The following is a 55,610-nucleotide window of genomic DNA, read 5'->3' as shown; positions in this document are numbered from 1 at the left end:
CCAGCAGCAGGAGCCGGGCGCCGGTCGCGACGCAGCGCGCGATCTCGAGGCGCTTCTGTCCCGACAGCGTCAGCGACGAGGCCGGGCGCCCGGCAAAGCTCGCGAGGCCCACCTCGTCGAGCACCTGCAGGGACGCCGCATCGGCGTCGGCGCGGCGCCGGAGCTGCGCGTGCCCGAACATCGCGCCGGTGCGCAGGTTCTCCAGTACCGTGAGCGAGGGAAAGGGCTTGACGATCTGGAACGTGCGCGCGACGCCGAGCCGGCAGATCTGGTCGGGCCGAAGGCCGACGACGGGCGCGCCGTCGAACGCGATGGCACCGGCGGACGGCCGGGAATTGCCGGCGATCAGGCTGAACAGCGTGGTCTTGCCGGCGCCGTTGGCGCCCATCACACCGACGATCTCGCCGGCGCCCACATCGAATGACACGTCGTGCAGCGCGGTCAGGCCGCCGAAGCGCTTGCCGAGACCGCGCACGGAGAGCAATGCGCTCATGGCCGGGCTCCTGCTGCGCGTGCCTCGCGTGCCTCGCGCCGGCGAGTGCGCGCGCCGGCCAGGCCGACCAGCCCGTTCGGCAGCACCAGCACGAAGGTGATCAGGATCGCACCGAGGATGATCATGTAGAGCAGCGGCGCATTGGCCCACAGCAACTCCTGGATCAGGAACAGGAACACCACGCCGAGCACCGGTCCCTTGGCGTTGTCGCCGCCGCCCAGGATCGCCATCGCAATCACGGTGATCGAGATCATCGGATCGAAGACGCCGCCGACCACGAAGTAGGTCGAGCGCAAGGCCATGACCGCGCCGACCATGCCCGGAATCGCCGCGGACAGGACGAACGCGATCAGCTTGAAGCGCACCACCGGCACACCCAGCGTCTCGGCCGCCTCCTCGTTCTCGCGCAGCGAACGCAGGCCGTGGCCGAAGCGCGAGCGGCTGACCCAGGTGAGCAAGCCGGTGGCGAGCAGCGCCAGCGCGAACATCGAGAAGTAGACGACCACCAGGTCCGGCGTGCCGAACAGGATGCGGCTCGCCGTGCCGCTCGCGGACTCGGCCGCCATGATGCTGAACTTGACGAGTTCCGCGAGGCCGAAGGTCAGGATCACGAAATAGGGGCCGCGCACGCGCAGCACCGGGAGCCCGACCAGCGCCGCGAAGATCGCCGCCAGGGCCCCCGCCGCGAGGATCACGAGCGCGAAGGGCAACTTCTGCCACGTCACCACCATCAGGTAGGCGCCCAGGCCATAGAAGACCACGTGGCCGAGCGACACGTAGCCCGTCATCTTCGACAGCACGCACCAGCTCTGCGTGAGAGCCAGCCACATCAGCAGCGTGAGCCCGGTGCCCACGAGATAGTCGTTCGCCACGAACGGAAGCGCCGACATCGCGATCACTCCGATCGTCACGGCGGCCAGCCAGGCCCGATCGCCCCAGGGATTGTTCATGTCACTTTCGGGTCGAGCGCCTGGCGAGCAGGCCGTTGGGAAAGAGCAGCAGCGCGCCGACGAAGCAGCCGTAGAGCAGCACCGAGCGCAGGTTCGCCGACGTCAGGGCCACGCCATAGGTCTCGATCACGCCCAGCAGCAGCGCCGCCACCAGCCCCGCCATCACGTTGCCCAGGCCGCCGAGGATGATCACGATGAAGCCCGCGATCGTGAACGGAAAGCCCGAGAACGGCGAGAACTGCTCGAGCATCGACATCAGCACGCCGGCCAGCGCAGCGCTGGCAAAGCCGAGCGCGAAGCTGGACCATTGCACGCGATCGACGTCGACCCCGACGATGTAGGCGGCTTCCCGCCGCTCGATCACCGATCGCATCGCGAGTCCCGCCATGCTGCGGCCGAGGAACAGCGCGACACCGATGCAGGTCGTGCCCGCCACCACCAGGGCCGCGATGCGGTTGCCCGTCATCGCGACGTTGCCGACGCGCCAGACCTCGTCGAGGTACTGGTAGGCCCGGTTGTTGGGCGTGAACAGCATGGCCGCGGCGTTCTGCAGGATGATCGACAGCCCGAAGAACAGCAGCAGCGAGTTGCCCTCCATCCGCCCCGCGTCGCCCGGCGCGACGGCGAGCAGGCGGCGGAACAATCCCTTGTAGAGCCCGTAGCCGAGCAAGGCGCCGAGGCCCGCCACGGCCGGCGCGGCCACCAGGGGCGAGACGCCGGCGATGGTGAAGGCCCAGTAGCCCGCATAGGCGCCGAGCATCACGAGGTCGCCGTGTGCGACGTTGAGCATCCGCATCGTCCCGTAGACCAGGTTGAGGCCCAGCGCGACCAGCGCATAGAGCGAGCCGGTCACGAGGGCAGCAAACAGCAGCTGCCCCGACGACAGCACGTCGACGAACGGCATTTACCAGGACTTCTTGGCTTCGTACTGGCCGGTCGCGATGGACTTCGGCCACACGATCTGGAGCTTGCCCTTCTGCGTCTGCACGAAGGCCGTCGGCGTGATCGCGTTCTGCACGCCGTCGAAGCGCACCGGGCCGTTGATCGTCTCGAAGGTGTCCTTGCTGATCACTTCGCGGATCTTCGCCTTGTCGAGTCCGCCCTTGGCCACCGCGGACTCGAGGATCTCGAGCGACATCCAGGCGAGCGCCGAATTCAGGTAGTCCGGATCTTCGCCGAACTTCTTGACGTAGGCGTCGTGGAAGGCCTGCGAGCCCTTCCACTCGGGACGTGGCGACCAGTGCGCGATCGTGATCACGTCCTCGGCCGACGCCGCGCCGACCGCCTTGGCGAAGAAGGCGTCGCTCGGACCGATCGCGATGAACTGCACCGGGCTGGACAGGCCGAGCTCCTTGGCCTGCTTGGCGTAGAGCACCGAGTCACCCGGGTACGCAAGCGCGAGCACGGCATCCGGATTGGCCTGCTTGACCTGCGTGAGGATGGAGGTCATGTCCTTGATGTCCGGCGGATACTCGGTCGAGAACTTGACCTCGATCCCTGCCTTCTTCAGTTCCGGCTCGAGGTAGTTCTTGATCTCCTTGGTGAACGGCAGCACGTTGGCGATGACGACGGCCGTCTTCACGTTGTTGGCCTTCAGCATGGCGGTAAGTTCGATGCCGATGCGGTCCGGGATGGCCGAGGTCGGGAACCAGATGTAGCCCGGCTTGACCTGGCGCAGCGCCACCGATGCCGCCGTATTGCCGACCATCGGGAACTTGAACTTCTCCAGCACGGGCGCGATGGCGATCTGGAACGGCGTGCCCCAGGGCGCCAGCAGCAGGTCGACCTTGTCGTCGGTGATCAGCTTCTCGTAGATGCGCACGGCCTGCTCGGGCTTGGACTGGTCGTCATAGGTCACGAACTCGACCTTGCGCTTCTGGTCCCCGACGACCATCCCGCCGCGCGCATTGACCTGTTCCTTCCACAGTTCGTAGGTGTTGGATTGCGATGGCGTCGCATTCGCGAGCATGCCGGTCCGCGCCATCGAGTAGCCGATGCGGATCGGCTTGTCGGCCTGCGCGAAGGCGGTGGGGACGGTGGCCATCACGGCGAGCGCGGCGATGCCGCTGATGACCAACCTGCGATTCGATGTGGGGCTTTTCATTGACGTTCTCCTGTCGACGGGATGGGCGATGCGGCGGCCTGCCGCATCCACGCTGCTGCGAGTGCCGGCCACCCCGAGGGATGTTCGCCACAGGCGACGCTGGCCTCGAAGTGGTCTGCCCCTTCGAGGATCTGGACTTGCACGGGAACGCCGGCGGCGCGCAGCGCCGCCTCCATCTGCTGCGCCTGCGTGACGAGATGGGGAAAGTCGCGGCTGCCGTGGGTGATCAGGAACGGCGGGCAGGCCGCGGCCTCCAGGCGGTGCAGCGGGGAAGCGTCGGCATCGACGCGCGCTCCGTCGCCGGAGCCGAGGAAGCGCGGGCGCACCGACAGGCCGCTGCCCGGCCCGAAGCGATAGACGCCGGAGACCGGCAGGCAGCCGCGGACCACGTCCGCGGGCAACGCCCTTGCCGCGCGCCAGGCGGCCGTGACCGCCAGCAGCGCGGCATAGTGGCCGCCTGCGGAATGCCCGCCGACAAAGATCCGGCGCGGATCGCCGCCGTGCGATCCGACATGGCGCCATGTCCACGCGACGGCGTCTGCCGCGTCGTCGAGGCCGGCCGGGAAAACGTGGCGCGGCGCGAGCCGGTATCCCGCGCTGACCAGCACCACGCCCTGCGCCATCAGCGCGGGGGCCATGAAGTACATCCATTCCCTGTAGCCGCTGGTCCAGCCGCCGCCGTGGAAGAAGACCAGCACCTCTCCGCTGGGCTGCGGCGGGCGGAAGACCGCGAGCGTCTGGTACGGGTCGTCGCCATAGGCGGCCTCTTGGCCCGCGACGCCCTCGCCCAGCGCGAGGATGCGCTCCTGGTACGCCACGCCGAGCGGGGACAGGGGCTCCTGCGGCGGGTAGTGGTCGAGCTTCACGCGGCGCCCTCCTCGCCGTGCTGAGCCAATAGCCCCTTCAGCACCCGCTCGGCGCTCAGCGGCAGCTGGTAGAGCCGGACGCCCGTCGCCTGGGCGATGCCGTTGGCGATGGCCGCTGCCACGCCATTGATGCCGATCTCGCCCACGCTCTTGGCGCCGAACGGTCCGCTCGGCTCGTTCGACTCCACCAGGTAGGCATGGATGCTGTCGGGCAGTTCGGCGAAAGTCGGGATCTTGTAGTCCATCAGGCTCGGGTTGGCGAGCCGCGCCCCGTCCCACACCATTTCCTCGGTCAGCGCGTAGCCCATGCCCTGCACCAAGGCACCCTCGATCTGGCCGGTGGCCATGGTCGGATTGATGGCCCGTCCGATGTCGCAGGCGGACCACGCGTTCACGACGCGCACCTTGCCGGTGAGTTCGTCGACCTCGACCTCGACCACCAGCGCGTTGAAGCTGTAGATGCCGATCTGCGGGAACGGCAGCCCTTCGACGACTGCCCGCTTCGGGTCCACGGTCTTCTGGTCGAAGACCCAGCTGTGCGTGCCGATGATCGGCCCGCCCGCCGCCCAGTGCGCGCGGCCGGAGATCTCGGCGAAGCTCACCGCGCGCTGCTCGACGCCCTTGATCGCAACACGGCCGCCGGACAGCAGTTCGAGGTCCTCGACCGAGCACTCGAGCATCTCGCTCGCGTGCTGCTTCAGCTTGCCCTCGACCTCCGCCGCGGCGCCGACCACCGAGCGGCCGGCGACGTACGTCACGCGACTGGCCGTCGTTCCCCAGTTGTACGGCGAGCCATCGGTGTCGGGGCTGGCGATCGCCACCCGTTCCACCGGCAGCTTGAGTGCTTCCGCGCACATCTGCGTGAGCACGGTGTTCGAGCCCTGGCCGATGTCGACCGCCCCCGTGTTGAGCAGCACCGTGCCGTCCTCGAGCACCCGCACGATGGCCCCCGAGGCGAGCAGTCCGCTGATGTGGGCCGTGAGCGCGACGCCGAAGCCGCGCTTGCGGTCCGACGCGCCTGCCGAGGGCGGCCGGTGCCAGCCCGACGCCTGCTCGACGATGTCGACGCACTGCGCGAGCCCATTCGACAGGATGGGCTGGCCGCCGAACCAGGGGTCGCCGCCGCAGAGCATGTTGCGGCGTCGCAGCGCGATCGGATCCATGCCGAGCTTGTGCGCGATCTCGTCGAGTTGCGTCTCCGACGCAAAGGTCACCTGCGGCACGCCGAAGCCGCGGAAGGCGCCGAAGCGCAGCTTGTTGGTGTACGCCACGCGGCCGTGCGCATGCACATTCGGGATGCGGTAAGGGCCGCAGTTCATCAGCAGCGCGTAGCCGAGCACGCCCGGACTGTCGTCGCCGTAGGCACCACCGTCGAGCAGCAGCTCGGTCTCGCGCGCGACGATCGTGCCGTCGCGCTTCACGCCCGTCTTCATGCGGATCGTCGCGGGGTGGCGGGCGCGTACCGACTCGAAGTCTTCCTCGCGGCTCAAGATCAGCTTGACCGGCTTGCGCGCCTTCATCGCGAGCAGCACGACGGCGGGCTGCACATGCGCCTCCATCTTGTTGCCGAAGCCCGCGCCGATGCGCGGCGTGAGGCAGCGCAGCCGCGTCATCGGCAGCCCCAGCGATTCGCACACGCTCGCCTGGACACGGAAGACCGACTGGTTGGCCGACCACAGGGTCACCCGGCCGGTCGCGTCGATCTCCGCGAGCGCACCGCAGGGCTCCAGCGACAGGTGGGCCTGGGCCTGGGTCTGGTAGCTGCCTTCCACCACCAGATCGCACTCGGCCCAGGCGTTGTCGGCATCGCCCGCACGGAAGGACGTGCGCGAACACAGGTTGCCGTCGGTGCCGGCATCGAAGACCTTCACATAGGAGGACGCTTGCTCGTGGATCACGGCCGCGCCCGGCGCCAGCGCCTCGGCCGGATCGAGCACCGCGGGCAGTTCCTCGTAGTCGACGCGGATCAGGCGGGTGGCCTGCCGCGCGATGGCCTCCGTGTCGGCCGCCACGGCCGCCACGATCTCGCCGACGTAGCGCACCTTGCCCTTCGCGAAGGCCGGCTCGTCCTTGATGAAGGCGCCCATGCGATGGGCATCGGGAAGATCGTCGCCGGTCACGATCGCTCGAACGCCAGGCAGCGCCCGCGCCTCGCTCAGGTCGTAGCCGCGGATGCGCGCGTGCGGCAGATGGCTCTGCAGGATGGCGCCATGAAGCATGCCCGGGCGAACCATGTCCGCGATGTACTGCGCGCTGCCCGTGAGCTTCTCGTTCGCTTCGAGCTGCGGGATGCCCTGGCCTACAGCGCCTGCAGCGCCTGCAGCAGCTGCAGCCACGGTCGTCGTTTCGAGGATCGCGCCGCTCACGATGCGGCTCCTTCGGCGAGAAGCGACCGGGCGGCGGCCTGCACGGCCTCGACGATCTTCACGTAGCCGGTGCAGCGGCACAGGTTCCCCGACAGCGCGGTGCGGATGGCCCGCTCGTCAGGGTCGGGATCGCGCTGCAGCAGCGAGCGGGCACTGACCAGCATGCCTGGCGTGCAGAAGCCGCACTGAAAGGCGCCGGTGTGCGCGAACGCCGTCTGCAGCGCCTGCATGTGCGGGCAGTCCAGCAAGCCTTCGAGCGTCTGCACCTCGGCGCTTTCGCAGTTGTGCGCCAGGCTCAGGCAGGCCCGCATCGGCACGCCGTCGACGCTGACGGTGCACGCACCGCAGACGCCCTGGTTGCAGCCGCGCTTGGCGGCGGTCAGTTGCAGGCGATCGCGCAGCACCGTGAGCAGCGTGTCGTGCAGGGCAGCGTCGACCTGGGCGCCCTGCCCGTTCACGTGCAGGGTCACGACGCCTTGGGACACGGGCGACGAAGGGGTCATGCAGCACTCCGGTGAGCGGCTTCGACGGCGCGCACCGCGCGCTGCAGAAGCCTGGGAATCAAGAGAAGCCGGTAGTCCGCGCTGCCACGGACATCGTCGAGCGGGTCGGCGCGTTGAACGAGCCACTGCGCTGCGCGCGCGATCGCGGCCTCGCTGCGGTCACTGGAAAGCAGTGCATTGGCCTCGGGATCCGCCAGCGGCGTCGGTCCGCAGGCGCCGACCGCCACGCTCATGCGGGCGTCGGCCTGCAGGCAGGCCGCGACCGATGCGGTGGCGTAGTCGCCCGCCACGCGCGCGTGCTTGATGTACACGCCCGCGCCAGCATCGGGCGCGGGCAGCAGCACCGCGGTCACCAGCTCGCCGGGCTCCAGCGCGGTCAGGTACCAGTCGACGAAGAACTCCGCGGCCGGCACCGTGCGCCGGCCCTGCACGGAAGCGATCTCGATGACGGCGCCCGCCGCCACCAGCGCCGGCGGATAGTCCAGCCCCGGATCGGCGAACGAGATCGAGCCGCCGATCGTTCCCATGTTGCGCACCGTGGCGTTGGCGATCTGCGAGGCCGCATGGGCCACCACGCCGGCGCTGCCCAGTGGCAGCGTGCAGGCGGCCGTTTCACGGTGGCGCGTGAAGGCGCCGATGCGCACGCGGCCGTCGTCCTGCACCGAGATCCCCTTGATCTCGTCGATGTCCGCCAGACTGACCAGCGCGGCCGGTTCGATCACGCGCGCATTGAGCATGGCCACCAGCGTGGCGCCGCCGGCCAGCGGCTTGGCCTCGGCGTCCTGGGCCAGCAGGGCCGTGGCCTCGTGGACGGTCTTCGGGCGATAGAGCCCCTGCAGGGTCGTCATGCTCAGTGGCTCGCCGGCGCCGCGGCCTGCGTCGCGGCCGCGCCGAGTTGTTCAAGCTTGCGCTGCAGGTTCGCGGCGAACTCGTCGCCCATGCTCTGCGCCTTCTTCTTCATCATGCCCAGCGCGAAGCGGCCGAGGCGGCCGGTCACCGAGACCTCGGAGCGGTAGCGCACCAGCGTGCCCTCGGGCGTCGCCTCGAGGCTCACCCGGCTGTCCGCCTGCAGGCTGCTGGCGTGGCCGCCCTCGTCGCCGCGCGTGACGGCCCAGACGTTCTCCTCGTCGCGCTTCGTGATCTGCACCTGCAGGTCGAAACGCGCCTTGATGCCGGCCATCGCGATCACGACGACCGCGCGGTAGCGATCCGCGTCGATGGCCTCCAATTTCTCGCAGCCCGGCAGGCAAGAAGCCATCAGGCCGGCGTCGAACAGGTGGACCAGCAGCGTCTGCGGCGCCGCCGCGATGGGAAATTGACCTTCGATCAGCATGAAGTGGGGCTCCGCGGGGAAATGGATTCGGTCTGCATCAGCGTGGCACGCGCTCGACGACCATCTTCGGATCGACCACGCGGCCGTCCTTCACCACGACGTTGCCGTCGAGCGCGATGGTGCAGCCGCGCATCGGCACGTCGTAGTGGCCGCGCGTGGTGCGCTTGCCGCCGCCCTGCGTGTTGGGGCCGGTCGAGAACAGGAAGTTGCCCGGGAAGCTGCGCGCCGCAGCGCGGCTGCGCTCGGGCGCATCGCCATGCAGCGCCAGCGAATCCCAGCGGCATTGCGGATTGAGCCCCCAGCCCAGGTGAGACAGGGCGTAGGGGTCGCGGTCGCCCTCGCTGACCTTGCCTTCGCCCAGCCACTCGCGCATCAGCGCCGCGTCCAGCCCGCCCTCGATGCTCACGATGTGGCCGTCGCGGATCTCGAGCTCGATCGCATCCTGCACATACCGGCAGTACGGCAGGATCACGATGTCGCCCGGCGCGATCACCACGCGGCCCTGGGCGCTGCCCTCGTTCGGAAAGGTGTGCAGCAGCCCCACGCCCCAGTGGTCGAAGCGTCCGGGTTCGTCCGCCATGCCGTACTGGCTCATGACCGGGTATTCGCCGCAACGGTACGTGAGGTCGGTGCCGGCCGCGCTCGTCACGCGCACTTCGCGCGTCTTCTGGTAGAGCGACTGCGCATGCAGCACGGCCTCCTTCAGGCCGGGCGGCGACTGCAGCTGGTAGAGATCGTCCGGCGCGTCGATGATCATCTGGACTCGCACGCCCTTCGCCTGGACGTCGCGCAGCCACTTGGAGAACAGCGGCACATGGAAGATCAGCACCATGTCGACCGCCATGAGCGCCTCGAGCGTGCCCTTGCATTTCCCGATGGTCGCCACACCCACGCTGGTCCATCCGGGGATCGCGTTGACGCACATCTCGTAGATGTCGAAGCCGATGTCCTGCGCCGCCGCGAAGGCGGCCTCGATGTACTCACGCCGGGTCCCGAGGTCGCTGACGATCGCGACCGTCTGGCCAGGCCCGACCCGGCACAGCTCGAACTGCTTGCGAAAGAGGGAGATGAGCTTCGCGGGGTTGAGCTCCTGGGTACGGATCGCTGCTTGCATCGGTGGAATCCTCTGGTGCCCGCCAGCCAATCGGCGGATTGAGAACTACTTTAGGAATCAAGCAATTGGATGTCAATAGCGAATACCATTCATTTTTGAGAGAATCCTTCACCACCCTTGGAACAGGACCGGATCCCATGTCACAGACGAAGAAGAAGGATGTGCGCGAGGCGATCCTTGCGGCGGCCTTCAGGCTGTTCGCCGCGCAGGGCTACAGCGACAGCTCGATTCCCGCGATCGCGCGCGAGGCCGGCATCTCGACCGCGAACGTCTATGTCTACTTCCGCTCGAAGCTCGACATCCTCTACACGCTGTACGAACCCTGGCTCAAGGAGCGCCTCGATCGGCTGGATCGTTCGCTGAAGCGGGTCGGCTCGCCCGCGGAGCGGCTGGAACGCCTGCTCGTCATCTTGTGGCGCGACCTGCCGCGCGAGAACAACGGCTTCGCCAAGAACATCATGCAGGCGCTCTCGACGACCCGGGGCGGCGACGACTACAGCCCGCACCTGCGGGAGCTGTTCCAGGATCGCGTCGCGCTTTGGCTGGCCGATTGCCTCGCCGTCACCCAGACCGAGAGCAAGGTCATCGCCGGCATCGTGCTGATGGCCTTCGACGGCTTCGCGATGAATGTCCAGCTCGACCACGGCATGGCGTTCAACGCCAACGCGGCGCGCCTTTTCAGCCGGATGCTGGGCGCCGCGTCGCCCGCTTCGCCCGCGCCGCCTGTGGGCGGCGAGGACGGCATGGGCATGCGCATGGGTACATCCGACTGAGCGGATCTTTCGCGCGCCGCCCGCCCGTTGGGTTCCCCCGTCATGCGGCCTTGCGCTGCATCCTCGCGCGCAACCGCTTCGACCGCGTGCGGCAACCCCCCATCGGATGCTCAGTCCGTTTGCCAGCTTGCGCCGGCATCTCGCCGCCTCCGTGCCTTGCTTTCATCGCCAGTTTCAAGTGCATGCCATGCAGCCTCGAATCCGCCCTTGAGCTGCCTCGTCCCTTCCTCACGTCAGCAAAGGAGACGGCCCCTGCCACGAAGATCGCCCCGTGAAGCACGGCCATGACCGCTTTTATTCCTGCCGCCAGCCGCCGTTGCTGTGTTCGTCGGCATTGAACTTGTGCGGCAGCAAGCTCCTGGGCTGCGATACGCCGCGGCCCAGCGTCAGGAACCCGCGCCCGACCGTGCCTGCAGTTCATTTGCAGCGTCGAGCAAGTGAGAGGCGTGGCGACCGATCAGTGCGGCTTGTTCGTCTGCGCCCGGCCGTGGAACGTTGGGCTCGCCTCGGGAGGGGAGCGCTGATCCGGCGCGCTGTCGTTGCTCAGGCAGGATGAGCAGCGATCTGATCGACGACATCGGGCGAGCCAACTCACCTCCCGGGTGACGCGGTGCGGTCTTACAGTCCGGCCTCCCCTGCCTTCGAGAATGGCTTCACCCAACCAGAAGGACATCCCATGAAAGCCATTGCAGCCATTGCTATCGCCATCAGCAGTATCGTGACGCTCGCGGCGTGCGATGTGAAGAAGACGGCCGAAGGAAACATCACGGTGCCCAAGTACGAGAAGACGCAGTCTGGCGACGTCACACTTCCCAAGTACGACGTGACGCCTCCGGACGTCAAGGTGACGAAGGAGCAGAAGACCGTGACGGTTCCGACGGTGAAGACCGAGGAGAAGGTGATTGAAGTGCCAAAGGTCTCGGTGACTCCAGCCAAGGACAAGTAGGCCGCAGTCAGGTCGCCAGTGGCCATTCAACCGTGGCCATTCGACAGTGGCCGGAGTCATTCCCGCGTGGGTGTCGCCTCACCGCTCGGTCCTCGTCGTTCTTCTCTGCTGCGGCTCCACCGAGCCCGTGGGTTGACCTGCATGCGACCGCTTGCACGTCCCCGAAACTGCCGCGCCACCCGGGACGTCCCGGACAGGGTCACCCTTCATCGAAGCGAGTCACTCGCAGGACGTCTCACGAGGGTCTGCCTGGCCCAGGGTCCACGCACGGGTTCTCGAAGAAGACGTCAAGCGTCGGAAAACGATCCGTACCTTCGATGCAGTCCAAGAGATACACGGCCAACCCCAGATCCCCCGTCCACAGCGAATAGCGCAACTGGCCGAACTGGGCGAGGTCGCGTTCGGTCTGACGGATGCCGTGCATGGCGAAAGCCCGAGCCCGTTCCAGCCACATGCTGTCGCCAAAGCGCCGATACAGCTTGAGGAAGGCGTAGCCGTTGCCTCCGGTGCCATGGCACAGGTTGGACCCCTTGCGCAGCGGACCCGCGGTCCAGGTGGTCTCCCCGCCCGCCACGAGCAGGTCATCCAGGCGATCCGACGGGAAGCCCGCGAGACAGATCACGAACCCCGGAGCACCGTGGCAAAACTGGACCAGGCCGGGCGATTCGCTGAGGCGTGAGCCGTCGAGTCTCGCGCGCCAGTTGGCTTGACGCCGGTCGCACTCGACCGTCCGGCGGATGGTGTTGGCGATGCACTCCTGCCATCCGGACCAGGCCGCAGGCGTGAGGAGCTGTCGTCCTTTGATCAGGACGCACGCCGTTGCCACGAACCCGTGAACCGCATCCAGGAAGGTGTAGGTGTTGCCATACAGGTCCTGCGTCCAGTAGTGGCAGCCGTGTGCTTCTGACCAGTGAAGCTGCGACCAGAGCTGCTGGGCCGTCGCACGGTAGAGCTCAAACCAGACGGCCTCGCCCGTCTGCGCATGCAGGAACAGCGAGGCCAGGAGTGTGCCTGGCGCACCCCACATCAGTTCTCGCGCAGGATGGTCGCGCGTGGCTTCCACAAGGTGGATGAGTTCGGAACAGGTCTCGCCGGAGGGCGTGTGCCACTGCTGGAGCAACTGGATGCCCGTGTCTCCCATGAGGTAGCTGCCAAACGGCTTCCCGGCCTCTTGGCCCATGGCCCTTCGATTGGGCGCCAGGAGCGATGTCACGTAGGGGGCGTAGTTGCGCTTCAGGCGGCAGGCGCCCCGAACTTCCAAGTAGCGGAGTGCCCAGAACACGCCGCATGCGCCCCAGTAAAGCATGTAGGAAGGCGCGCAGTCCGAACTGTCGTTGGGGTGGGTCGGCCAAAGCAGTTCAGGGGAGAACCGAGCTTCGGAAGCTTCCACAATTTGCTCGATTGTCCGGCGAGCAAGTGCCTCATCCCAGGCCTCGGGGACCAGCGGCTCGTGGCGCTGCGGGTTGAAAAGCCTTGCGGCCATGAACGCAGTCTACAAAGGAGCCCCGCGCCAGACCAGAGTGAAACGAGGTGGTGGCGCTTGAATACCTTGGAGAGGTTGCGCCGTCATGGCGAGCTGCGGCCGAGCGAAGGTCATCCCCAGCAGGCCGAAGCGTTCTGCGGCAGAAGACCAGGCACTCCTCGCCGCCTGTCGGCGAGAAATCGGACCTTCGACGGAGCGTCCTCTTTCCGCGAGGCGGTGCCTGAATCCGTCGGGCAATTTTCACGTAGACAGGCATCCGCCGGCCGCCTAGACTGTCCTCAATCAGTCACATTGAACGCATTCATCGTGTCCATGCATCTGTCGATTTCGAGCTTTCGCACCTTCGTTGCCGTTGAGCAGCGCGAGCGAATTTTGTTGGGCAGATAGCCCGCTCACTTCGCCAGACGCCCCTCTCAAAGGCAACGAGTTCAACTCGTTGCCTTTTTGCATTGATGGACCTGAATCATGTTCAATCTCAATCCTTTGACCCGGTTGCTTCAGCCGCCGAAGTCGGACCCCTCAGACCCGGCTGAGGGCCCCGCGTGGTGGCTGGTGGTTTTCCTCTGCTGCACTTGCGTGGTTGGCTGCGACCTCGCGCCAAGCGTCCTCTTCGTGGCGGATGGAAGCCCGGTTCGTCTGCTGCAACTGACCGATACCCAAGGCGAATGTCCTGCGCCGGGTCGAGTCTGTTTCCTGTCGACCTGGGACGGACAGGCAGCGCGTGGTTGCTGGACGCGCGAAGAGGGCAACGTCCGCGTCGTCCTTTCAGATGCAGAGCTCACCGTGCCGGTGGCGAATTTCCGCCCCACGGCCTACGCGGAATATCGAAATGCATCGCTGGACTAGCCCAGGCGGGGTGGGCGACGCGTCGGGAAGGCAGTTTGCAGTCGCGACCGAACCGCCCGCCGACCCATCTCCGGCAGGACCGCGCGCTGGCACGCCGCCGGAGCAAACGGCGGGCGGAGCGGCCCGCAGCCATGCCTTGCGCTTGAAGTATGAGTCCGCTGTCGCTGAACTCCGCGATGCGGCTGCAGCGATGCTTCGGTCTGGCGCCAGCCAGGAGGACGTGGCGCGTTGGGTGGTGGAGCAGCGCAACGCCCTCAAGCACACGTATCGCGACCTCACGCCCGCCCCGGTCGTGGACCGCATCGTCGCCAGAACGCTGGCGCGCTACGGCAACGCCATAGGCCCCAGCGCCGATCAACTCAGGGCCGCCGGAAAGTCGTGGCGGGACATCATCGATTCCGCGTCCCGCCCAGGTGACCACGGGGATGCCTTTTTGGTATCGCGTCGTTCGGCGTAGGACGGATGTCGGCCACCAGGTATCGGTCGCCCTGAAATCACCGGTGTCGTCAACACGAGGCATTGATGAATGCGCCGCTTGATGGCTTCACCGACAAGGTGCGGCGGATGCCTTGGTCGAGCGTGCGTGAGCCGCGCAAGCTCGCACAGGTGCAGATGCCAGTCCGGAGGTCGGACCCTGGCGGCCGTCCTATGGGCCTCCATGGCGCCCTTGCCAGCACTTCTGCCTTCGGTAGGTGCGGCGGGAATAGGCGACAAGCCGGTCGCCGGCGCCCGGAACGGCGTCTTCACCGTACGGGTGTCACAGAGCTGCGCCCCAGTGCCTGCACCCAGGAATGACCTCACCGAACTTCAGGTGCACTGAGCCGAGGCGACGACGCAGTGACCGGGGTCCTCCGCTTCGAGCACAACAGGGCGCGGGAACAAGGATCCGAGGCGACGCCTCGTTGTGCAAGTTTCGGCAGCTCCTCAGAATTGCGTGTGCACACTGACCTTGTCGCAGCAAGAATCGGCCAACCCCGACTTCGGTTCTGAATGAAATACGCCTGCCCCCGTTGCCGAGCACTGAGCATCCCCGGCCTCGCCAAACGCTGGTCGGACCGCCGCTTTCCTGCGAAGTGCGCGAAATGCGGCGGCCTGTCGCATGTGCTCGCAAGTACGTCCAGCGGCATCGTCGTCGGAACATTCCTCGTCCTCTTGGGGTCGATGGTCGCGGCTGCCGGCGCGATGTCCTGGTCCCTGGCCGTGAGCGGCGTTTGCTTGAGCGTCGCCTCCAACATGTGGGCGTGGAGGCGAGCCGTGCTGATCCCCATTCCCAAGGAGAGCGTGGACAACGCGCGGGCCGTGAGCTGGGCTCTCGCCGGCGTGTATGCGCTCATCGCACTGTTGGGGAACTAGGTTGCAAGACCGCAGCACCGGACCGTGCGCGGCCGTCTTCGGCCACGTCGAAGCGACACGGGATGACAGGAGACAACGAATGCCACGCGAGCACCCGTATTGGTTTCCAGCGAAGCGCTATGGTTGGGGTTGGGGCGTCCCGATACCTGCTGGCAAGGCCGGGCCGTGCTTGTCGCCTACTTGGCGCTGCTGGGCTTGGCTGCGCTGCTTTGCCGTCCGGACCGGGAGCCCCTCGCTTTTGTCTTGCTTGCCACGGCCCTGAGCCTCGTCCTTGTCGCCGTGTGCTGGGTCGAGGGAGAGCCGCCCAGGTGGCGGTGGGGCAAGGATTGAAAGGCCGTTGCCTGCGTGGCTGTAGGCTTGCGTCATGAACTCTGCGGCGCGCGCCCCCATTCTCGACGTCAAGGACTTGTGCTTCGCGCACCCCGGGCAGCCGCCGCTGGCGGCGGGATGGAGCGCGTCCATTGGCGCCGGCGTCACGCTGTTGTACGGCGACACCGGCAGCGGAAAGTCGACGGTTCTTCGATGGATGGCGGGCAGCCTGCCCGCTGACGGCCGGCTGACCCTTGCAGGCGCCCGACTTGATGGCGAGCCGGAGGCCTATCAACGAAACGTGTTCTTCGTCGACCCGACGACCGACGCGTTTGACGAGGTCACCGCGGTCGAGTGCACGGCGTCGCTCAAGGCGGGTGATGCGCGCTTCAGCGAGGCGAGGTGGCGAGCCCTCAGCGAGGGGTTCTCCCTGACTCCGCATCTCGCCAAACCGATGTCCATGCTGTCGACCGGTTCCAAACGCAAGGTCTGGTTGGCGGCTGCGCTCGCCTCAGGACGCGCGCTCACATTGCTCGATGAACCCACGGGCGGACTCGACGCCTCATCGATTCGCCTCTTGTGGCGCGCACTCGCCGACCTCGCCGAGGGGCCTGACCGTGCCATCGTCGTTGCAAGCGCCACGCGAATCGGCTCGGTCCCGCTTTCCGGTCTGATTGAACTGCCGCTTCTTTGACGATGTCGGCCCGCGTGACAGGTGCCTTCCCGGCAGCCAGTGCCAGCCGACGCTGCCCCAGGATGCGCGCCGCCTACGGGACTCCCTCGATCCCTTTGGAACGTCATCGTGGTCATGAAGCTGTCGGGCATCCGCGCCTGTTCTCGGGCGAGTTGCCCCTGCGAATGAAACTGCGACGACTATTTAATGCAGGAGAAAGTCCTCATTTCCTCGCTGCGATTGCCGCAGCCGTCCTATTGCACCGCACCAATTGCGAATCGTCGCCCCTACGATGGGCAAATGAACTGCACCCCCAGCGTCGAGGCCGAGTTGGATCTGTTCTTCGCTTGGCTTGCCTATTTTGAAGCCAGCATTCCCCAAAGACGAAATGTCGTCACGCGCTGGTACACCAGCCCGGCATTTCAAGCCTACACAGGCTACTCGTGGTTCAAGCCCTCGACGCCCGGCGAACCGGCGTTGTGCCTCGCGACCATCCTGGTGTCCAGCGACCTTCGTGGCCAGGGCTACCTCACGCGGTTGGTCGAGCGCTTCCGGGACGGCAAGCATGGCTTGCAAGCGCGTGTCCTCTACATCGAAAACATTGCCAGCCCGCGGTTCGAGCGGTGGCTTCTCCGTGCGGGCTTCCAGCGGTGCACGCATGGCACCGGCGAGTTCTCCGCCTACTACCTGGTCCGATAGCCAGCATCGTTCAGAGCCCGCACCGCGTCCGCCGCGCGAACCCGGGTCAGACGCAAGACCGACCTGACAGGGAGGTTGTTGTCGGGGTTCCAGGGGTCATGCGAGCCAGCGCCGCAGGGCCCTCGCAGTACGAAGGTCGGCGACTTCAACGCCTTGGCCGAAGTCGTCGACCACCGACAGCGCGGCACGCGCCGCGCGGCGATCGCGAGGCGCAAGGAAATACGCGAGGCTCATTGCTGCGCGAAGCTCCAGCGACTTCATCTGGCGTTCGCGGGCCAGCGCGACGGCCTCGCGAAGGCGCGTTTCGGCTTCATCCGTTGCGTGCGGGGAGGCGGCCAGCAGCAGGTGGCCGTAAAGGCGGTGTAGCTCCGGTCCATAGAGTCCGTCGTATTGCTTCGGTTCAAGCGACCGCAGCATGTCGAGACCCTTGGCGGGGTGCCCCGTCCGCGCGTAGATCTCAGCAACGAGGCCGAAGCTGATGCTGGCGCTCCAGGGCCAACCTGCACGCAATGAGGCCGGTAGGCTTTTCTCAGCGATGTGAATCGCTTCCTCGGTGCGGCCTTCCTCCACCAGAAGCCGCGCGAGGATGATCGAGGCATGCTCGGGCCCGCCCATCACGCCATGGGCGCGGCCAAGGCTCGAGGCCGCCTTGGCGTGCAGGTTCGCTGCACCATGGTCGCCAAGGTGGTAGTAGACGACAGCGGCGAGCTGGTGTGCGAGCACGGTCGTGCCCGGATGACGCACCCGCCTGGCCAACTGCAGGCCGCGCATGGTGGCGTCGCGTGCCTGGTCGAAGTTGCCGAGCAGCCACGCGCCAATGGCGCCCATCTGGTGGCAGCAAACCCCAGGGTCGTGCGTGCCGTAGTTCCACCATGCCGCGGGTTCATGCTGGCGATAGAGGAGGTGGCCCTGGTCCAGATGAGGCTGGGCTTCCTTCGGCCGCCCCAGTGCGATCGCAGTCGACCACAAGGAATGTCGGGCCTCAAGTCGCATGTATTCGTCATCGCCCGCGACACGCCGAAGCCCAACGGCCAATTCCCCTGCACGCTCGTACTCGCCGCGGCTGCAGTGACAGCCCCAGAGCCCGAACAGCACAGGAAACCGGCGCGAGGTGTCGCCCAGACGATCGCAGAGTTCGAGCGCCTGTGCATAGCATGCCTGGACGTCCCCGTCCCAACCGCCCTGGGTCGCCATCAACGCGGGCCCGAGGCCGACCAGTGACTCGAGGGTGCCGACGAGCGAATCGCGCGTTTCAGGCAGGCCCGCTGCCAAGGCCAACGCCTTTTCGAAGAATCCGATCGCTTCGCGAGGGGCCGAGCGCATGACCGCCCTGGTGCCCGCATCGTTGAGGTATGAGATGGCTTTCACCTTCAGCCCGCCGCGCAGCGCGTGGTGGGCCAGCCATTCGGCATGTTCGCCGGTTCGATCGCGATAGAGTGCTTCGATGGCGGCGACAACTCGCGCGTGCAACTCGCGACGCCGTTTGCCGAGCAGACTCGCATAGCTGACCTCATGCGCCAGAGCATGTTTGAACGTGAACGCGCGGTCGGGGAAGAGCGCCGTCTCGTAGAGAAACTCGGCCGCCTGCAGCCGCGCAAGCGCCGATCGCAGCACGTCCTCGGCGACTCCGGCGATCGATCGCAGCAGGGCGAACGGAACGTCCTTGCCGATCACGGCAGCCGCTTGCAGCAGCTGCTTGTCGTCAGGATCGAGACGATCGATGCGTGCCGCCAAGATCGCCTGCACGGTCGCGGGGATCTTGGCTTCCGCCGATTGGCCCAACCGATAGGCGCCCGGGCACCCGGCAAGCGCGCCGGTCTCGGCCAGTGCGGATACGCATTCCTCGATGAAGAGCGGGTTGCCTTCGGTGCGCTCGACGAGGTGCTGCCGCAGATCGCGCAGTTCGCTTGCCTGGCCCAAGAGCGCGTCGAGCAACGCCCCGGCGGATGCGCGCGGCAAAGGCTCGAGGCGCAATTGCCGGTGTTGCGTCTTCTGCCGCCGCTGATGCTTGGCTTCGGGCCGGTGGCTCACAAGCAATAGCAGTTTCGCAGCAGGCAGGCCCTCGACCAATGCGTCGAGCACCGCCCGGGTTTCCGTGTCGATCCAGTGAACGTCTTCGAACACGAGGACGACGGGCCGCACTTGGCTCTCGCGCAGGACGAGCCTCCTGAGGGCGTCGAGGATGGCTTGACGTCGCTGACCGGGGTCGAGGCGCTGCCAGGGGTCGTCTTCGGGAAGCACGTCCAGCAGCGCCCAAAGGGCAGGCAGCGTGGCCTCCAGAGTGCGATCGAGCGACCGCAACCGGGCGGCCACGCGATCGCGGACTCTGCGCGCGTCGTCTCGTTCCTCGATCGCGAAGTAGGTCTTGAGTGCTTCGATGACGGGCAGGTAGCCCTTCGCTCTGCCATAGGAAACGCAGCCCGTTTCGAGGACGAGGCAGCCCTGGGTGCTGCGAGCGTGAACGAACTCGTGCAGAAGGCGTGACTTGCCGACTCCTGCCTCGCCGACCACCGTGACGAATTGCCCGTGGCCCCGGGCTGCAAGGTCAAAGGCATCCGCCAACGCGTCCATTTCGCTATCGCGACCTACGAATCGACCCAGCTCCCGGGTTGCCGCGGCCTGCAGCCGGGCCGGCGCCGGGCCGACACCGATCAGTTCATAGGCCTCGACCGGCTCGCGCAGACCCGCGACGGCGATCGGCCCCAACGGATTGGCCAGCATGCGCCCCTGCGCAAGGCGGAGCGTCTCGGCGGTGATCAGGATCGAGCTCGCACTCGCGCTCGCCATCTGTTCCATGCGAGCGGCGAGGTGTGTGGTCTGTCCAACCGCCGTGTAGTCCATGTGCAAGTCGCTGCTGATCGAGCGAACGACGACTTCCCCGGAGTTGACGCCCACCCGGATCTCAACCGGCGTGGTGCCTGCGCGGCGCAGCCCTTCGCTGTAGCGTGCCACAGTCGCTTGCATTCGAAGCGCCGCGCAGCATGCACGCACTGCGTGATCTTCATGGGCGATCGGCGCACCGAACAGTGCCATGATGCCGTCGCCCATCACTTGGTTGACGGTGCCCTCGTAGTAGTGGACCGCTTCCATCATTTGCTCGAGCATCGGGTCGAGGATGTTGCGAGCCTCTTCAGGGTCACGCCCGACCAGCAACTCCATCGAACTTTTCATATCGGCAAAGAGCACGCTGATTTGTTTGCGCTCGCCTTCGAGTGCCATCCGGGAGTCGATGATCTTTTCGGCCAGATTTCTCCGGATCGATACCTCCGGCGGCGCAGGATGCATTGCCACGGGCGTTCCCGACAGGAGCGGATGCGCACAGTCGTTGCAGAACTTGGCCCCTTCCGGGTTGTCGTGCTGGCAATGAGGGCATCTCATGGTCGTTAAATCTTGCGACTAGTTGCTCCGAGGTGATCCCGCTCGCCTTCAGCTCCAAGACGACATTCCTGCCATCGCGATCCATGTCTTCGAAGAAGGCGGTCCGGACGCGATGCCGGCCGGCCTCCCCAGCTCGCAGCCATCGGGCTTCTGTGCGCCGGCCTGGTTGGTGCGCGACGCGCGTTCGAAAGCCAGGGCTTGCGACTCAAGCAGGCCGTGGCACGCAGCGCAAAAACCCTTTCACTGCCTCGTCCGACCCGGGCCCCTCTTCCGACTCGTCCGACTCTTCCGACAAATCCTCAAGAACGTTCGGGCTTCTTCGCATGAGCGGCCGTGTGCTCGTCGCCTTCCGGATCGTGCCACCCGCGCGTCGGGCCACCCGCCTCGCAACCCGCGAAAGTGGCGGTGCTCCCGTGGTCCGACCCACGAGATCAGCGCCGCCCTGGAGCGGCCGTTCGGAGCGTCGCCGATGCCCCGTGAAGGTGTGCGAGCGATGTGCCTGGGACAGGAGTGAACACCTCAATGCTCCACGGCAAACAACCGCCATTCATCAGAATTTCCCTTCAGGCGTCGCATCCCCCGATCCTGAAATGACAGTCCGGAGCCCGCCACCAGATCCCTGACGGTGCCCGAAACAAGCACCTCGCCCGTTTGCGCATGATTCGCCACACGCGCACCTGTATGCACTGCAATGCCCGCAACCTTGTCGCCGATCACTTCACACTCCCCGGTGTGCAACCCGGCACGGATCTCGAGCCCGAGCGCGCGTACCTCGCGGGAGATCGCGCACGCGCAGCGGACGGCGCGAGCCGGCCCGTCGAAGGTGGCAAGGAAGCCGTCACCCGCGGTGTCGATTTCACGGCCCCGGAAATGCGCCAGTTCGCGACGAACCACTGCATGGTGACTTTGGAGTAGATCATTCCAACCGCGATCGCCCAGCGCGGCGGCGCGTTCGGTCGCTCCCACAATGTCGGTGAACATGACAGTGACGAGCAGCCTTTCGGGCTCGGTGCCGCTCCGAACGCCGGTGAGGAACTCTTCAACCTCATCGAGAATGACCTCGCAGTCGCAGCCCCAAGGGATGTGGTCGATGCCGTGCAGTTCGACCAGCTTCGCTCCGCTGATGCGCTCGCACATGTATTGGCTGGCACCGAAATCGATGAGCCGCTCGTTGCGGCTGTGCAAGATCAGCGTAGGAACGCGGACCGCGGGCAGCACATGGCGAATATCGATGTCCATGTTCATGCGCAACAACGCAGCCGCCGCGGCAGGGCTCGCACTGGAGCGCAGCCAGTGCGCCCACCAATGACGGCACCGTTCGTCGTCGGCTTTGCTCGGCCACCGTTGCTCGATGCCGACAGTCCCGCCCCAGTTGCGTTCCACCTCTTCGGCAAAAGCAAGGGCCTGTTCCCTGGTCGGGCCCCACGGATAGTCAGGCCCCTTGATGCGCCGCGAAAAAGCACCGCCCATGATGAGCGCAGTGGCTCGATCCGGGTATGTGGCGGCGAACAGCGCGCACATCGCGCCTCCTTCCGAATAGCCGAACAAGGCGGCATGTTGCGAGCCCACTGCGTCCATTACCGCGCGCACGTCGTCCATGCGGACTTCAAGACTGGGCATGTCGGTGACGCGGTCTGACAGACCGGTTCCCCTCTTGTCGAACATGATGAGGCGGGAGAACGAGGCGAGCCGCGACAGCATCCGCGCCAGCCCTGGCTCCTCCCAGAAAACATCGAGATTGGAGACCCACCCCGGAACAAGCACGAGATCGCGCGGACCATTGCCAATCGTCTGATAAGCGATGTTGACGCCACCGCTCTTCGCGTAATGGGTCGTGGGAAGCATTGAGGTCTGCCCTTGAAGCTTCGGTCTTCCGGTGTAGGCAGGAAGCTTGCCACAAATCGAAGCGCTTCGCGACCGCCTCCCGCCACAGCCGTGGGCACGCGTGGCACCACGATGGCGTGGCCGCGTTCAATGCGCGCGGTAGCGGAAGCAATCCGCGCGATAGAAAAGGCATTGCGCGCGGCCACCTATGCAACAACAGCGCTGCAATGCGTGATGGAGCTCGACGCGGGAACCGCTCGCAGGTCAGGGCTTCCGGTTTCCGGCCTTGACCGCGTCCTTCGCTGCCTCCTTCACGTCGCCTGCGGCCTTCTGCACTGTCCCTGCAGCTTTGTTAGCCGCACCTTCGGCCTGCATCTTCTCGCTGCCAACGACCTTGCCGACCGCTTGTTGAACGTCACCCTTGGTCTTTTCAATGGAGCCCTTGACTTGGTCCTTGTTCATAGCAATTCCTTGGTTACCGTGGCGTGTCGCCACGACATCGGGGTATGGACCGGTCGCGGCGCAAAGATGTCAGACAGCGCGCCGAAGGCGCGTGGCTTGTCGGGATTGTGTCTTTTGACATGCCCAGCACGAAGCGCTTGAAATGAGGCCGCCGCGATGACTCGTTCGGTTGTATCGCGTGCGTCTGAGGTCTAAGCTTCGCACCGGCAATGACCACTGAAAGGAGGAGCGATGAGAAACGTTCCATCCATGCAAGCCTTGCGTGCGCTCGGCGCGGTGTCGCTCGCACTCGTGGCTGCGTGCGGTGGCGGCAGCAGCGGCGACGTGGGGAGCGGCGGGCAGGGCAGCGCTGCCGCTCCCGCAGGCAAGGTGCAAGGCGCACCCGCTTCTGCAGCCAAGCCGACGGCCATCGCGGAGCCGGGCGCGGCACTGATCACCCCGACGCCGGGCAGCAAGCTGCCCGGCCGCACGGCGACCTTCGTCTGGTCGGATCGAGGCGCCAGTGAATACAGCCTCACGATCGAGTCGCCCCCCGGGGCCCCGCCCCTGCAGGACATCGTGACGAGTTCGACCTCGTTGAGCGTGAGTGACCTGCCGGTCGACGGTGGCGAGATCATGGTGCGGCTCGGCTCCCGCGTCGATGGGGAATGGCTGCCTGCCAATGCGTACACCTTCACGGCCGCGGGCTACACCCCGGCGCAGTCCACCGCCGCAAGCAAGCCCTGGTCCGACCCCATTGCTTTGCCGCTGGTGCCCGCCTCGGCTGCCCAACTGCCGGACGGCAGACTGCTGTTGTGGTCGGGGCGCTCGCCCAACGACTTTTCCAAGAGCAGCTGGCACGCCTGGACCTTCACGTCGGTGTTCGATCCGGCGACGCAGACGGCCGGTGGCCTCTCGATCACGGCCACCGCCCACCAGATGTTCTGTCCCGGACTCAGCATGCTGGCCGACGGCAGCATCCTGGTCAGCGGCGGCAGCAATGCGACGCGCACATCGCTGTACAGCCCGGCGCTGGGACGCTGGGCGGTCGGCGCCCAGCTCGGGATTGCGCGCGCCTACAACGCCAGCACGATCTTGTCCGATGGCTCCGTGTTCACGGTCGGCGGATCGTTTGACGGCGGACTCGGCGGCAAGTCGGGCGAGCTTTGGTCCGCGAGCACCCGGACCTGGCGCACATTGGCCGGCGTGCCGTCCGACATGCCGAGCGCGGCCAATGCCTCCGATCCCCCGCTGAACGGCCCCGACGCGGCCGGGGTGTACCGCGGCGACAACCACATGTGGCTGTTCGGTGTCGCCGACGGCTGGGTGTTCCACGCGGGGCCTGCCGCCGCGATGCATTGGATCGACACCCGCGGCAGCGGTGCGATCTTGCAGGCCGGCTTGCGTGGCGACGACCCCTACGCCATGACCGCCAGCGCCGTGATGTACGACACCGGCAAGATTCTCAAGCTCGGCGGCGCCCCCAACCACGACAGCGGCGACGCCTTCAACACGGCCTACATCATCGACATCCTGTCCGGCCCGCCCAATGCACCCGCCGTGCGAAAGGTGGCGCCGATGGCCTACGGGCGCACCTTCGTCAACAGCGTGGTGCTGCCCAATGGCGAGATCGTGGTGATCGGCGGTCAGACGCAGCCCTTGATCTTTTCCGATGCGTACAGCGTGCTGGCAGCCGAGCTCTGGAGCCCGGCGACGGAGAGCTTCACGACCTTGCCGCCGATGCAGAAGCCCCGCAACTACCACAGCGTGGCCTTGTTGCTGATGGATGGCCGCGTGCTGTCGGGCGGTGGCGGCCTGTGCGCCTGTAGCGGGGACCACCCGGATGCGGAAATCTACACGCCGCCCTATCTGCTGGCACCCGACGGCTCGCCCGCTCCGCGCCCGGCCATCGCGGCCGCGCCGGCCACGGCCACGTGGGGCAGCCAGATCAGCGTGCAGACCGACCGCGCGGTGGAACACTTCGCGCTGGTGCGCATGAGCTCGGTGACCCATTCGGTGAACACCGATCAACGTCGCATTCCGCTCTCCTTCAGCGGCGCGGAGGGCAACTACCAGTTGAGCATCCCGGCCGAGCGCGGGGTCGTGCTGCCGGGCAACTACATGCTGTTCGCACTGGACGCCAAGGGCGTGCCGAGTGCGGCGCGCACGCTCAACATCCAGTAGTGACCCGCCACGCTCACACGCCGGGACGGACGATGGCGCTGGGACTCGCAATAGCGTTGACGACGCGCGCCGGCTTCGGAGGGCAAGAGCCTTCCGTGCCGCCCTCGGTGTCGCGCGGCGCGCGCCTGTTCGACGGCACGGAGCCGCTGGCCGGCACCCTGTCCGGCCACAGCGCGCCCCTGCCCGCCGCAGCGACGCGTTGCAGCCAGTGCCATGCCGGCCCGGGTGCGCCCGGTGCGACGGGTTCTTCCTTCGCGCCACTGCTCGATCGGCACCTGCTGCTTGACGCCCGGCCGCGCCGTGGCGGGCCGCCCGTGGCCTACGAAGCGGTGACCTTTTGCCGAACCTTGCGCACCGGCGTTGACCCGGCTCATGTCGTGCTGCCACGCGCGATGCCGCGCTTCGACGTCGACGATGGCCAGTGCGCGGCCCTGTGGGAGTACCTGACGCAGGAGATCCGCAAATGAATGCGCCCCTCCTCCATGCCCGTCATCCCCCAGTGCGGTCGGCTCGCCGGCGTCTGCTGACGGCGGGCGCGTTGGCCTTGCTGGGGATGCCCGACACGGGCCGCGCCGCTGTCGGCGTGGGTCCCGTGGTGCCCGCGGTGGCCGCCCCGGCGTTGCCGCTGCGACGCCATGACGGTGCCGCGCGCACGCTGCAGGTGCAATTGCGCGGAGCGGTCACCGCCGTCCAATTGATGTTCACCGGCTGCAGCACGGTCTGCCCGATCCAGGGCGCCTTGTTCGCAGCGCTGCAGGCCGCCATGGCGGCCGAGCGCGGTACGACGCTGCGCCTGCTGTCGCTGAGCATCGATCCTCTGGCGGACGATCCCGCCGCCCTCAGTGCCTGGTTGCGACGCTTCAACGCAGGTCCTGCATGGAGCGCGGCCGCCCCCACCCGCGAGGCGCTCGAGGGCATGCTCACGCTGTTCAAGGGCGCAGCGGCCGCGGGCGATCGCCATACCGGCCAGGTTCACGTGTTCGACCGCGACGCCCGGCTGGTCTGGCGCACCACCGAACTGCCGCCGACGGCGGAGGTCATGGCCGCACTTCGGCGCGCTGCATAGCCGCCGCCCCAAGCCGTGGCGCCGGCGGCGGGAGCTACCGCAGCGCTTCGCGCAGCCACATCACCGGGTCGGCCGGGAAGCCAGGCGAGGCCGCGCTCACCCATCAGCGCCACCTGTACATGCGGGCCGTTCGCGAGCCGGTCGATGGCGGTGAAGGTATGGGGCAGGTGCAGGGGCACGTTCTGCCAATCGCAGCCCAGGTACACGGGCACCTCGACTTGCCCCAGCATGGGCAGCATGTTTCGCTTCTCCCCCCAGGCGTCGCGCAACGGGTGTTCGACCGCGACGGCGCGCCAGAGGTCGTCCCACGGGTGGGCGGCATGATCGAGCTTGAGGATCATCTTCAGCCCCGCGATCGCGGCCTCGCCGTTCAGTGCTTCGAACTTGCGGTGCACGCCCGGCTTCAGCAGCAGCGAGCGCACGGCCTCCAGCAGGTGGCTGCGCCACAGCTTGTTGGTGCGCCCGGCCGTCATGCCGATCATGTAGAGGAAGGGCGTGATGAACCCACTGCTCATCAGCCCGTGGTGCATGCTGGAGCCATACAGATCCCAGGTGCCGGCCACCGGCATGATCGCCTTGAGGTGGGGCGGCCTTTCGACGGCGGCTTCCATCTGTGTGCAGGCGAAGTAGCTGAATCCGACCATGCCGACGTTTGCCGTCGGACCACGTCTGCGTCCCCGCCCATTCGACACGGTCGTGCATGCCGCGGCGCTCCTGCCCGTCCATGAAGCCGAAGACGCCCTCCGAACCGCCGGTGCCACGCAGGTTGGCAATCACGTGCACGTAGCCGCGCGGCACGAAGAAGTCGCTGGCGCCGGCTTCGACGAAGCCCAGCGGCGCTCCCAGGTTCTGGATCTGGCGCGGATAGGGTGATGCTGCCACGAGTTACCGCGTAGCGACCCGTCTGCGCGGGTCGGTAGACGTCGGCCAACAGCCGGGTGCCGTCGCCCAACCACCTCGTCTTCGTCGCGCACGACCGTGTGCACTGGTTGTGACAAGTCACGATGGTCGCGCCCCGTCGTTTGCGGACCGTTCCGGTGGCGTTGGCCTTCGTCGATGCCGGAGGATTGAAAGGTGCTCATGGTCTTTTCGTGTCCAGGAGAATGCTTGCGCCTCACGCCAAAGATGCGTTGGCCTTGACCTTGATCATCGGTGCGGCGTGGGTCTATCAGTGGCTCCGGTGTCCCAAAGCTGATCCTCACGTTCCGGATCGCGTTGGGCAGTCCTCGACATGGCCGGCTTGGACCCAGCACGTCGCCTCCCGACAAGAGGCAGGCGCACCGGAGACGATGGCCGGTCATCCAGATGCCAGGCAGCCCTCGGCATCGACGACCGGCCTCAAGGCAATTCAGACCTGGCTGGCCCAACGCCCGACGACACAAGCGCAGACACAAGTGCAGACACGGCAACCGAGGCGCAGCCCCGACCTATGGACCCATCACAGGGAGCCGATGCAAGGCGGACCCTGCATCCCTCCGCTCGACATCGGTGCCGTGGTCGGGACCGCGCGCCTGTTTCAGCCCCGCATGTCGGCGGAATCGTCGACTGCCTGATTCGGCACTGTGACCCGAAGGGACCTCGTGCCGACGATGTCGACACAGGCAAGCTTCAGCAACAGCCCACCATGCTGCGCCGCCATTGCCCGAGATAGGCGCCGCCCGGCGTTGCCGTTCGTTGCAGGTTGGCGAACAGTCCGCGTCGACGATCGCTGCTTGCTGCGAAGATTGACCGATAGCCCTGCAGATCGTCGTCGCCCAGCGCCGATGGCACTGCGGGCCCGTTGTCGCCGGCCGCTCGAGGCGTGGCTGTCAGCGCCATCGTGCTGCCGAGCCCGGCGTAGAGACAGCGCCCGCCAAAGGCTCTGCGCAGCGCCGTGAAGGTCGGCTCGCCGGTGCAGTGACCGGGGGCGACGTACGCGACCTTGTAGGTGTCGAAGCGCTGGGAAAGCGAGCTCCCTGGTCGATCGGGAGTGCGACCTCGCCCGCTTGGAGAGCGGTTCGCCGGAGACAACTTCTCGGTCGGATTGACCGTGGTGGCAACGCAGTGCTTCGCTCCGAGCGCGGGGCCCTCTGGCCGCTCAGTCCGTGAGCGAGATTCCTCAGGCGTCGACCGCTTGCAGCCCCGCCCGCCAATTCGCAGTGACGAACAATATACTAACGGCAAGAGCTAAAAACACGCACAATCGCACGAACTCTGCAGCAATTGCCGTGAATCAGAGCCGCAACCAAACATACAAACCGATGCCGTTAGTATATTTATGATCTCATCCCTGTCTCTTTTCGACGAGGTCGCTGCCCAGCGGGATCTGCTCGACGCCTTCGACGCGTGGCTGACGGATCAGCGCGGGACCGGTGCTCTGCGGCAGCCGGGATCGATCGAGGTGTATCGCGAGATGTGGCACGGCTTCATGGGCTGGTGCCTGGCCCAATCGCCACCTGTCACGCTGGAGTCGCTTGACGTGCACGATCTGCAGGCGTTTCAGGCTGCCCGCTTCGGCATGAAGAGCGCGGACCTCTCCCTGACTCCCCGGCACGCCCTTCGGCTGGTGCGCCTGATCGACCGGGTGCTGCGCCACCGCGCAGCGCAGTCCAACGATCAACCGAACACGGCGGTCTCGGAATGGCTCATCGACAACCCCCACGTGCGCTATGCCGAGGCCGCCAGCGCCGACCCATTGCCAGAATTTCTCTCAGTAGCTGAGGCAAAGCAGCTGATTGCGTTCCTGTCCAACGCGCGCCCTCGCCCAGGCCTCACCGGCGCACGTCGCGATGCCCACGCGGCTTTCACGTGGCAGGAGCTCCGCAATCGCGTTGCCGTCGCGCTGCATCTGGGAGGGGGCCTGACACCTGCAGAGGTGCGTGCGCTCACACTGAGTTCACCGATCTCACGGGGCGGCCGCATGCGGGATCGGCCCTGGAAGATCTCCATCCCCGCCAGCGGGAACTCCCCAGCGCGCGAGACACCCATAGCGCCTTGGGCCGGCGAGCTCCTGCAGCACTGGCTCCAGGTTCGCTCGGAACGAAAGATTCCAGGCGACATGCTCTTTCCTTCAACGGCCGCGGGCAAGCCCTGGAGCAAGCAATCCCACTATTCGACAACGAGGCAACTGCTCGCGGATGCCGGTCTCGATGACAGCGAAGGCGGAACCTTCAAGCTTCGACACACCTTTGCGATGCGGCAACTGCGCCGTGGCACGGCGCCTGCGGAAGTGGCTCGCTGGCTCGGCGTTGAGGTGGCAGTGATGGATCGCTACAAGCACGTCGTGAGCAGGCCAATGGACGTTGTCTGAAGGCGCTTGGCGAATGTGTGAGAACTGTCAGTACCAAGTGCGTCGAAGGGGGTATCAGAAAGCCAATCAGCGAACTTCTTGCCCATTCATCATCTTTGCATCCGAAGTGGCAGAATCACGGCCCAAGGAGTCGCAGTACTCTTTCAACCGGGAATGAATAGAAAGCAAGCAATGGCACAAACCTATAAACAGCTTCAAAAGCAAATCGAGCAACTCCAACGCCAGGCTGATGCGTTGCGTGACAGCGAAATCAAAGGCGTTGTCGACCGCATCAAGGTCGCGATTGCGCACTACGGCCTGACTGCCGCCCATCTGGGCCTTGACTCCGTTTCGAGCAAGGCCACGGGAAAGAAGACTGCAAAGTCCTCCGCCCAGTTCAGCGATGGAGCCGGCAACGTGTGGTCAGGCCGTGGCCCGCGTCCGCGCTGGCTGCGTGAAGCGTTGGCTGCGGGTCGATCGATCGACGATTTCCGGGCAGGTTCGAGCACCAAGTCGAAGTTGGCTTCTGCGATCGGTCAAATGGAAGCTGCAAAGTCTGCAGCGAAAGCACCCGCCAAGAAAGCCAAGCGCGCACCTTCGAAGGTCACGTACAGCGACGGCGCGGGCAATTCGTGGACCGGTCGTGGTCCGAAGCCACGGTGGCTGAAGGCCGCAATCGACAGCGGCAAGACGCTGCAGGACTTCGTGAAGTAATCGCTCTCGCGCCACAGCAAAAACTCTTCTTCCGTCCGGTCCTCTGGCGTCGAGCTCTACGCTCCTTCAGCGTCCTTGGATCGGACCTTCATCGAGAGTCTGCCTCTTGCCACCGCGATTGCAGGATTCAATCTCGCAGCTCTGAGCGCGACACCTTCGAGCGCCCGAGTTCCGAGTCATTCGTTGCGTTCAGCGAGGCCAGCTTCCTGTCATACGCACGCCGGGCGGCCTCCACGGCCTCCGCGGGCCCACACAACGTGAGGCTGGCCCAGCCATCACGGAGTTCCTCGCCCTTGGCGGCGTCCAGCACTGTTTTCCTGATCGCGTAGATACGCTGAAAGATAACCCCGTACTCTGCGGCCAGCAGTTTAGGGCGCTCGTTGTCGAGGAACAGGCGCCGGGCGATTTCCAGCGTTCGGGGGCCGAAGCGGCGCTCTTTGGCAATCCGCTCCAGTTGCGCCTCGTCAACGGTCGTAGTCATGTGTCGGCAAGCTCATGAACAGGCTCATCAGGCCCAAATACAGCCAGTAGAGCATCAGCATGCCCATCGAGAACGCCAGCATGCCCCAGCGCGGAAAATGTGGGTCTCCAATCAAAAACCCGAAGATCAGCGTCACCAGAAAGCTCAGAAAGGCGACTGGCACGAGCAGCGCCCGCACGATCGGCTCACCGAGTACAAGCAACGCGCAAATCGCAATTCTCGTCAACTGAAATGCTGCCGCGCCGGCCCAACACAATGCCGCCACGACGCACGGCCGGGACCTGAAAGCAGGATCCGCCCATTCCTTCGCATGCCGAGCCCCATTCATTCTTTTTCTTCCGTGGCCCAGCACACCAGGCGCAATTCCCCCAAGGGGACCGAACGGCTGGACCCATCGCCAAATCGCACCTCCCCCACGTCGCCGTCGTGCGCCTTGATCCGAAGCGACCCACGACGTCCCTCGTGGACCACAACCAGCACTGTGCGTCCCCCGCTGGGCCATGTCGATCGGGCGCTCACACGCCGTATCTCCGCCGCCTCGACTGGGTCGCAACGCGCGCGGGCAAGCAACGCATCGACGCTGGACCGATTCACGGCTAAATCACTGGCGACGACAAGGGCCAGCGTTTCCGGCGCTTCGCGCCAAGCCGAGACCAGCCGATAGAGCGTGCGCACGTCTGCACCGACGCGACCCTGCGCAACAGCAGTCTTCAACGCGTCCGGTGCGTCGATGAGTGCCGCAGCTTCCGTGATGAAAGAGCGCGGCTTCGCCAGTCGCCTGGCGATCTCGGCCCGCGACGCTCCCTCGCGTTCACGTTCGCTGATGAATTGCGCCAGGTCGAACGCGGACATGTCTTCGCGGTGCAAGTTCTCAGCCGCCTGGGCAAACGGATCGACTCGCTCGTCGATGAACGCCGGCACCGTGACCAGCCCGGCTTGTCGCGCTGCCCTCACACGGCGTTCTCCACGGTTGACGACATAGCGGCCGACCGCAGCCGGATGGCTGCGCACCGACACCGGCTCAAGCACGCCATGCAGGCGAATGGATGCACTCAGCTCCTCGATGCTTTCCTCTCTGAAGCTACGTCGCGGTTGTGCGGGATCGAAGTCCAGCATCGACAGGTCGACCTGTATCGGCGGGCATGGCAGAGAGACTCCCTCCCCTGCCGCCAGCAGATCAGAGGGGCGGAATTGCGAGAGGGCGCTGAGGTCAAGGGCATCCAGATCGCTCATGCCGTCGCCTCCTGCCCCGCCTTCGAGTGGCCTTCGATGCACACCTGGAGCCGCTCGAAGACCTCCTTCAGTTCCGCGCTCGCGGCTCGCGCGGCGCTCTTGGGCAATGCCCAGACCGCTCGCTCTTGCGCAAGCGCCTCGGGAATCGCAGAGCGCATCGACACCACTGCCGGAATCACAAATTCCGGATAAGTCCTGACCAGTTGCTGCATCGCAAGCTTCTGTCGCGCCGAATGCGCATTGAAGCGGTTCAGCACAATCCCCGCCAGGTGCAGCCGCGGGTTGTATCGCTTGCGCACGCCGAACACGGTTTTGAGCATGTCGGTCACCCCGTCGATGCTGTATTCCTCCAACTCGATCGGACAGACCACCGCGGTCGCCGCAATGAGCGCCGCACTCATCCGCAGGCCCAGCGCGGGCGGCGTGTCGATGACCACGGTGTCGAACTGTTCCGAGACCCGGCGCACGCTGCTGCGAAAGGTCGGAATGACCTGTTCGGCCTTCGCCAACTCGATATCCGCCAGCTTTTTTGACGCACGCACCAAGGTCATGGAACATGGCGCGCGCCGGATGGACCAGTCGAGCGATCGATCCTCGAACAATGCCACCGACGCCACGTCGGAGTCGAACCGCCGCAACGTCTTCGATGCATTCGCCTGGGTGTCCAGGTCGATGAAGCACACCGACTGGCGATGCACATCCGCGAGCCACCATGCATAAAGCACCGACAGAGTCGACTTGCCGACACCACCCTTCTGGTTCCCAAACACGACCACATTCGACATGGCAGCACCTCACCGATTTCGCGCTCGCCGCAAGCGCCGATCTGTCAACTCGCTACAAGAGGTAAAGCACTTTTCCAAGTGCGTTGCCTCGGTCGCAACCGTCCAGTGGCACATGGGTTGCGACTTCGCACCACCGGCTGGCGACTTCTCAATGTTTTCGCGCAGTTAGCGTAGTCCTTCTTTTTTCGTTTGTCGAGATGTTCTATAGCTAACTATAGAATTTCATGTGATCTGCTTTTGTTGACAACCGGGATCGTAGTGGCGGACATTGCGCCCATGCGAGTTGCGTGCGGTCATGGCGGCATGTTTACGAGACAGGAGTGGCGATCGGCTGCGATCACATTCATCGTCGTGGTGGGCTGGATGTCATGCGCGAACGGCGCTCTTGCGCAAGCTGCAAGTTCTGCGCAGCGATTTGTTATCCCGGCCCACCAGGTGGCGCGTGACAACGATCGAATTGAAATCCTCCGGCAGGAGCTGTACAGATCCGAAACCCTGCTGGAAGCACTCGCCCACCGAATGGCCGAGCGTCTGGCTGCGTCCGATGCCACGGGCGCAGCAGATGCCGAAGAACAACTCCGCCGCACCCGAGAAGACATCGTCGGACTTCAGCGCGAACTCGCCATCGTGACGCGTCCCGCTGGCTCGAAGACTAGCGGAGGCGCGGTCGCCGTGCCCAGGGCCACGCCGACGGCATCGCCGTCTGCGACGCCACCGACCACGCCACGAATCACGCCGTGGTGGGACGTCTACGGCAAGGGTCGCCGCGCCGACCCCGTCGTCCCGGTTTCCGTAGCACCGCCTCCTGAACAGGCGGTGCGAACTGTTTCTGCCCGTCGACTGGAGTAGAGCCCATGCTTCCGAGAACTTTCGTTCACAATTCGGTGCCATCCCAATTCATCACGGTTACCCATGGCCACCGCCGTTCGGCTCAAAACAAAGACAGACAAGACCTCTCGCCCGACCGGCAATCCGGTAAGCCAGCTCGAGCTTGTCGAGCTGCTCCACAAGCGGGCGGTGAACGAAGTGATCATCGTCGAGGTGGATCCTGGGAGATTCCAGATGCAACCCATCGTTGCCTGGCGCTTCGGGCGGAGCGTCCTGATCGGATCCTCGGGTCAGCCGAGGACCTTTCGCAGCCTGGAAACCCTGATCACCCATCTGAAGACGCTGGGAATCGGGCGAACTCTCGTGCGGCTCGAGCTTCTGGACTAGTCGACCCGGCAATCCGCTCACCCTGTTGGGCCCATTCCCTCTGGGTCACGCTGCTGCCAGCTCTCTGTACGATCCTTCCCGATCTGGCCCAGGCCGGCAGCCCGTTCGCCACCGGCGCGAATGCCACCCAACAGCAGCTCACCATGATCCTGACACCGATCGCCGCGGTTGCCGTCATGGTGTCCGGCGCGATGGCCTGGTTCGGACGCTTGAGTTGGTGGTGGATGGTCGCCGTCGTCATCGGCACCGTGCTGGTCTTCGGCGGCCCCCAGATCGTCTCCTGGATTCGCGGCCTCTTCGGCGTCTGAAGGACAGCGACCATGAGCCGCAACCAGGGGATCTTGGCAGACCCACTCTTCGTGGGGATGACCCGGCCGTCGATGGTCTGGGGGGTCACCTACTCGGCCATGATGTTCAACCTCATCGTCATCACCGAATCCTTCATCGTGACGAAGAACCTTGCATGGCTCTTGGCCTTCGTGCCCGTCCATGGGGTGCTGTATCTGGTGTGCCTCTACGAGCCGCGGTTCTTCGACCTCTTGCAGCTGTGGGGACGTACGCGCCTGCCCGCGATGCTCCGGGGAAACCTGCGGTACTGGCGCGCCAGCTCCTACAGCCCCCTGACGCTGGACCTGCCCGACGACCGCGGCCGCCGGCGCAGTGCGCCAGTCTGGATTTGATCGGAGTGATGATCGATGCAACTGCTCTCACGCGCCGAGAACCTTTTGCGCCGCGAGGTCGGGGCTGCGGCCATGATTCCGCTGGTCGCCCATGTGCACGAGCATGTGGCGCGCACTCGCGCGGGCGACTACGTCCAAACCCTGCGGCTGGCAGGCGCCAGCTTCGAGAGCGCCGACGACGAGGACATCAACAGCTGGCATGAGCGCCTCAACGTCCTGCTGCGCAATCTCGCCTCGCCGAATCTGGCGCTCTGGACCCATGTGATACGCCGGCGCGAGACCGCCTACCCGGTCGGGCGCACCGTCGCTGGGTTTGCGCACGAGCTCGAACAACGCTACCGCCGCAAGATGGCGGACGAACAACTCATGGTCAACGAACTGTTCGTCTCGGTTGTCTACCGTCCCCAGCCTACTCGATTGGGCAACGCAGCCCTGCGCTTGCTCAAGCGTACAGACCCTCATGGAGAGCGCACCGAACTCCGGGATTCCCTGGACGCCTGCACCAAGTTGCGACAAGAACTGCTCGCAGCGCTGGAACGTTATGACCCCGAGGCGCTGGGCGCCTATCGAATCGAGGGAGCGGACGTTCTGTTCTCCTCGCTGGTCGAGTTCCATGGTCTGCTGGTCAATGGCGAATGGCAACGCATGCCGCTGCCGCGGGCGCCCCTTGACGAGGTGATCGCGACCACGCGCCCGTTTTTTGGCAATGAGGCGATGGAATATCGAACCGGCACGCAGACCCGCATCGGGGCCTTCCTGGGGATCAAGGAATATCCCACGCCAACGGCGCCGGGAATGTTCAGCGCCCTCCTCACGGCGCCCTTCCCCTTCGTCCTGACGCAGAGCTTTACTTTCCTGGCGAAGGGTACGGCCACCGACATGATGAGCCGTCAACACAACCGGATGGCGGCGTCGGGAGACCTCGCGGTCTCCCAGGCCGTAGAGATTCAGGACGCGCTGGACGATCTGATGAGCAATCGCTTCGTTGTCGGCGACCATCATTTCAGCCTGCATGTTCTGGCGGATGCGTACGAAGGGGTGAACGAGGCGGAGGGCCGCCCTCGCCTCAAGCAGCTCAACGACAACATCGCCCGAGCGCGCTCCCTTCTCGGCGACACAGGCATGGTGGTCGCACGCGAGGACCTTGCACTCGAGGCGGCTTTCTGGGCACAGCTGCCGGGCAACTTTGCCTACCGCACGCGCAAGGCGCCGATCACCAGTCGCAACTTCGCGGCCATGTCGCCGTTTCACAATTTCCCGACCGGGCGTGCGACAGGCAACTTCTGGGGTAATGCGCTGACGATGCTCATGACACGCGCCGGTTCCCCCTACTATTTCTCGCTTCACGCGAGCGATCCACGCAGCCCCGATGGAGGCAGCCGCCGGGACGTGGGTCACATCACTGGGATCGGACCCGTGGGCACTGGCAAGTCCACATTGCTGGGGTTCTGCATGGTGGCCATCTGCAATCGTCTGGATGCCACGCAGGTGATCTTCGACAAGGACGAAGGACTCCACATCCTCGTGCGGGCGCTCGGTGGTCAGTATCTTCCCCTGAAGAATGGCTGCCCGACCGGCTGCAACCCGCTACAACTCGACGACGCAATCACAGACAACGTCGAATTCATGCGGCACTGGCTGCACCGACTCGTCATGCGCTCGCCCATGGACGCCCTGACGGTGCGCCAGGAAGACGACCTCGACCAAGCCTTGCGCGGCACGCTCAAGCTTGACATGCCCTTTCGCCGGCTCTCTCGGTTGATCGCCTTTCTCGACGTCACGGATCCGGATGGGATGCATGCTCGCCTGCGCAAGTGGTGCGCCTCGGAACACGGCGACTACGCCTGGGTCTTCGACAGCGACGAAGACCTCGTCGCCCCCTTGCTCGCCAACCATTCTCTGGTCGGCTTCGATGTCACGGACTTTCTGGACAACGAGGTAGTCCGGGCGCCGCTGACCCTGTACCTCTTCCACCTGGTCAATCGGATGGTCGACGGCCGGCCGCTGGTGTGCTGGATGGACGAGTTCGCCAAACTCCTGAGCGACCCCGCGTTCGCCCGCTTTGCCAAGAACGGCCTGGAGACGTGGCGCAAGAAGAATGCGAACATCGCCACCTTCACACAGAGTGCAAGCCATGTGCTCGATTCGGGTATCGCACGCTCGATTGTCGAGCAGACGCCCACCAAGATCCTGTTCCCCAACCCGGAAGCTGACTACGGGGAGTACACGCAGGGCTTCAGCCTGACGGACCGGGAGTTCGCTCTCGTCAAGCAGGAATTGGAACCGGGATCCCGACAGTTTCTCATCAAGCAGAACCACGTGAGCGTTGTCGCCCAGCTCGACCTGAGGGGCTTCGATGACGCCCTGCATGTCATCTCCGGACGGACGAGCAACGTGCGCCTCATGCGGGAATGTGTCGAACGGCATGGTCCTCATCCTGAGCAGTGGCTTGCGCCCTTCAGGGCCGCTGTCGCCAAGCACCCCACTTCCCCTTCTGACAGTCCTATACAGGAGAAATCTCATGCGTAGGCACCTCCTTGCTCTCCTTCTTTCCGCTGCAGCCTTGTTCGCTCCGATGCAAGCACGGGCCGGGATTCCGGTGATCGACTTCGCCGCGCTCGGCAATCTGATGCAGCAGCTGACCTACTGGCAGCAGCAAATCTCTGCGATGCAGAGGCAGTACGACCAACTGGTGCAGAGCAATGGCCAGCTGTCGCAAACGTACAGCGCAATGACGGGGACACGCGGCATGGAGCAGTTGCTGCCCGCGTCGAACCTAGCGCGCAACTACCTGCCATCGACCTATGGCGATCTGATGAACATCGTCAACGCACCATCAACAGGCTACGCCGGACTGGCGAATCAGGTTCAGGCGATCATGAAAGCGAACAACGTCCTTTCGACCAGCCAAATGGACGCCCTGAGCCCGGACATGCGCCGGATCGTTGAGCAGGGTCGACAGGCATCCGCCATGCTCAATGGCATGACGCAAACGGCGTACCAGAACACGAGCCAACGCTTCTCAGCGCTTCAGCAACTTGTGGATCGGATTGGAACTGCAAAAGATCCCAAGGCCATACAGGACCTGCAAGCACGCATACAGGCCGAGCAGAACATGCTTACCAACGAGCAGACGAAACTTCAAAGCCTCTATCAGATTGCCAAGGCCGAAGACGCAGCGCAACAGCTGCGCACGAGAGAGCAAGTCATCTCTGGACACGGAGCGTTCTCTACTCGCTTCACCCCAAGCCCCTGACGAGCCATGTCGAAGTCAATTGTCATCGTAGTCGTAATCGCAGTCGTCGCTGTCGCGACTGCAGGCGCCGCCTATCACTTGATCACCCGACAGGAACCGACACAGCAGGTCACTCCAATAGCCGATGAAGCAGAGCCAACAGCACCTAGCACTACCAACAAGCCAAAGCCAGATCATGGAGATTTTCAGAAGCGATTCCAGCCAAAAATGCCTCCTGCCGCCGGAACAGGGAAATGATGAACTCACGCGAAGAGGACCGAAATGTTCTTCCAACAGTTCTGGAACTGGCTCACCTCGCAGTTGACCGACTACATCGCCACGAAGACCGCGGCAGTTGCAGCCGCAATCGAACCTGCGGCCGTCACGCTTGCAACCATCTACGTGATGATCTGGGGATTTCTCAGTCTCACTGGGAGAATTCAAGAGCCGATCTTGGAGGGAATTAAGCGAATCTTCTTTATCGCAATCGTCTTGGGTGTCGGCCTAAGACTATGGGTTTTCAATGGCGTGATCGTAGACACTTTCTTCACCGCCCCTGGGCAACTGGCAGCAGTCATCACCGGATCTGGTGACTCCGTCACGATCATCGACACGATATGGGACAAAGGCGGCACCGTTGCATCCAACCTCTGGAACAAGGGAGGGGTCTTGAGCGGTGATTTCGGTTTTTATCTTGCCGGGGCGATCGTCTATTTCATCATGGGTGGCGTGGCTGTGTACGCGCTCTTTCTGCTTGCGCTATCAAAGCTCGCCCTTGCATTGATCTTGGCGCTTGGCCCGATCTTTATCTCTTTGCTGTTCTTCGAAGCCACGCGACGGTTTTTTGAATCATGGATCGCACAACTGGCGAACTACGCCCTGGTCGCAGTGTTAAGTACGCTTGTCGCAACACTCGTGTTGAAGGTCGTGTCGTCATACGCGACGCAGACAGCTGAGCGCGGCGCAGCCATCGTCACCGTGGATGCGCTCAATATGGTCCTGTGTGCTTCACTTGTGCTCTTAATCATGCGGCAAGTTATGCCCATAGCCGCCGGGCTTGCCAGCGGCATTGCCCTAAGTTCCTTTGGGTTTGTGAGCGGACTCACTGGCTGGGCGCTCGGAGGTGCCAAGCGCTCAAGCTACGAATTCAGCCGAGGCGTGATTGACGGTGTGCGCGGCGAACCGGGTAGCCGTTGGGACTCCTTCCGCCGCCTCGCCGGCAACCGCGTCGGCGCTGGTGTCGCTTCGATCGGCGCTCTGAGAACGGGCGCACGTCGCGGTGGCACGGTGATCCCGCGCGAACAGGTGATGCCCAATCCACATTCACGATAGAAGTTCGGGGACGAAGAATGACGCCTCGCATTCACCTTCTCGTTGCGTTGCTGCTGGCTGCCTGCGGGACCCGCCCGCCGATGCCACCGGAGTGCGAAGGCCCACTGACGCCGATCAACGCCACTCCCGGCGCATCCACCTCAGGAGGTCTCGATGAGCAGGGACGCGACGCTTGAGCGCTACCTGCATGAAGCGCAGAGCTGGGAAATGGATCGCGCGCGGCGCGCCGAGCGATCGGCCAGGGTCGCCTGGATCGTGGCCTGCGCGGCAGCCGTCACAGCGGTGCTGGCTGTCGTCGCAGTCGCCGCCCTCACACCGCTTAAACAACCCGTTCCCGTCCTGATCCGTGTCGACAGCAGCAGCGGGATCGTGGACATCGTCCCGACCTACGACGGTACAAGCGACGTCGAGCAGCTCGTTACTCGCAATCAACTTCAGAACTATGTCATCGCCCGGGAACGCTTCTTCTACGGAACGGCTGAGGCGGACTACGAATTCGTCGCGTCCCAGAACTCTCCTCGTCTGAACCAGGAATGGGCTGCGCACTGGACCACGAGCAACCCTTCTTCGCCCCTGAACGTCTACAAGGACGGCACCGCGATCCGTACGCAGGTGCGCTCAGTCACTTTCCTCAAGCTTGAAAGCGGCAAGGACAAGCTGGCGCAGGTTCGCTTCACACGCCACACCCGTCCGGGCGGCACCGGCGAAGAGCAGGCCAGCCACTGGGTCTCCACCATCGAGTTCGCCTACGTCCAGCCTTCCAAGGACGACAAATGGCGCTCGCTCAATCCCCTGGGCTTTCGCGTCGTGGAGTACAGGCGAGAACCCGAAGTCGCTACCGCGGGAATGGCCGCGTCTGCCAACGGAATCAGGGACGGGCGATGAAGTCACGGTTCGCATGGCATGGATCCGCACTGGGCGCGGTCTTGTCATGCGCGTTGCTCATCGCGCCTTCCGTAGCAAGGGCGGCCACGATACCGCCGGCCGGCAAGGTGGATGCGCGGATCCGAGTCATTGCCTACAACCCCGATGATGTGGTCACGCTTCACGGCTACGTGGGCTACCAGATCCACCTCCAGTTTGCCGAGGGCGAGGAGTTCGTGAACCTCGGCTCCGGTGACAACGCCGCCTTTGACGTCGGGGCCGAGCGCAATCACTTCTTCATCAAGCCGAAGGAAGCTCATGCATCCACGAACGTCACGGTGCTGACGAACCGTCGCGCCTATCACTTCGACTATGTGGTTTCCCAGAACGCACCCTCGGGCGCCGCGGCGCGGCGCATGGTGTATTCGATCCGCTTCACGTATCCCGAGGACGAAGCCCGGACGGCTGCCGCAGAGGCAGAGCGTCGCCGTGCCGACGCCCGGATAAGTCAGGCATCGGACCGTCCGCGCAATAGGAACTACTGGTTCTGCGGCAGCGATTCCCTCAGGCCCATGAGCGCATATGACGACGGCGTCCAGACGCGCCTGCGCTTCCAGGCGCGCGCCGAATTTCCGGCGATGTTCGTCCAGAACGACGATGGCTCCGAATCCCTGTTGAACTTCAACGTGGAGGACGACGAGGTCGTCATACATCGGGTGGCGCGCCGCTTCGTCCTGCGTCGCGGCCAACTGGTCGGCTGTGTCGTGAATCAGTCCTTCGCCGGCGGCGGTGCCCGGACCCCAGCCAACACCAGCGTACCCGGGGTCCGGCGAACCACCACGGGAGATGGACCATGAGTTGGCATGACCGTACCCGCCGTTCTGGCGCTTCTCAGGACGACAGAAGCGACACATTCGACCAGGATGCTGCCGAGGACCCCAACGAGGCTCCGCAGGTGGACCTCGACACTGGCGAGATTCTTCCCGCACAGCGTGAAAGGACGGGACAAGCGCAAGGTCGCAATGACGCAGGCGGCTCAACGGTGATGGGCGAGCGCGGCATTCCGTCCGTCAATCGCGAGCGCTCGATCCAATCGCGCGTCAGCGGCTCGCTCGCACTGGCCACCGTCCTGCTGATCGGCGCCGGGTTTCTTTTTTGGTACTACAACACCCAGTATGCGAAGACGCGTGACGTCGAAGAGGCAGCAAGGAAGGCCACCGCTGCCCGCGCGGGCGGCGAGATGAAAGTCCCGCCGCTCGGACGTATCGACCCGCCGAGAGCGCCGTCGGACGGACTCCCCGTCTCCACCGCGGGAGCGCCCCCGGCGCTAGCCCCCTCAGTACCCCCCAACGCTGCGCCCTCACAGAAAACGCCTGAGCAATTGGCCTTGGAGCGGCAACTCGGTGCACCAGTGCTTCGGCGCGCCCAGTCGCTGCAGGGCGGCGCAGGGGACGCGAGCTCCTATGCCATGACGGGTCCCGCTGCTACGCAGGTCGGACTTCCCGGCGCCGTTCCGAACGTGACGCAACTCTTGGGTGCATTTCAAGTTCCAGGCGCCAGTGCAGTCCCGGGGGGCGGCACACTTCTCGCCAACCTCAAGCCCACCCCGACCCCTGCTGTCGCAGCGCAGACGCTGCCAACCCGCCGCCTCCTTCTCCCCAAGGGCGCCTTCATCGACTGCACACTGGAGACGGCCATTGATTCGACCTACGAGGGCATGGCGACCTGCATCGGCGCGAATGACATCTACGGCGCCGATGGCAAGGTGGTCCTGTTGGAGCGCGGCACCAAGTACGTAGGCGAGCAGCGCGGCTCCCCGCGCCAGGGCCATGGGCGGGTTTTCATCGTCTGGAACGAGGCGCGCACGCCGACCGGCGTGGTCGTCCAGCTGGCCTCTCCCGGGACGGACGAACTGGGCCGCAATGGACTGCCCGGCTTCGTAGACACGCATTTCTGGGAACGATTCGGTGCAGCGATTCTGATTTCGGTCATCGACGGCACGATGCAGGCGATCGCTGCACACCAGCAAAGCGGCACCAACATCGGCAGCGGCGGTGGGGTGATCCTCGGCCCGCAGGGCAGCCGAGACGTCATCACCGAAGTGTTGCGCAGCACTGTCGCGATCCCGCCCACCGTAATCAAGAACCAGGGGGAGCGTATCCAGATCCTGGTCGCCCGCGACGTTGACTTCAGGAGCGTCTATGCGCTTCGAACCGAAACCACGCCCCCTTGAACGCGAAGCCTTCGAGCAAGTCGACGGCGGCGAACCCTCCTCGCTGGCCCTGTTCCTGGGCCCCCTCGGCCACCTCCTTGATGACCCCGAGATCACGGAGATCTGCATCAATGAGCCTGGCGTGGCCTTCGTGGAGCGGCTGTCAGGATGGCGCCGCGAGGACCTGCCATTCGCCAACTTCGAGTGGTGCCTTTCCATTGCCAAGCTGGTGGCCAATTTCACGCGCCAACGCGTGTCGGCCAATGAGCCTTTGCTCTCAGCCACCCTGCCCGGCGGCGAACGCATCCAGATCGTGCTCCCGCCCGCCACGCTGAACCACACGGTCTCCATCACGATTCGCCGGCCCTCGAATGCGCTCTGGACGCTGGAGGAGTTGGAAAGTCTGGGCATCTTCGGTTCGACATGCAGCATTCCGGCAGTCCAGGCCCGTCGTCCCGAGGTCGATCGGCTGGCATCCGAAGACCGCGAACTGACTGGCCTGCTGGCGAAGCGCCAGTTCGTCCAGTTCCTGCGCCGCGCCGTCCAGCATCGCAAGAACATCCTGCTGGCCGGGGCCACCGGCTCCGGCAAGACCACGGTAAGCAAGGCGTTGATCCTGGAGGTGCCGGCCGAGGACCGTCTCATCACCATCGAGGACGTCAAGGAGTTGTCACTGCGCAACCAGCCCAATCACGTCCGACTCTTCTATTCGCAAGGCTCGCAGGGTCAGGCTGCCGTCACGCCGGGCCAGCTGCTGGCGAGCGCCAAGCGGCAACGCCCCGACCGGATCTTCGTCTCGGAGCTGCGCACGGGCGAGGAAGTCTATGACTACCTGGTGTCCGTCAACACCGGTCATCCAGGCTCGATCACCAGCGTTCACGCTGACAGTGCGGAAATGGCCTTCGTCGCGCTGGCCCAGTTGATGAAGCGCAGCGACGCCGGCCAGGGCATGAGCACCCGTGAAGGGGTGGATCTGGCGCAGATGAGTGTGGACATCGTCGTGCAGTGCGCCCGCGACCGGAACACAGACGGTCAGCGTCGCATCGTGCGGGAGATTTGGTATGACCCAGGCACCAGGCGCCGAGGGCTGGCCTAGCCCCTTCAGAATCGCCATTGCATTGCTCGTCGGCGGGCTCGTCGGCCTGTACGTGGCCGCCTACGTCTTCCTGATGGCAATGAAGCTGCCGCCGCAGAATGCGTCGCTGCTGACGCTTCATACGTACTGGCAAGCCTACGGCGATCGGCCTGACGTTCGACGCACGATGCTAGCGGCTCTGGTCGGCGCGCAGGGCCTCACGCTCGGTCTGGTCGCGGCGGCCATGGTCCCCCGTCGCCGCCCACTCCATGGCGCAGCGCGTTTCGCTACGCGACGCGAGATCGAGCAGGCCGGCCTGCTCAAGGACAACGGAATCATCCTGGGCCGGCTGGGGCGCCGCTACCTCGTGCTCCCGGGTCAGCAGGGCGTGGAGCTGGAAGCGCCACCGCGCAGCGGCAAGGGCGTGGGCGTCGTGGTGCCCAACCTGCTGAACTGGCCCGGCTCGACCATCGTCAGCGACATCAAGGGCGAGAACTTCGTGCGCACCGCGGGCTTCAGACACGCCCATGGACAACAGGTCCATCTGTTCGATCCTCTTTCTGAGCGGGAGTGCTCGGCACGGTGGAACCCACTGGGGTATGTGTCGGAGGTGCCCTACCGCTGCATCGACGACCTGCAGCGCATCGGCACCATGCTGTTCCCGGACCCGATGGCCGGCGATCCTTTCTGGACATCGTCCGCGCGTTCGCTTTTCCTTGGAATCGCGCTCTACCTTTTCGAGACCGAAGGCGCCACCCGCACGCTGGGTGAGGTGCTGCGACAGGGGATGGCCAGCGACGCCGAGGGCTTCCAGAAGCACTGGAAGCGAGTGATCGATGCGTGCGAACGCGCAGGCTACCCGCTCTCCCAGGAGGCGGTGCAGAGCCTCTACGATGTCATCGATCTGGCACCGACGACGGCCTCGAGCATTCGGAAGACCTTCACCAGCCGACTGGACCTGTGGCTGAATCCGCTCATCGATGCCGCCACCTCAGCCAATGACTTCGACCTGCGAGCCCTGCGCAAGCGTCCGATCAGCATCTATGTGCAAATCAACCCCGACAACGTTGCGCGGCTGCAGCCCCTGCTGAACCTGTTCTTCCAGCAAGCCATCGGCCTGCAGACGCGGGAGCTTCCCGAGAACAATCCGGACCTGAAGCTTCAGCTTCTGCTGATGCTCGATGAATTTCCCGCACTCGGCCGGATCCCTGTGATCGCCGAATCCACTGCCTTCCTGCCGGGCTACAACGTTCGCACGGTGGTCATCGTTCAGTCCAACTCGCAGCTTGTCGAGAAGTACGGAGTCGAGGGTGCCAAGTCGATCCGCAAGATGCTGGCGGCGCGCATCGTCTTCCCGCCCAAGGAATACGACGACGCCGAGGCAATCTCGCGCGAACTCGGCACCTACACGGTCCGGCAGAAGAACATCAGCCGCCCGATGTGGGGCGGCGAGGGCAAGGCCGCGACGGTCAGCATCAGTGAACAACCGCGACGCCTGCTGCTGCCCCAGGAAGTGAAGGAGCTGGGGCCCGCCCGCATGATCCTCTTCTACGAGGGCCTTCGACCGGTGCTTGCGCACCGCATCCTCTATTTTCGGGACAGGTCGTTCGCCAGGCGCGAGGTGCCGCCACCCGCAGTGCCACAACTGGACGTCGACGGATCGAGTCATGCGATCGCAGGCGCCCATGCAAGACGGGCGGAGGACGAGAAAGACGATCCAGAAGGCCATGCCCGCCGCTCATCGGCCAGGGCAGAGACATCGGTTCGCGGGGCAGCTCATGGCCTCGGCCAGGCAATGATGAAGGAATCCAGCGTGGCGAGCGACGTACTGAACGACAAGCTCGCGCTCGACGATTTCTCCTTCGATTTCGACGACGTGGAGATTCCCGCGGAGAAGCTCAGCGACGAGGACATGAAGCGCCGGGCGGACGAGTTCATGGCAAGGATCCTGGACTGACTTAAACCGACATGAAGGAGCCCGTATGGCAAACGCAGATTCCCCTGACCGATTGCGCCCCGCGAGCGACGGCTCTGCGGCCGCCGCGTCTTCGTCCACCTCCGGCCCTGCGTCATGGGAGTTTGCAGGCTCGGTCATCGGTGACGCACCACCCCTCGGTCGCAGCCATGTCCGCGCTCCCGACGGCATCGAGCGCCGGTACCTCAAGGTGGACAACCGGTACTTCTTCCCGGATCGGACGCTGGCCTTCATCGACGACGGCAACCGCATCCGCGTCCGGACGGAAAACCTCGAGGTACTTCACAGCGTGGTCGCGATCGCCGAAGCGCGGGGCTGGCGAGTGATCGAAGTGCGCGGCACAGAGGCCTTTCGGCAGGCCATATGGCGGGAGGCGGCGATGCGCCGGATCGATGCAAGAGGGTACGACCCTACGGAGGTCGAAGTCCGGCAAGTCCAGCGCCGCCTGAGCAAGAAGGAGGCCGCGCTTGCGCACGACCAATTCAGAGCCGCGCCATCGCAGGCGACGAAGGACCACACAGCAACCGAACCCGATCAACGGCAGCACACTGCCGTCGGCAACGGCCCGCAATCCAACCCGATCGCCGAGCCGGCTCGGGGCGCCGACAGCGAAGACACCGGAGCGTCCCGTCCACCGCGCGCGACGCGCGACGGCGCCCGTCCACCGATCCGGGGCATTCTCGTGGCCGCCGCCGCCGCGCCCTACCAGTTCGATCCGGCGCAGCGCATGTCCTTCTATGTCGCGGTCCACACCGAGGTGGGCGATCGCACAATCTGGGGCGCGGACCTGGAACGCGCGCTGGCCGAGTCGGCTTCACAACCTCGCATCGGCGAGCAAGTCATCCTCACGCAACAGGGGACCCGTCCGGTGAATGTCCGTGTGCCCCACCGCAATGCCGAGGGAGAGCTGATGGGGGACAGGAAGATCGTTGCCCAGCGGGCCCGCTGGAGCATCGAAACACCAGACCATGTGCGAGAAATCCAGCGTCGCGCTCAATGGATCCGAAGCGGGCAATGGGCGGGCGAGTCCGTGGACCAGCGACCGGAGTTGGCCGCGGCTGCAGCTGGCCTCAAGCTCGCCGAGCAATTCGCACGGCGTGTGACATCGGACGCACCATCGCAGGAACGGCTCCTGCACATGATCCGCGAACGGATGGCCGCCGCGATGGAGCAAGGTCGGCACATCATCCTGCCAGGGCGCCGGTCGCCTCCCTCGCAGTCGCAACTTCGCCGGCGCACCGGACGCAGCTACGAGGAGTTGACGCGTGAGCGCCCCTAGGCGAGCTTTCGCCTTGCGCACGGTCCTGGCGGCACAGGGCCTGGCGCTCGCCTGTGCGTTGGGCGTTCCGCGCGCCGCCGCCGAGCGCGGATCACTCGCGAGCCCTCGTGCGGAGCAGTCGAGCAGCCCTCAACTCAAGAGGGAAGACGTCCAGGCCCCGACTTACGTTGCTGAATTCACACCCGGCCAAGCCCTGCCGCTGGTGTTGGAGACGATACGCGGTGCGCGGTCGACGCTTCTGGTCGCGGCCTACTCATTCACCAGCAAGCCAGTAGCCGCCGCGCTGCGCGATGCGCATCGCCGAGGCGTCCAGGTCCTGGTGGTCGTCGACGCGGCCGAGGCGGCCAAGGGTTACTCTGCCGCACGCTTTCTGGCCAATCAGCAGATACCCGTACGTATCAATGGCCGCTATGCGTTGCAGCACAACAAGTTCATCGTGGCGGACGGGACGGTAGTGCAGACCGGAAGTTTCAACTACACGTCGTCCGCCGCCGGACGCAACGCGGAGAACGTTCTCGTGGTTCGCGACGTTCCCGCGCTCGGCGCGAAGTACACGCAGGAGTGGCGCCGGCTATGGAATGAAGGCTCCGATCTGTCGCCCGCGTACTGACGTTTCACGCGTTACCGCCTTTCGCTGCCGCTTCTCCCATTTCGTCGACGTCTCTGCGCGAAAACCCGTCATGGCCCGCATGCCCCAGACATCCACCCGGCAAGTGCGCGGCCCGGCGCACCCGCGCCTGTGCATCACGGACGGCACCCTGGAAGCACTGAAGTGGGTCGGCCTGCTGCTCATGGCCGGCGACCACATCAACAAGTACCTTTTGCATGAGGGCAATCTCGCGCTCTATGCATTGGGCCGCCTGGTGATGCCGATTTTCGGCTTCGTCCTCATGTACAACCTGGCCCGCCCTGGCGCATTCGCGTCGAATATGCACATTCGGGTGATGCAGCGATTGGCCGTCTTCGCGCTTCTCGCAACGCCCGCTTCCGTCTACCTGATGGGCTGGTGGCCATTGAACATCTTGTTCACGCTTTTCGTCGCGACACTGCTCGTCTGGCTGCTCGAGCGCGACGGACTCGCCAATCGGCTCGCCGCCGCGGCGGTCTTTCTGGTCGGCGGAGCGATTGTTGAATTCTGGTGGCCGGCGCTGTTGTGTTGCCTGGGGGCGTGGGCTTTCTTCCGCAGGCCGTCCGTAGCCGGGCTCGCACTTTGGGCCTTGGCCGTGGCCTCGCTCGCTGTGGTCAACGGGAACTTCGCAGCGCTGTTCGCGCTGCCGCTCGTCGGGGGCGCCGCCCAGGTCGACGTCCCCTTGCGACGCTCCCGCTGGGTGTTCTACGCCTTCTATCCAGCACACCTGAGCCTGCTGGCCCTCGCCCGATCCGCTTTGTGACCTGCGGCAGATGGCCGACGAGTCCCTGAGCTTCTGCGGTGCATGCACCATCGCAATTGCGCCTTGCGGAGGCTGCTATAACACGCGGTCGCATGGACAACCTGCACCTTCGCATCCGCATCGATCGCGCCATCGCCGAGAAGGCGATGAAGATGGCGCAGGAGCGCGGTATGGAACTGCCGGACGTCATCCGCATGATGGTCACAAAGGCGGTGCGAATCGGCGATTTTTCCATCGATGACGAGCGACCGCAGGAGCATCGGGTGGCGGAGGCCACCCGCCCCTATTTCGCGTATGACGATCGGCAGTGGGACTCTTCGAAGACCGTGCTCGATGCCGAGTTGGCTCTCGCCCTGATCAACCAGTTTGTCGCGTCACACACGATCCTGATTCAAAGCCTGCTCGATGCCGACCATCCCCAAGATAGTGAGATCGCTCGCCTGCAGCAGGAGCGCGAAATCGCACGCGAAGACCTCGCGACGCTCGACCCAGCCGATGCCGAAGCCATTCGGGCTCTGCTGACCCGCTACGGCCCGGCCGCCGACCCCGAGAATCAGGAGGAATCGGGATGACACGCGTCGCCTCGGTCCCTTCCTCCGCGACCTCGGAGCGCGAGCTGCGCAGGCTTTACGAGCGATGCGTGGCGCCCGATTTGCTCGCGAACGTTCAGAGTGCGGAACAGCCCGTCGCGATGATTGTCGCAGGCCAGCCCGGTGCCGGCACCTCCTATGCCGCCGTGCAACTGCGCAAGCAGCTGACGCAAACCGCGCCCACCGCCGTGCATGTATCCATCAACCGACTGCGTGCGTACCATCCTCAGTGGACGGGAGGTGTCGACATTCCGCCAATGACGGCCGGCAGAATCGCGATGCACTGTCGGGCCTGGTTCGATCGGCTGGTAGCCGACGTGCAAAAACAGCGGCTGAACCTCGTGGCAGAGATCGAGACTGTCGACATCGACGCGGTGCCCAAGCTGGCAGCGGACCTGCGCCATCATGGGTACATCGTCCAGGCCATCTTTGTGGCTACCTCGCGTGAGGAGAGCCGCCTCGCCATGATGGCACGCTACGAGATGAGGCGACGCGTCGGATTGGCAGCCGAGCAGCCCTCGGCCCAGAACCACGAGTTGGCGTTCAGGAATGTGGCAGTTTTGCTGGGCACGATGGAACACCGACGGTCGGTGGACGGCCTGCGCGTCATCACCCACATGGGCGGCCAGATCTACGAGAGTCGGGTGATCGACGGCGCTCTGAATCGACTTCCGCGCGCTCAGGAGACGCTCGAGGTGCTGATGGACAAGCCAAGCTCAGCGAAGGAACTCGTTCAGTTTGCAATGCGGTGGGAGACGTTGGTTCAGCGCCTTGCCAACGATCCCGGGGTTCCGCGCGACCTGGCCAGCCAGACGGTCACTTGGCGCAACCAGGCGGTCGCACGCTGTGAGAAGGATCCAGCTGCATCTCAGATGCTGCGCTGGGCACGCGAGGCCGGCGCATTCCGGGTGATGAACCGTTTCGAGTTCGAGAAGGAGTTTCCTCATCACTCAAGGGCTGTGAAGGCCTTCGGCCTGGCAGTCATCGAAGCGGAACGGTATCCACCTGAAGAAGCCCGCCGCTTGTTGCTTCATGCCCGCGAGAACATTGCACAGCGCATCGAGCGCGGCGACATGGCGCGAATCGCCGCGCGCGAAACGACGGCTCAGGAGCGAAAAGCCAGGGAACTGCCGCCCAAAGGACCGCCCACGCGATGACACGAGCATGGGACGCCAACTCGACTCTTCGCATGCACACTGGAGAAGTTCGGACCGAGCGGCGCGAACTTCACGCCGCCTCAGCCAATCGGAGCCCGGCCGCTTCGTCGCGCGCTGGCGCCTGCCCTCCGCTTCCCTGCGCCATGCACCCCGCCTTACTCGGCACGGACAACTCGGCTGAAGGTTGGGAGTCGGTATGCCGGGATTACCGATACCTATCACTTCATTTGATGGACCGCCCGCTCCATGACTTTCCGCACGCAGCTTTCAGAGCTTGTCTGCTGAAAGGGAAAGTCCGAACCATCTTCGAGGCGGTTCGTTCGCCAGTCGTCAATGAAGACGCGCGATCGCTGGGACAGGGAGGCGATCGCACTCGCTCCGCTTTCATGTCGACCTGCTAAGGCTATCCGGCATCGGTGGCCCTCATTCCAATGAAGATCCGCACGGCCAGAGATGACTCCGTCGGGGGTCGAACCATCTAGCTCAACCACCACATTCCAGCCGTTGTACTCGAACCTATGAACTGCAGAGTTGGTCATCACCACAATCCTCGGAGCGGCCTGCGCGCTCCCCTCGGTAGATTTCAATCCAGGTTTCCGGCAACAACGTGCCACGGCGCGCAAGAACGCAAGTTCACACAGCCTGAGCGCGCGGTGTTCGACGTCGAAGGGGCACAGGATCCCGACGATGGGCCCACCCAGCGGACCGCGATTGGCCTGCGGAAGGGGCCGGGCCGATGTCTATCCTGCAGTCGTCACAGACGAATTCCCCGTTCGCGGCCGTCAGCAGGCACAGGGTCTCTATGAGGAAATCGCTCCGCACATGCGCCCGATCCTCTCCAACACAGGCAATTCAACCTCTCGCTGCTCGCGGGCCCACGGATGTTTCGAGCGCTGCCCGCCACCCAAGCATCGCCCCAATCAGGCGTCGAATGGGGCGCCGCCAGCGAGAAAGGTTAAATAGCGCGAGGACTGGCCCCGCCAGAACTCCCATATGGCGGCGGGCCATGGTGCGAGCCCCGCCAACTGATTCAAGTAAGAATGGACGAGAGGCACTTCACGCGCCAAGAAGTCGGAAGTGTCCGCATCGCGCTTCAACGATTCGGAAGTTGCATGCATGGAAAGTCTCCTGTTGTGAGAAGTAATGCTACGCAAGCCCGTGGACAAGGCCTTGATGTAGCTCAAAGCACGTTCTCTTTACCTCACGACAATTCGCCACCGCGTACCCGCGAACGCGCGTCGGCGATTGACCGGCTAGGCTCAGCGTCATTCGCAGCAAGGCTCCAGGATCTGGGGCCATGATGACCCGAAGATCCAGCAGCGCCAGTCTCGGGTTGAGCGGTTGCGGCGAGGCGCCGCCCGCAACGGGCGCGCGCGCATTTTGTCCAGGTGGCCGACGGAACGGCCACTTACGGCAAACGCTTCCTGCGTGCAGGTGGTACACCCGGCTGCGCGTGACTTCGAAAGGACAAGCGATGCCGGAAATGTCCGGGGTGTCCAGTTGAAATGGGACTTGCCCAAGCCAAGGCCCGCGAATCGGACGAAGGGCGCCGTCTTGTGGGGTGGGCTGGCGAGCCGCAACCGATCATCGATGTCGTCAGCGTGCCCGGAGACGGCACCCAGCCGGCGTACTCGGCGCGCCTTCTGGAGCTCTGGCTGCACAAGCGCGACCACGTCATCACGCTCAGGGACTACGGGATCGACCACATGCTCATGATGAATCAGAAGCCCACGCGCGACGCGCTGGCTGGACTGCTGCCGAAATGAGGAGATCGCCATGAAAAAAAGCAAGCCCATCGAGCCCCGGCCGGATCCCTACTCGACGTGGACGAGGCCGGCCGCGACGTCGGCGGATGCGCTCAGGTTCATCCGGAATGCGCAATCCATGTTCAGGCACTACGAGCCCACGCCGGAGAACAGGGCGCGCCTGCTGAAGTACGTGTCCCAGGCGAAGCCCGCCTGGCTGCGCATGCTGTCGCGGCGCATCATGATCGACATTGGTGAGGGACGGCAGCCCGACGCCGCGGACTTCGAGCACCGCGCTCCCGGGAAAAAGGCACGCTGAAATGTCGCGCGCCGGCCCCGCTGAAGGCTTGAGCGATCCCAACCCGGCGCGCGCAATGACGGTCCAAACGCGATGCTGCGGCGCCTGGCGCCGGAATCGCCGCCGCCGGTCGATGTGGTGGTGCGCGCAGTGGTGAGCACTGCCGTCCGCCGGTCAGGAAAGAGCGCTTGTCCATGACCCACGTCGTCGGGCTGGTGGCCTCCAGAGGGTCCAATGGAGGGCCGGATGCTACAACCGGCCGGCGTGGCAGGCGGGAGTCCGGGGGCCCGGGGCGCTCGCCTCGACCCCGCCCCCAAGGCGACGCCTCGCCCTCTGCGTCGACTGCCCACTCTGCACCCGCAGCCGCGAGGTCCGCGCCGCACACAGCGAGAACTGGCTGCGCGCGATCGTCCTAAGATCCACGGCATCGATCCGGCACTGGACCCGCGCAAGCCGCAGCGCCTCCTCGCTGTCGCGAATCGCCACCGCCACGATCGCATCCCGCTCGCGCAACACCGACTCCGCGCCAAGCGAAGTCTCGACCTGCGCGCGCAGCGCACCGCCCAGTAGAGCGGCGCGATCAGATTCGCGACCAGGCTCCACATCGGGCTGCTGCGTCTTTCAGCACGATCGGATCGCTCGATGCGTTGCTGCCGCCGGCGGTGAGGCTGATCCGTGGCAACAGGACCTCTACCGACTTCGTTCGCCCTGCCCGCTGGGGGGGATGCGCTCCTGCATCGGCGAGCGTACTTGAACTCGCCAACGCGCAGCCATGCGCTCGGCATCGGTTCGGACCGGAGCCATCGCCGCCACAAATCGGGCAGCCTGGCTCGCCAGTTCCGTGTGCCCCTGGAGGCGCAGCCTGTCTGCTGACTCGCGCCAGTTGGCGGCTACCTGGGCGCGTGTGCTCAGCATCGTGTCTTTTCCCGTTTGCAAAACGGATGGCCCCTCGTTCAGCGCCCCGAGCAAGCGGGCCAGCTTCGCGCGCATGAACGTGGAGGTCGCGGGTATGGTTCGTTGCGAACGTTCGTGCGGGCTTGTCTGGCTGACGGCACGGATTGCGCGAAGTCGGTGGTGGATGGCATCTCGATAGGGCTTGCGCACCTGCCCTCGCACTTGTCGGGGCGTTGCGTTGGCCGCAACGCCTTGCTCCCGCATCAGTTCTGCAAACTGCTCGCGCCATTGGCGCAGTGTTTCTTTGCGGACGTACAGGCGCTTGCCCGGTTGGTACTCGTGCTCGCACTTGACCACCAGATGAACGTGAGGGTGCGGCTGGTCCGTGTGCAGAACCATTGCATAGCGATACTGAAGCGCAAAGTTCTCCCGCGCGAAGAGGCGCGCGGCCGCCAGGACCTTTTCCGGCGGCGTGCCCGCCGGCATCGACAGCACGATGTTGTGAACCAGTTTCGCTCGGGTGTCCTTCTGACCCTCCGCTGGCTTCGGCCTGTACTGGCTGCGGCACAGCTCAAGTTGCCAGTCTTCCGCGATAGCTTTGGCCACACTTTTCCCTTGCAAGGTCAGCCCCTCGTCCGTTTCCAAGGGCAACTTGCCGTGACGACCGATATAGCGAACGTGTGCGTCGACGGCGCCGGAGTCTCTACCGCCACCCGACACTTTCACCATCACCTCCGGCGTCCGGCTTACCGTGCGTTTGATCTGCTCGACCTGTTCGGTGCCCAGCCTCAGCGTGCCGCTCGGCCCGCGCCGCCCGTAGCTGACAATGTCCAGCGTCATGTCCCGTGTCGCCCCCGCAGCGGAGCGCAACATGCCGGTGACCCGATCAGGCATCGCCGGCCTCCCAACTGATCAGGTTGCGCCGAACGACGGCAGCGGCCGCTTCCCTCGCCGATTCCACTTCGCGGCGCGTACGGGCCATGAGGTCGCGGAGTTCCGAGGCCGATGGCTCCGGGAGAGTGTTCGGCATGTCGAACAACCGCAGTTGCCTGCCAAGGGCTGCCAACTGGGCAGCGCTGGTCCTGATCTCATCCAGTTCCTGTGGCGGCAGGACCGGGGCCGCGCGAACATGGTTGTGGACCAACATGGCCAGGTAGCTGGCGGTCTTCATGCCGCGCGCACCCGCACGCGCGCCGGCCAAGGTGCGGTCGCCACGGCGCAGCCGCAAGGTGATGCGATCGTCCCGCGCACCCTCTGCTTCATTTGGCCCGGTAGCGGTTGGCACGCACGCATCGCGGATCGATTCGTGGTTCGACCGGAGCACCTCGTCGACAAGTTTCGCCAGTAGCCCCGATTCGCTGAGCCGATGCTGCGCCGCCAGAGCCCCCAAGCGTGCCTTGTTTTCCGATGGCAGCCGCATCGAGATCACAGCGGAACGGGGTGAAGAGGGCATCACGAACACCTAGGGTGTAAACAATGTCTGACGCCAGTCTATCCTGCCCTCACGGCCACACAAGGACTCTGCGTTCGGCATGCCGACACCGACGTCGATGCCTGCATCAGATGCCAGGCGGCGCCAGTTTCCACGGTGCATGGGCTCATCCCCTTCGTCGCGCCGCACCCCGCGTTGGCCATCTTCGCAACAAGGGTCGGCTTTGGCCGCCTCCGTGTGCGATCCAGTCAAGACGAAGGGCTGGCATCGTGATGCCAGCCCTCATCGCCGCTGGGGTCCTTGCTCGATGCTCGTGACCTGATGTCGAGCGCTACGCGTTTTTCCAACGGGCTGCGATCACGCGGGCCTCTTCGACGCAGCGCTCGGCCTCGCGCAGGAGGGCTGCGACCTGGTTCAGCGCCTCGTCATCGCCGTGCCGGGCTTGAGCGTCCTCGACCCCGAGCACCGCCAGCTGCAGCAGTTCTTCGCACTCGCAGGTGCGACGGCACAGGCATCGGCCCTCGAAACCGGAGAGCCGCGGAGGGTGTTCGTCCCCCGGGGCGTCAGCGCGGGTGCTGGCCGGGTTCACGGTGTTTCTCCGATCCCGTGCCTGCAGCGCCGACACGATCGGTCGGCGCGACATCGCCCAGCGGGACGGGTGCAAGGTCGCGCGTGCTGCCAATGCCATCCAGCACGGGTTGGAAGCGTGTGGCGAAGTCCGAAGGCGAAGCATGGGATGCCGGGTCCGGTTGCGGCTGGCGCAGGAACAGGCCGAGAGCCGCCAGCGCCGCAATGCCGGTAGCGGTGGCCACCATCAAGGTGCGTGTGATCATGAAGGTCTCCTGAAGGAAGAGAGGGGGGAGGTGTTCAGGGAAGCGCCGCCACTTCGTGCGGCGCGCCATGACGGCTATTCGTCATCCTCGGCCGCTGCAGGGACAGCGGTGGATGCACGCAGCGGCGCAGGCAGCCAGCGCAAGCCTTCGAGCTTGGATGCGCAGTACGCGATGGCGTCGGGCTTCTTCATGCCGGCCACGGCCTTGGTGGAATCGATGCCGGTCGCTTCCTTCACGGCCTCCAGCGCCTTGGCCTTGCTGACGTTGCCGAGGTAGTTCGCGGCGGTGGGCACCCACCAGTCGGCCATGTCGATGCCGAGGGCCTCGGCGATGGCATCGCTCTGATCGCGTGTGCATTCGCGGCCCGCGACGGCGTCGATGCTGCGTGCGGTGCAGTAGGCGAGCAGTTCCAGCAGCGTCTCGCGGTCCTGGCCGAGCAGCCAGGCGAACATCGCCTCGGGATTGCCGGGGAGCCGGTCGCCCCACGCCGTTTCGGCCTGGCCGAGGATCGCGCCGGCCGGCGAGTTCTCGTAGCCGGTGGCGTGCTGCGCCAGGCTGTAGTCGCTGGTCAGGTGCACGTTCACCTTCACCACATCGTTGCCCCGGCTGTACTGGCCGAAGACGGTCTCGGCCATCCGGTGCACGAGCGTGACCAGCGCCACGCGGGGGTTCTGCGTCAGTGCGGCTTGGAGGGCGGCGGTGCGATGGGCAGTGAGGTCGCGCATGAGCTTCTCGCTGAACTCGGGGCGCCTCCTCGTGTCCTCCGATGATTCGCGCTCGCCGTGTTCTGCTTCATCCCCGCTGCCGTATCCGTTTCCACCAACGCCGGAGCCTGAACGGCCAGCGTCCTTGTCCGCACCACCCTTCCTTGCCTCCCGGCCCTCGGGCCGGATGAGGCCCCGATGGACCGTCAACCGTCCGGCGTGGTCGATGCGAAGCAGTGCACCGGTGCGCGCCATCTGCTCAGGCGTCCACCCCCGCAAGGCCGTGCGGGCGGCGTCGAGCTTGTCCTCCAGGTCGTCCAAGGCAGTGGACAGGCGCTCTTCCTCGGCCTCGTAGTCGTCGGCATCGGAATCCTCGTGGTCCTCGTTCCTGTGATAGGCCTTCGAGAGACGCTCGCGCTCGGCTTCCAGGGCTTCGATGGCCTGTGCTTCCTCCGGTGTCGGCACGCGCTCGTCCTGCGGCTCGACCTGGTAGCGGCGCAGCGCGAGGGAGTCG

Annotated in this window: 55 protein-coding genes and 3 pseudogenes (1 of these 58 running past the window's edge); 31 read left to right on the top strand and 27 right to left on the bottom strand. The window is 65.2% G+C overall.

The features are described 5' to 3' along the window. The 10 genes in view from QTH97_RS24170 to QTH97_RS24125 are tightly spaced (at most 37 nt apart) and all read right to left on the bottom strand, a layout consistent with a single transcriptional unit that may run on beyond the window. Positions 1 to 493: the 5' portion of an ABC transporter ATP-binding protein gene (locus tag QTH97_RS24170; protein ID WP_286571028.1), read on the bottom strand. It extends 239 nt beyond the left edge of the window; 493 of the gene's 732 nt are visible here — the first part of the coding sequence; the start codon lies at positions 491 to 493; its stop codon lies beyond the left edge, outside the window. Continuing rightward, positions 490 to 1,443, bottom strand: a complete 954-nt coding sequence (locus QTH97_RS24165) for a branched-chain amino acid ABC transporter permease (RefSeq protein WP_286571027.1) — start codon at positions 1,441 to 1,443, stop codon at positions 490 to 492. Before QTH97_RS24165 ends, QTH97_RS24170 begins: the two co-directional genes overlap by 4 nt. A 1-nt stretch (position 1,444) precedes the next feature. Further along, positions 1,445 to 2,347, bottom strand: coding sequence for a branched-chain amino acid ABC transporter permease (locus tag QTH97_RS24160; RefSeq protein WP_286571026.1), 903 nt, complete (start codon positions 2,345 to 2,347; stop codon positions 1,445 to 1,447). After that, positions 2,348 to 3,547, bottom strand: coding sequence for an amino acid ABC transporter substrate-binding protein (locus QTH97_RS24155; protein ID WP_286571025.1), 1,200 nt, complete (start codon positions 3,545 to 3,547; stop codon positions 2,348 to 2,350). Then, positions 3,544 to 4,413 (bottom strand): alpha/beta hydrolase, encoded by an 870-nt coding sequence (locus QTH97_RS24150; protein ID WP_286571024.1) that lies wholly within the window; start codon positions 4,411 to 4,413, stop codon positions 3,544 to 3,546. Before QTH97_RS24150 ends, QTH97_RS24155 begins: the two co-directional genes overlap by 4 nt. Then, entirely contained in the window at positions 4,410 to 6,779 is a 2,370-nt protein-coding gene (locus QTH97_RS24145; RefSeq protein WP_286571023.1) for a xanthine dehydrogenase family protein molybdopterin-binding subunit, read from the bottom strand. The genes QTH97_RS24150 and QTH97_RS24145 overlap by 4 nt, the downstream gene beginning before the upstream one ends. Further along, a complete protein-coding gene (locus QTH97_RS24140) occupies positions 6,776 to 7,282 on the bottom strand; it encodes a (2Fe-2S)-binding protein (protein WP_286571022.1) in 507 nt (168 codons plus the stop codon). The genes QTH97_RS24145 and QTH97_RS24140 overlap by 4 nt, the downstream gene beginning before the upstream one ends. Continuing rightward, positions 7,279 to 8,130: an FAD binding domain-containing protein gene (locus QTH97_RS24135; RefSeq protein ID WP_286571021.1), complete on the bottom strand. Its 852-nt coding sequence runs from the start codon at positions 8,128 to 8,130 to the stop codon at positions 7,279 to 7,281. Before QTH97_RS24135 ends, QTH97_RS24140 begins: the two co-directional genes overlap by 4 nt. A 2-nt stretch (positions 8,131 to 8,132) precedes the next feature. Continuing rightward, entirely contained in the window at positions 8,133 to 8,615 is a 483-nt protein-coding gene (locus tag QTH97_RS24130; protein WP_286571020.1) for an SRPBCC family protein, read from the bottom strand. Between the two features lie 37 nt (positions 8,616 to 8,652). Then, positions 8,653 to 9,729, bottom strand: coding sequence for a 2,5-dihydroxypyridine 5,6-dioxygenase NicX family protein (locus QTH97_RS24125; RefSeq protein WP_286571019.1), 1,077 nt, complete (start codon positions 9,727 to 9,729; stop codon positions 8,653 to 8,655). A 137-nt stretch (positions 9,730 to 9,866) separates the two neighbouring features. Here QTH97_RS24125 and QTH97_RS24120 point away from each other — a divergent pair, with 137 nt between their 5' ends. Together QTH97_RS24120 and QTH97_RS24115 are read left to right on the top strand one after the other, a co-directional pair. After that, positions 9,867 to 10,502: a TetR/AcrR family transcriptional regulator gene (locus tag QTH97_RS24120; RefSeq protein WP_286571018.1), complete on the top strand. Its 636-nt coding sequence runs from the start codon at positions 9,867 to 9,869 to the stop codon at positions 10,500 to 10,502. 676 nt (positions 10,503 to 11,178) lie between these two features. Further along, positions 11,179 to 11,448 (top strand): hypothetical protein, encoded by a 270-nt coding sequence (locus tag QTH97_RS24115; protein ID WP_286571017.1) that lies wholly within the window; start codon positions 11,179 to 11,181, stop codon positions 11,446 to 11,448. Between the two features lie 235 nt (positions 11,449 to 11,683). Here QTH97_RS24115 and QTH97_RS24110 read toward each other — a convergent pair whose 3' ends face one another. Beyond that, positions 11,684 to 12,838, bottom strand: a complete 1,155-nt coding sequence (locus QTH97_RS24110) for a lanthionine synthetase C family protein (protein WP_286571016.1) — start codon at positions 12,836 to 12,838, stop codon at positions 11,684 to 11,686. A gap of 558 nt (positions 12,839 to 13,396) precedes the next feature. Between QTH97_RS24110 and QTH97_RS24105 the strand changes: the two genes are divergently transcribed. The 5 genes and pseudogenes from QTH97_RS24105 (at position 13,397) to QTH97_RS24085 (ending at position 16,811) form a co-directional block, all read left to right on the top strand. Then, positions 13,397 to 13,777, top strand: a complete 381-nt coding sequence (locus tag QTH97_RS24105) for a hypothetical protein (protein ID WP_286571015.1) — start codon at positions 13,397 to 13,399, stop codon at positions 13,775 to 13,777. A gap of 136 nt (positions 13,778 to 13,913) precedes the next feature. Continuing rightward, positions 13,914 to 14,234: a hemagglutinin gene (locus tag QTH97_RS24100; RefSeq protein WP_286571014.1), complete on the top strand. Its 321-nt coding sequence runs from the start codon at positions 13,914 to 13,916 to the stop codon at positions 14,232 to 14,234. Between the two features lie 975 nt (positions 14,235 to 15,209). Beyond that, positions 15,210 to 15,460, top strand: a pseudogene (locus QTH97_RS24095) (hypothetical protein). 34 nt (positions 15,461 to 15,494) lie between these two features. Next, positions 15,495 to 16,133 (top strand): ABC transporter ATP-binding protein, encoded by a 639-nt coding sequence (locus QTH97_RS24090; RefSeq protein ID WP_286571013.1) that lies wholly within the window; start codon positions 15,495 to 15,497, stop codon positions 16,131 to 16,133. Between the two features lie 279 nt (positions 16,134 to 16,412). Further along, positions 16,413 to 16,811: a hypothetical protein gene (locus QTH97_RS24085; protein WP_286571012.1), complete on the top strand. Its 399-nt coding sequence runs from the start codon at positions 16,413 to 16,415 to the stop codon at positions 16,809 to 16,811. Positions 16,812 to 16,907: 96 nt separating this feature from the next. On the opposite strand, the gene QTH97_RS24080 is transcribed toward QTH97_RS24085, so the two are convergent. The 3 genes from QTH97_RS24080 to QTH97_RS24070 all read right to left on the bottom strand — a co-directional run bounded on the left by QTH97_RS24080 (position 16,908) and on the right by QTH97_RS24070 (position 22,475). Then, a complete protein-coding gene (locus tag QTH97_RS24080) occupies positions 16,908 to 20,189 on the bottom strand; it encodes an adenylate/guanylate cyclase domain-containing protein (RefSeq protein WP_286571011.1) in 3,282 nt (1,093 codons plus the stop codon). A 519-nt stretch (positions 20,190 to 20,708) separates the two neighbouring features. After that, positions 20,709 to 22,034 (bottom strand): adenylate/guanylate cyclase domain-containing protein, encoded by a 1,326-nt coding sequence (locus tag QTH97_RS24075; RefSeq protein ID WP_286571010.1) that lies wholly within the window; start codon positions 22,032 to 22,034, stop codon positions 20,709 to 20,711. Between the two features lie 243 nt (positions 22,035 to 22,277). Beyond that, positions 22,278 to 22,475: a CsbD family protein gene (locus QTH97_RS24070; RefSeq protein ID WP_286571009.1), complete on the bottom strand. Its 198-nt coding sequence runs from the start codon at positions 22,473 to 22,475 to the stop codon at positions 22,278 to 22,280. Between the two features lie 231 nt (positions 22,476 to 22,706). Between QTH97_RS24070 and QTH97_RS24065 the strand changes: the two genes are divergently transcribed. The 3 genes from QTH97_RS24065 to QTH97_RS24055 are packed head-to-tail and all read left to right on the top strand — an operon-like array spanning position 22,707 to position 25,704. Further along, positions 22,707 to 24,638 carry a galactose oxidase early set domain-containing protein gene (locus QTH97_RS24065; RefSeq protein WP_286571008.1) on the top strand — a complete coding sequence of 644 codons (1,932 nt, stop codon included), beginning with the start codon at positions 22,707 to 22,709 and terminating at the stop codon, positions 24,636 to 24,638. Continuing rightward, on the top strand, positions 24,638 to 25,105 hold the full coding sequence (locus tag QTH97_RS24060; RefSeq protein ID WP_286571007.1) for a hypothetical protein: 468 nt from the start codon (positions 24,638 to 24,640) through the stop codon (positions 25,103 to 25,105). Before QTH97_RS24065 ends, QTH97_RS24060 begins: the two co-directional genes overlap by 1 nt. Continuing rightward, positions 25,102 to 25,704, top strand: coding sequence for an SCO family protein (locus QTH97_RS24055; RefSeq protein WP_286571006.1), 603 nt, complete (start codon positions 25,102 to 25,104; stop codon positions 25,702 to 25,704). Before QTH97_RS24060 ends, QTH97_RS24055 begins: the two co-directional genes overlap by 4 nt. On the opposite strand, the gene QTH97_RS24050 is transcribed toward QTH97_RS24055, so the two are convergent. The 3 genes and pseudogenes from QTH97_RS24050 to QTH97_RS24040 all read right to left on the bottom strand — a co-directional run bounded on the left by QTH97_RS24050 (position 25,611) and on the right by QTH97_RS24040 (position 27,714). After that, positions 25,611 to 26,348, bottom strand: coding sequence for a CocE/NonD family hydrolase (locus QTH97_RS24050; protein ID WP_286571005.1), 738 nt, complete (start codon positions 26,346 to 26,348; stop codon positions 25,611 to 25,613). The two genes, QTH97_RS24055 and QTH97_RS24050, sit on opposite strands and share 94 nt — an antisense overlap. A 73-nt stretch (positions 26,349 to 26,421) precedes the next feature. After that, positions 26,422 to 26,586, bottom strand: a pseudogene (locus tag QTH97_RS37030) (CocE/NonD family hydrolase); the annotation flags it as partial. Positions 26,587 to 27,312: 726 nt separating this feature from the next. Beyond that, a complete protein-coding gene (locus QTH97_RS24040; protein WP_286571003.1) occupies positions 27,313 to 27,714 on the bottom strand; it encodes a hypothetical protein in 402 nt (133 codons plus the stop codon). 247 nt (positions 27,715 to 27,961) lie between these two features. Between QTH97_RS24040 and QTH97_RS24035 the strand changes: the two genes are divergently transcribed. Beyond that, positions 27,962 to 28,993, top strand: a complete 1,032-nt coding sequence (locus QTH97_RS24035) for a tyrosine-type recombinase/integrase (protein WP_286571002.1) — start codon at positions 27,962 to 27,964, stop codon at positions 28,991 to 28,993. A 153-nt stretch (positions 28,994 to 29,146) separates the two neighbouring features. Beyond that, complete coding sequence (locus QTH97_RS24030; RefSeq protein ID WP_286571001.1) at positions 29,147 to 29,686, top strand: H-NS family nucleoid-associated regulatory protein; 540 nt, start codon at positions 29,147 to 29,149, stop codon at positions 29,684 to 29,686. A 127-nt stretch (positions 29,687 to 29,813) separates the two neighbouring features. On the opposite strand, the gene QTH97_RS24025 is transcribed toward QTH97_RS24030, so the two are convergent. The 4 genes from QTH97_RS24025 to QTH97_RS24010 all read right to left on the bottom strand — a co-directional run bounded on the left by QTH97_RS24025 (position 29,814) and on the right by QTH97_RS24010 (position 32,185). Then, positions 29,814 to 30,167, bottom strand: coding sequence for a TrfB-related DNA-binding protein (locus tag QTH97_RS24025; protein ID WP_286571000.1), 354 nt, complete (start codon positions 30,165 to 30,167; stop codon positions 29,814 to 29,816). Next, positions 30,151 to 30,393: a hypothetical protein gene (locus tag QTH97_RS24020; protein WP_286570999.1), complete on the bottom strand. Its 243-nt coding sequence runs from the start codon at positions 30,391 to 30,393 to the stop codon at positions 30,151 to 30,153. The genes QTH97_RS24025 and QTH97_RS24020 overlap by 17 nt, the downstream gene beginning before the upstream one ends. Positions 30,394 to 30,491: 98 nt before the next feature. Beyond that, complete coding sequence (locus QTH97_RS24015) at positions 30,492 to 31,400, bottom strand: ParB/RepB/Spo0J family partition protein (protein WP_286570998.1); 909 nt, start codon at positions 31,398 to 31,400, stop codon at positions 30,492 to 30,494. Beyond that, positions 31,397 to 32,185, bottom strand: a complete 789-nt coding sequence (locus QTH97_RS24010; RefSeq protein ID WP_286570996.1) for a ParA family protein — start codon at positions 32,183 to 32,185, stop codon at positions 31,397 to 31,399. Before QTH97_RS24010 ends, QTH97_RS24015 begins: the two co-directional genes overlap by 4 nt. Before the next feature lie 303 nt (positions 32,186 to 32,488). On the opposite strand from QTH97_RS24010, the gene QTH97_RS24005 reads away from it, so the two are divergent. The 17 genes from QTH97_RS24005 to QTH97_RS23925 all read left to right on the top strand — a co-directional run bounded on the left by QTH97_RS24005 (position 32,489) and on the right by QTH97_RS23925 (position 49,190). After that, positions 32,489 to 33,034 (top strand): hypothetical protein, encoded by a 546-nt coding sequence (locus QTH97_RS24005; RefSeq protein WP_286570995.1) that lies wholly within the window; start codon positions 32,489 to 32,491, stop codon positions 33,032 to 33,034. A gap of 63 nt (positions 33,035 to 33,097) precedes the next feature. Then, positions 33,098 to 33,400 carry a hypothetical protein gene (locus tag QTH97_RS24000; protein WP_286571089.1) on the top strand — a complete coding sequence of 101 codons (303 nt, stop codon included), beginning with the start codon at positions 33,098 to 33,100 and terminating at the stop codon, positions 33,398 to 33,400. Next, positions 33,295 to 33,708 (top strand): TrbC/VirB2 family protein, encoded by a 414-nt coding sequence (locus tag QTH97_RS23995; RefSeq protein WP_286571086.1) that lies wholly within the window; start codon positions 33,295 to 33,297, stop codon positions 33,706 to 33,708. The genes QTH97_RS24000 and QTH97_RS23995 overlap by 106 nt, the downstream gene beginning before the upstream one ends. A gap of 12 nt (positions 33,709 to 33,720) precedes the next feature. After that, complete coding sequence (locus tag QTH97_RS23990) at positions 33,721 to 34,080, top strand: VirB3 family type IV secretion system protein (RefSeq protein ID WP_286570994.1); 360 nt, start codon at positions 33,721 to 33,723, stop codon at positions 34,078 to 34,080. Positions 34,081 to 34,095: 15 nt separating this feature from the next. Then, positions 34,096 to 36,609, top strand: coding sequence for a VirB4 family type IV secretion/conjugal transfer ATPase (locus QTH97_RS23985; RefSeq protein ID WP_286570993.1), 2,514 nt, complete (start codon positions 34,096 to 34,098; stop codon positions 36,607 to 36,609). Next, a complete protein-coding gene (locus tag QTH97_RS23980) occupies positions 36,602 to 37,336 on the top strand; it encodes a TrbJ/VirB5 family protein (RefSeq protein WP_286570992.1) in 735 nt (244 codons plus the stop codon). Before QTH97_RS23985 ends, QTH97_RS23980 begins: the two co-directional genes overlap by 8 nt. A gap of 261 nt (positions 37,337 to 37,597) precedes the next feature. Beyond that, positions 37,598 to 38,647 (top strand): TrbL/VirB6 family protein, encoded by a 1,050-nt coding sequence (locus QTH97_RS23975; protein WP_286570991.1) that lies wholly within the window; start codon positions 37,598 to 37,600, stop codon positions 38,645 to 38,647. A gap of 153 nt (positions 38,648 to 38,800) precedes the next feature. After that, the gene (locus QTH97_RS23970) at positions 38,801 to 39,532 is read left to right on the top strand and encodes a VirB8 family type IV secretion system protein (protein WP_286570990.1); all 732 of its coding nucleotides are present in this window, start codon (positions 38,801 to 38,803) and stop codon (positions 39,530 to 39,532) included. Then, positions 39,529 to 40,368 (top strand): P-type conjugative transfer protein VirB9, encoded by an 840-nt coding sequence (gene virB9 / locus QTH97_RS23965; protein ID WP_286570989.1) that lies wholly within the window; start codon positions 39,529 to 39,531, stop codon positions 40,366 to 40,368. The genes QTH97_RS23970 and virB9 overlap by 4 nt, the downstream gene beginning before the upstream one ends. Next, complete coding sequence (virB10, locus tag QTH97_RS23960; RefSeq protein WP_286570988.1) at positions 40,365 to 41,744, top strand: type IV secretion system protein VirB10; 1,380 nt, start codon at positions 40,365 to 40,367, stop codon at positions 41,742 to 41,744. The genes virB9 and virB10 overlap by 4 nt, the downstream gene beginning before the upstream one ends. Continuing rightward, a complete protein-coding gene (gene virB11 / locus QTH97_RS23955) occupies positions 41,713 to 42,819 on the top strand; it encodes a P-type DNA transfer ATPase VirB11 (protein ID WP_286570987.1) in 1,107 nt (368 codons plus the stop codon). The genes virB10 and virB11 overlap by 32 nt, the downstream gene beginning before the upstream one ends. Then, positions 42,785 to 44,755 carry a type IV secretory system conjugative DNA transfer family protein gene (locus tag QTH97_RS23950; RefSeq protein ID WP_286570986.1) on the top strand — a complete coding sequence of 657 codons (1,971 nt, stop codon included), beginning with the start codon at positions 42,785 to 42,787 and terminating at the stop codon, positions 44,753 to 44,755. Before virB11 ends, QTH97_RS23950 begins: the two co-directional genes overlap by 35 nt. 25 nt (positions 44,756 to 44,780) lie before the next feature. After that, on the top strand, positions 44,781 to 46,052 hold the full coding sequence (locus QTH97_RS23945) for an LPD7 domain-containing protein (RefSeq protein ID WP_286570985.1): 1,272 nt from the start codon (positions 44,781 to 44,783) through the stop codon (positions 46,050 to 46,052). Between the two features lie 13 nt (positions 46,053 to 46,065). Next, positions 46,066 to 46,662: a phospholipase D family nuclease gene (locus QTH97_RS23940; RefSeq protein WP_286570984.1), complete on the top strand. Its 597-nt coding sequence runs from the start codon at positions 46,066 to 46,068 to the stop codon at positions 46,660 to 46,662. Beyond that, complete coding sequence (locus QTH97_RS23935) at positions 46,631 to 47,443, top strand: TraX family protein (RefSeq protein ID WP_286570983.1); 813 nt, start codon at positions 46,631 to 46,633, stop codon at positions 47,441 to 47,443. The genes QTH97_RS23940 and QTH97_RS23935 overlap by 32 nt, the downstream gene beginning before the upstream one ends. A 92-nt stretch (positions 47,444 to 47,535) precedes the next feature. Continuing rightward, positions 47,536 to 48,015, top strand: coding sequence for a hypothetical protein (locus tag QTH97_RS23930; protein ID WP_286570982.1), 480 nt, complete (start codon positions 47,536 to 47,538; stop codon positions 48,013 to 48,015). Then, positions 48,012 to 49,190, top strand: a complete 1,179-nt coding sequence (locus QTH97_RS23925; RefSeq protein ID WP_286570981.1) for a zeta toxin family protein — start codon at positions 48,012 to 48,014, stop codon at positions 49,188 to 49,190. The genes QTH97_RS23930 and QTH97_RS23925 overlap by 4 nt, the downstream gene beginning before the upstream one ends. A gap of 218 nt (positions 49,191 to 49,408) precedes the next feature. Here the strand turns inward: QTH97_RS23925 and QTH97_RS23920 are convergent, their stop codons facing one another. Further along, positions 49,409 to 49,729, bottom strand: coding sequence for a hypothetical protein (locus QTH97_RS23920; RefSeq protein ID WP_286570980.1), 321 nt, complete (start codon positions 49,727 to 49,729; stop codon positions 49,409 to 49,411). 966 nt (positions 49,730 to 50,695) lie between these two features. Between QTH97_RS23920 and QTH97_RS23915 the strand changes: the two genes are divergently transcribed. After that, on the top strand, positions 50,696 to 50,956 hold the full coding sequence (locus tag QTH97_RS23915; protein ID WP_286570979.1) for a hypothetical protein: 261 nt from the start codon (positions 50,696 to 50,698) through the stop codon (positions 50,954 to 50,956). Positions 50,957 to 50,966: 10 nt separating this feature from the next. Continuing rightward, positions 50,967 to 51,254, top strand: a complete 288-nt coding sequence (locus QTH97_RS23910) for a hypothetical protein (protein WP_286570978.1) — start codon at positions 50,967 to 50,969, stop codon at positions 51,252 to 51,254. Between the two features lie 669 nt (positions 51,255 to 51,923). On the opposite strand, the gene QTH97_RS23905 is transcribed toward QTH97_RS23910, so the two are convergent. The 5 genes and pseudogenes from QTH97_RS23905 to QTH97_RS23885 all read right to left on the bottom strand — a co-directional run. Beyond that, the gene (locus QTH97_RS23905; protein ID WP_286570977.1) at positions 51,924 to 52,967 is read right to left on the bottom strand and encodes a relaxase/mobilization nuclease domain-containing protein; all 1,044 of its coding nucleotides are present in this window, start codon (positions 52,965 to 52,967) and stop codon (positions 51,924 to 51,926) included. 46 nt (positions 52,968 to 53,013) lie between these two features. After that, positions 53,014 to 53,580: a hypothetical protein gene (locus QTH97_RS23900; RefSeq protein ID WP_286570976.1), complete on the bottom strand. Its 567-nt coding sequence runs from the start codon at positions 53,578 to 53,580 to the stop codon at positions 53,014 to 53,016. A 310-nt stretch (positions 53,581 to 53,890) separates the two neighbouring features. Beyond that, on the bottom strand, positions 53,891 to 54,148 hold the full coding sequence (locus tag QTH97_RS23895; protein WP_286570975.1) for a hypothetical protein: 258 nt from the start codon (positions 54,146 to 54,148) through the stop codon (positions 53,891 to 53,893). Continuing rightward, positions 54,123 to 54,392 (bottom strand): hypothetical protein, encoded by a 270-nt coding sequence (locus QTH97_RS23890; protein WP_286570974.1) that lies wholly within the window; start codon positions 54,390 to 54,392, stop codon positions 54,123 to 54,125. Before QTH97_RS23890 ends, QTH97_RS23895 begins: the two co-directional genes overlap by 26 nt. A 74-nt stretch (positions 54,393 to 54,466) precedes the next feature. Further along, positions 54,467 to 55,610, bottom strand: a pseudogene (locus QTH97_RS23885) (hypothetical protein); the annotation flags it as partial.

Origin of the sequence: Variovorax gracilis (genome assembly GCF_030317115.1) — a bacterium.
GTDB classification, from domain to species: domain Bacteria; phylum Pseudomonadota; class Gammaproteobacteria; order Burkholderiales; family Burkholderiaceae_C; genus Variovorax; species Variovorax gracilis.
This window is presented reverse-complemented; position numbering and strand designations above follow the sequence as displayed.

Excerpts from the sequence above, each read along its gene's own strand:
- QTH97_RS24125 (WP_286571019.1), bottom strand. The coding sequence starts at position 9,729 with ATGCAAGCAGCGATCCGTACCCAGGAGCTCAACCCCGCGAAGCTCATC.
- QTH97_RS24105 (WP_286571015.1), top strand. The coding sequence starts at position 13,397 with ATGTTCAATCTCAATCCTTTGACCCGGTTGCTTCAGCCGCCGAAGTCG.
- QTH97_RS24155 (WP_286571025.1), bottom strand. The coding sequence starts at position 3,547 with ATGAAAAGCCCCACATCGAATCGCAGGTTGGTCATCAGCGGCATCGCC.
- QTH97_RS24010 (WP_286570996.1), bottom strand. The coding sequence starts at position 32,185 with ATGTCGAATGTGGTCGTGTTTGGGAACCAGAAGGGTGGTGTCGGCAAG.
- QTH97_RS24070 (WP_286571009.1), bottom strand. The coding sequence starts at position 22,475 with ATGAACAAGGACCAAGTCAAGGGCTCCATTGAAAAGACCAAGGGTGAC.
- virB11 (WP_286570987.1), top strand. The coding sequence starts at position 41,713 with ATGCGCTTCGAACCGAAACCACGCCCCCTTGAACGCGAAGCCTTCGAG.
- virB9 (WP_286570989.1), top strand. The coding sequence starts at position 39,529 with ATGAAGTCACGGTTCGCATGGCATGGATCCGCACTGGGCGCGGTCTTG.
- QTH97_RS23985 (WP_286570993.1), top strand. The coding sequence starts at position 34,096 with ATGCAACTGCTCTCACGCGCCGAGAACCTTTTGCGCCGCGAGGTCGGG.
- QTH97_RS23935 (WP_286570983.1), top strand. The coding sequence starts at position 46,631 with ATGAAGGCTCCGATCTGTCGCCCGCGTACTGACGTTTCACGCGTTACC.
- QTH97_RS23970 (WP_286570990.1), top strand. The coding sequence starts at position 38,801 with ATGAGCAGGGACGCGACGCTTGAGCGCTACCTGCATGAAGCGCAGAGC.
- QTH97_RS24015 (WP_286570998.1), bottom strand. The coding sequence starts at position 31,400 with ATGAGCGATCTGGATGCCCTTGACCTCAGCGCCCTCTCGCAATTCCGC.
- QTH97_RS23905 (WP_286570977.1), bottom strand. The coding sequence starts at position 52,967 with ATGACGCTGGACATTGTCAGCTACGGGCGGCGCGGGCCGAGCGGCACG.
- QTH97_RS24055 (WP_286571006.1), top strand. The coding sequence starts at position 25,102 with ATGAATGCGCCCCTCCTCCATGCCCGTCATCCCCCAGTGCGGTCGGCT.
- QTH97_RS24165 (WP_286571027.1), bottom strand. The coding sequence starts at position 1,443 with ATGAACAATCCCTGGGGCGATCGGGCCTGGCTGGCCGCCGTGACGATC.
- QTH97_RS23950 (WP_286570986.1), top strand. The coding sequence starts at position 42,785 with ATGACCCAGGCACCAGGCGCCGAGGGCTGGCCTAGCCCCTTCAGAATC.
- QTH97_RS23975 (WP_286570991.1), top strand. The coding sequence starts at position 37,598 with ATGTTCTTCCAACAGTTCTGGAACTGGCTCACCTCGCAGTTGACCGAC.
- QTH97_RS24000 (WP_286571089.1), top strand. The coding sequence starts at position 33,098 with ATGGCCACCGCCGTTCGGCTCAAAACAAAGACAGACAAGACCTCTCGC.
- QTH97_RS24025 (WP_286571000.1), bottom strand. The coding sequence starts at position 30,167 with ATGACTACGACCGTTGACGAGGCGCAACTGGAGCGGATTGCCAAAGAG.
- QTH97_RS24005 (WP_286570995.1), top strand. The coding sequence starts at position 32,489 with ATGTTTACGAGACAGGAGTGGCGATCGGCTGCGATCACATTCATCGTC.
- QTH97_RS24065 (WP_286571008.1), top strand. The coding sequence starts at position 22,707 with ATGAGAAACGTTCCATCCATGCAAGCCTTGCGTGCGCTCGGCGCGGTG.
- QTH97_RS23980 (WP_286570992.1), top strand. The coding sequence starts at position 36,602 with ATGCGTAGGCACCTCCTTGCTCTCCTTCTTTCCGCTGCAGCCTTGTTC.
- virB10 (WP_286570988.1), top strand. The coding sequence starts at position 40,365 with ATGAGTTGGCATGACCGTACCCGCCGTTCTGGCGCTTCTCAGGACGAC.
- QTH97_RS23915 (WP_286570979.1), top strand. The coding sequence starts at position 50,696 with ATGGGACTTGCCCAAGCCAAGGCCCGCGAATCGGACGAAGGGCGCCGT.
- QTH97_RS23910 (WP_286570978.1), top strand. The coding sequence starts at position 50,967 with ATGAAAAAAAGCAAGCCCATCGAGCCCCGGCCGGATCCCTACTCGACG.
- QTH97_RS23925 (WP_286570981.1), top strand. The coding sequence starts at position 48,012 with ATGACACGCGTCGCCTCGGTCCCTTCCTCCGCGACCTCGGAGCGCGAG.
- QTH97_RS24030 (WP_286571001.1), top strand. The coding sequence starts at position 29,147 with ATGAATAGAAAGCAAGCAATGGCACAAACCTATAAACAGCTTCAAAAG.
- QTH97_RS23930 (WP_286570982.1), top strand. The coding sequence starts at position 47,536 with ATGGACAACCTGCACCTTCGCATCCGCATCGATCGCGCCATCGCCGAG.
- QTH97_RS24035 (WP_286571002.1), top strand. The coding sequence starts at position 27,962 with ATGATCTCATCCCTGTCTCTTTTCGACGAGGTCGCTGCCCAGCGGGAT.
- QTH97_RS24130 (WP_286571020.1), bottom strand. The coding sequence starts at position 8,615 with ATGCTGATCGAAGGTCAATTTCCCATCGCGGCGGCGCCGCAGACGCTG.
- QTH97_RS24075 (WP_286571010.1), bottom strand. The coding sequence starts at position 22,034 with ATGCTTCCCACGACCCATTACGCGAAGAGCGGTGGCGTCAACATCGCT.
- QTH97_RS24080 (WP_286571011.1), bottom strand. The coding sequence starts at position 20,189 with ATGAGATGCCCTCATTGCCAGCACGACAACCCGGAAGGGGCCAAGTTC.
- QTH97_RS23990 (WP_286570994.1), top strand. The coding sequence starts at position 33,721 with ATGAGCCGCAACCAGGGGATCTTGGCAGACCCACTCTTCGTGGGGATG.
- QTH97_RS24085 (WP_286571012.1), top strand. The coding sequence starts at position 16,413 with ATGAACTGCACCCCCAGCGTCGAGGCCGAGTTGGATCTGTTCTTCGCT.
- QTH97_RS24135 (WP_286571021.1), bottom strand. The coding sequence starts at position 8,130 with ATGACGACCCTGCAGGGGCTCTATCGCCCGAAGACCGTCCACGAGGCC.
- QTH97_RS24160 (WP_286571026.1), bottom strand. The coding sequence starts at position 2,347 with ATGCCGTTCGTCGACGTGCTGTCGTCGGGGCAGCTGCTGTTTGCTGCC.
- QTH97_RS23890 (WP_286570974.1), bottom strand. The coding sequence starts at position 54,392 with ATGATCACACGCACCTTGATGGTGGCCACCGCTACCGGCATTGCGGCG.
- QTH97_RS24140 (WP_286571022.1), bottom strand. The coding sequence starts at position 7,282 with ATGACCCCTTCGTCGCCCGTGTCCCAAGGCGTCGTGACCCTGCACGTG.
- QTH97_RS24090 (WP_286571013.1), top strand. The coding sequence starts at position 15,495 with ATGAACTCTGCGGCGCGCGCCCCCATTCTCGACGTCAAGGACTTGTGC.
- QTH97_RS24115 (WP_286571017.1), top strand. The coding sequence starts at position 11,179 with ATGAAAGCCATTGCAGCCATTGCTATCGCCATCAGCAGTATCGTGACG.
- QTH97_RS24120 (WP_286571018.1), top strand. The coding sequence starts at position 9,867 with ATGTCACAGACGAAGAAGAAGGATGTGCGCGAGGCGATCCTTGCGGCG.
- QTH97_RS23900 (WP_286570976.1), bottom strand. The coding sequence starts at position 53,580 with ATGCCCTCTTCACCCCGTTCCGCTGTGATCTCGATGCGGCTGCCATCG.
- QTH97_RS24050 (WP_286571005.1), bottom strand. The coding sequence starts at position 26,348 with ATGGTCGGATTCAGCTACTTCGCCTGCACACAGATGGAAGCCGCCGTC.
- QTH97_RS23945 (WP_286570985.1), top strand. The coding sequence starts at position 44,781 with ATGGCAAACGCAGATTCCCCTGACCGATTGCGCCCCGCGAGCGACGGC.
- QTH97_RS23920 (WP_286570980.1), bottom strand. The coding sequence starts at position 49,729 with ATGACCAACTCTGCAGTTCATAGGTTCGAGTACAACGGCTGGAATGTG.